This window comes from Enterobacter cloacae complex sp. 6730903 (assembly GCF_048283985.1).
In the GTDB taxonomy this organism is placed as follows: domain Bacteria; phylum Pseudomonadota; class Gammaproteobacteria; order Enterobacterales; family Enterobacteriaceae; genus Enterobacter; species Enterobacter hormaechei_C.
Genome location: NZ_JBLVXX010000017.1, coordinates 55,756 through 98,586, shown reverse-complemented (window position 1 = coordinate 98,586; position 42,831 = coordinate 55,756). Strand labels below are relative to the sequence as shown.

Annotated in this window: 39 protein-coding genes (1 of these 39 only partly in view); 29 read left to right on the top strand and 10 right to left on the bottom strand. The window is 56.6% G+C overall.

Going from position 1 to position 42,831, the window contains the following annotated elements:
- Window positions 1–106 precede the first annotated feature (106 nt).
- The gene (gene barA / locus ACNQ0W_RS11670) at window positions 107–2,866 is read right to left on the bottom strand and encodes a two-component sensor histidine kinase BarA (protein WP_062933864.1); all 2,760 of its coding nucleotides are present in this window, start codon (window positions 2,864–2,866) and stop codon (window positions 107–109) included.
- Between the two features lie 57 nt (window positions 2,867–2,923).
- On the opposite strand from barA, the gene rlmD reads away from it, so the two are divergent.
- The 5 genes from rlmD to eno all read left to right on the top strand — a co-directional run bounded on the left by rlmD (window position 2,924) and on the right by eno (window position 10,606).
- On the top strand, window positions 2,924–4,222 hold the full coding sequence (rlmD, locus tag ACNQ0W_RS11665; RefSeq protein ID WP_039269894.1) for a 23S rRNA (uracil(1939)-C(5))-methyltransferase RlmD: 1,299 nt from the start codon (window positions 2,924–2,926) through the stop codon (window positions 4,220–4,222).
- Window positions 4,223–4,273: 51 nt separating this feature from the next.
- Entirely contained in the window at window positions 4,274–6,505 is a 2,232-nt protein-coding gene (relA, locus tag ACNQ0W_RS11660; RefSeq protein ID WP_003862722.1) for a GTP diphosphokinase, read from the top strand.
- A gap of 67 nt (window positions 6,506–6,572) precedes the next feature.
- Window positions 6,573–7,364: a nucleoside triphosphate pyrophosphohydrolase gene (mazG, locus tag ACNQ0W_RS11655; RefSeq protein ID WP_003862720.1), complete on the top strand. Its 792-nt coding sequence runs from the start codon at window positions 6,573–6,575 to the stop codon at window positions 7,362–7,364.
- Window positions 7,365–7,587: 223 nt separating this feature from the next.
- Window positions 7,588–9,225 (top strand): glutamine hydrolyzing CTP synthase, encoded by a 1,638-nt coding sequence (pyrG, locus tag ACNQ0W_RS11650; protein ID WP_003862718.1) that lies wholly within the window; start codon window positions 7,588–7,590, stop codon window positions 9,223–9,225.
- A gap of 82 nt (window positions 9,226–9,307) precedes the next feature.
- Complete coding sequence (gene eno / locus ACNQ0W_RS11645) at window positions 9,308–10,606, top strand: phosphopyruvate hydratase (protein WP_006811784.1); 1,299 nt, start codon at window positions 9,308–9,310, stop codon at window positions 10,604–10,606.
- A gap of 52 nt (window positions 10,607–10,658) precedes the next feature.
- On the opposite strand, the gene ACNQ0W_RS11640 is transcribed toward eno, so the two are convergent.
- Entirely contained in the window at window positions 10,659–11,483 is an 825-nt protein-coding gene (locus tag ACNQ0W_RS11640) for a MurR/RpiR family transcriptional regulator (protein WP_062933863.1), read from the bottom strand.
- Between the two features lie 166 nt (window positions 11,484–11,649).
- Here ACNQ0W_RS11640 and ACNQ0W_RS11635 point away from each other — a divergent pair, with 166 nt between their 5' ends.
- Genes ACNQ0W_RS11635 through queE form a run of 3 tightly spaced genes read left to right on the top strand, consistent with a single transcriptional unit; the run spans window position 11,650 to window position 14,642 of the window.
- The gene (locus ACNQ0W_RS11635; RefSeq protein WP_023304337.1) at window positions 11,650–13,209 is read left to right on the top strand and encodes a maltose/glucose-specific PTS transporter subunit IIC; all 1,560 of its coding nucleotides are present in this window, start codon (window positions 11,650–11,652) and stop codon (window positions 13,207–13,209) included.
- Entirely contained in the window at window positions 13,209–13,916 is a 708-nt protein-coding gene (locus ACNQ0W_RS11630; RefSeq protein ID WP_062933862.1) for an N-acetylmannosamine-6-phosphate 2-epimerase, read from the top strand. Before ACNQ0W_RS11635 ends, ACNQ0W_RS11630 begins: the two co-directional genes overlap by 1 nt.
- A 54-nt stretch (window positions 13,917–13,970) precedes the next feature.
- Complete coding sequence (queE, locus tag ACNQ0W_RS11625; protein ID WP_006811780.1) at window positions 13,971–14,642, top strand: 7-carboxy-7-deazaguanine synthase QueE; 672 nt, start codon at window positions 13,971–13,973, stop codon at window positions 14,640–14,642.
- A gap of 17 nt (window positions 14,643–14,659) precedes the next feature.
- Here the strand turns inward: queE and ACNQ0W_RS11620 are convergent, their stop codons facing one another.
- Complete coding sequence (locus ACNQ0W_RS11620) at window positions 14,660–16,057, bottom strand: MFS transporter (RefSeq protein ID WP_032102901.1); 1,398 nt, start codon at window positions 16,055–16,057, stop codon at window positions 14,660–14,662.
- A gap of 27 nt (window positions 16,058–16,084) precedes the next feature.
- Window positions 16,085–17,254, bottom strand: a complete 1,170-nt coding sequence (locus tag ACNQ0W_RS11615) for a M20 aminoacylase family protein (RefSeq protein ID WP_062933861.1) — start codon at window positions 17,252–17,254, stop codon at window positions 16,085–16,087.
- A gap of 171 nt (window positions 17,255–17,425) precedes the next feature.
- On the opposite strand from ACNQ0W_RS11615, the gene ACNQ0W_RS11610 reads away from it, so the two are divergent.
- The gene (locus ACNQ0W_RS11610; protein WP_062933860.1) at window positions 17,426–19,780 is read left to right on the top strand and encodes a helix-turn-helix domain-containing protein; all 2,355 of its coding nucleotides are present in this window, start codon (window positions 17,426–17,428) and stop codon (window positions 19,778–19,780) included.
- Here the strand turns inward: ACNQ0W_RS11610 and queD are convergent.
- Entirely contained in the window at window positions 19,765–20,130 is a 366-nt protein-coding gene (queD, locus tag ACNQ0W_RS11605; RefSeq protein ID WP_116330090.1) for a 6-carboxytetrahydropterin synthase QueD, read from the bottom strand. The genes ACNQ0W_RS11610 and queD overlap by 16 nt on opposite strands.
- 303 nt (window positions 20,131–20,433) lie before the next feature.
- Here queD and cysJ point away from each other — a divergent pair, with 303 nt between their 5' ends.
- From cysJ to cysH, 3 genes are all read left to right on the top strand, one after another.
- Window positions 20,434–22,239, top strand: coding sequence for an NADPH-dependent assimilatory sulfite reductase flavoprotein subunit (gene cysJ / locus ACNQ0W_RS11600; protein ID WP_062933858.1), 1,806 nt, complete (start codon window positions 20,434–20,436; stop codon window positions 22,237–22,239).
- On the top strand, window positions 22,239–23,951 hold the full coding sequence (gene cysI, locus ACNQ0W_RS11595; RefSeq protein WP_062933857.1) for an assimilatory sulfite reductase (NADPH) hemoprotein subunit: 1,713 nt from the start codon (window positions 22,239–22,241) through the stop codon (window positions 23,949–23,951). The genes cysJ and cysI overlap by 1 nt, the downstream gene beginning before the upstream one ends.
- A gap of 76 nt (window positions 23,952–24,027) precedes the next feature.
- Window positions 24,028–24,762 (top strand): phosphoadenosine phosphosulfate reductase, encoded by a 735-nt coding sequence (gene cysH, locus ACNQ0W_RS11590; RefSeq protein WP_049133113.1) that lies wholly within the window; start codon window positions 24,028–24,030, stop codon window positions 24,760–24,762.
- Between the two features lie 542 nt (window positions 24,763–25,304).
- Here the strand turns inward: cysH and ACNQ0W_RS11585 are convergent.
- Window positions 25,305–26,348 (bottom strand): aminopeptidase, encoded by a 1,044-nt coding sequence (locus ACNQ0W_RS11585; protein ID WP_062933524.1) that lies wholly within the window; start codon window positions 26,346–26,348, stop codon window positions 25,305–25,307.
- A 237-nt stretch (window positions 26,349–26,585) separates the two neighbouring features.
- On the opposite strand from ACNQ0W_RS11585, the gene cysG reads away from it, so the two are divergent.
- The 11 genes from cysG (at window position 26,586) to ACNQ0W_RS11530 (ending at window position 35,294) form a co-directional block, all read left to right on the top strand.
- On the top strand, window positions 26,586–27,944 hold the full coding sequence (gene cysG / locus ACNQ0W_RS11580; protein ID WP_047719247.1) for a siroheme synthase CysG: 1,359 nt from the start codon (window positions 26,586–26,588) through the stop codon (window positions 27,942–27,944).
- Window positions 27,945–27,953: 9 nt separating this feature from the next.
- Window positions 27,954–28,862: a sulfate adenylyltransferase subunit CysD gene (cysD, locus tag ACNQ0W_RS11575; protein ID WP_006811770.1), complete on the top strand. Its 909-nt coding sequence runs from the start codon at window positions 27,954–27,956 to the stop codon at window positions 28,860–28,862.
- A 9-nt stretch (window positions 28,863–28,871) separates the two neighbouring features.
- On the top strand, window positions 28,872–30,296 hold the full coding sequence (gene cysN / locus ACNQ0W_RS11570) for a sulfate adenylyltransferase subunit CysN (protein WP_062933525.1): 1,425 nt from the start codon (window positions 28,872–28,874) through the stop codon (window positions 30,294–30,296).
- Entirely contained in the window at window positions 30,296–30,901 is a 606-nt protein-coding gene (gene cysC, locus ACNQ0W_RS11565) for an adenylyl-sulfate kinase (protein WP_015571713.1), read from the top strand. Before cysN ends, cysC begins: the two co-directional genes overlap by 1 nt.
- Before the next feature lie 58 nt (window positions 30,902–30,959).
- The gene (locus ACNQ0W_RS11560; protein ID WP_006811767.1) at window positions 30,960–31,286 is read left to right on the top strand and encodes a DUF3561 family protein; all 327 of its coding nucleotides are present in this window, start codon (window positions 30,960–30,962) and stop codon (window positions 31,284–31,286) included.
- A gap of 79 nt (window positions 31,287–31,365) precedes the next feature.
- Window positions 31,366–31,677, top strand: coding sequence for a cell division protein FtsB (gene ftsB / locus ACNQ0W_RS11555; protein WP_003862095.1), 312 nt, complete (start codon window positions 31,366–31,368; stop codon window positions 31,675–31,677).
- Between the two features lie 19 nt (window positions 31,678–31,696).
- Window positions 31,697–32,407, top strand: coding sequence for a 2-C-methyl-D-erythritol 4-phosphate cytidylyltransferase (gene ispD, locus ACNQ0W_RS11550; RefSeq protein ID WP_062933526.1), 711 nt, complete (start codon window positions 31,697–31,699; stop codon window positions 32,405–32,407).
- The gene (gene ispF, locus ACNQ0W_RS11545; protein WP_003862097.1) at window positions 32,407–32,886 is read left to right on the top strand and encodes a 2-C-methyl-D-erythritol 2,4-cyclodiphosphate synthase; all 480 of its coding nucleotides are present in this window, start codon (window positions 32,407–32,409) and stop codon (window positions 32,884–32,886) included. The genes ispD and ispF overlap by 1 nt, the downstream gene beginning before the upstream one ends.
- Entirely contained in the window at window positions 32,883–33,932 is a 1,050-nt protein-coding gene (gene truD / locus ACNQ0W_RS11540) for a tRNA pseudouridine(13) synthase TruD (protein ID WP_047050175.1), read from the top strand. The genes ispF and truD overlap by 4 nt, the downstream gene beginning before the upstream one ends.
- On the top strand, window positions 33,913–34,674 hold the full coding sequence (gene surE / locus ACNQ0W_RS11535; protein ID WP_017382816.1) for a 5'/3'-nucleotidase SurE: 762 nt from the start codon (window positions 33,913–33,915) through the stop codon (window positions 34,672–34,674). The genes truD and surE overlap by 20 nt, the downstream gene beginning before the upstream one ends.
- On the top strand, window positions 34,668–35,294 hold the full coding sequence (locus ACNQ0W_RS11530; protein WP_015571709.1) for a protein-L-isoaspartate(D-aspartate) O-methyltransferase: 627 nt from the start codon (window positions 34,668–34,670) through the stop codon (window positions 35,292–35,294). Before surE ends, ACNQ0W_RS11530 begins: the two co-directional genes overlap by 7 nt.
- Before the next feature lie 94 nt (window positions 35,295–35,388).
- Here the strand turns inward: ACNQ0W_RS11530 and ACNQ0W_RS11525 are convergent, their stop codons facing one another.
- Complete coding sequence (locus tag ACNQ0W_RS11525; RefSeq protein WP_223230135.1) at window positions 35,389–35,529, bottom strand: peptidase; 141 nt, start codon at window positions 35,527–35,529, stop codon at window positions 35,389–35,391.
- On the opposite strand from ACNQ0W_RS11525, the gene nlpD reads away from it, so the two are divergent.
- Both nlpD and rpoS read left to right on the top strand, forming a co-directional pair.
- Window positions 35,462–36,535, top strand: a complete 1,074-nt coding sequence (gene nlpD, locus ACNQ0W_RS11520) for a murein hydrolase activator NlpD (protein WP_223259309.1) — start codon at window positions 35,462–35,464, stop codon at window positions 36,533–36,535. The genes ACNQ0W_RS11525 and nlpD overlap by 68 nt on opposite strands.
- Window positions 36,536–36,594: 59 nt before the next feature.
- Window positions 36,595–37,587, top strand: a complete 993-nt coding sequence (rpoS, locus tag ACNQ0W_RS11515; RefSeq protein ID WP_013098493.1) for an RNA polymerase sigma factor RpoS — start codon at window positions 36,595–36,597, stop codon at window positions 37,585–37,587.
- A 50-nt stretch (window positions 37,588–37,637) separates the two neighbouring features.
- Here the strand turns inward: rpoS and ACNQ0W_RS11510 are convergent, their stop codons facing one another.
- Window positions 37,638–38,015, bottom strand: coding sequence for a DUF4440 domain-containing protein (locus tag ACNQ0W_RS11510; RefSeq protein WP_047050172.1), 378 nt, complete (start codon window positions 38,013–38,015; stop codon window positions 37,638–37,640).
- Window positions 38,012–39,214, bottom strand: coding sequence for an MFS transporter (locus ACNQ0W_RS11505; protein ID WP_062933527.1), 1,203 nt, complete (start codon window positions 39,212–39,214; stop codon window positions 38,012–38,014). Before ACNQ0W_RS11505 ends, ACNQ0W_RS11510 begins: the two co-directional genes overlap by 4 nt.
- A gap of 109 nt (window positions 39,215–39,323) precedes the next feature.
- Here ACNQ0W_RS11505 and ACNQ0W_RS11500 point away from each other — a divergent pair, with 109 nt between their 5' ends.
- Window positions 39,324–40,211: a LysR family transcriptional regulator gene (locus ACNQ0W_RS11500; protein WP_003862107.1), complete on the top strand. Its 888-nt coding sequence runs from the start codon at window positions 39,324–39,326 to the stop codon at window positions 40,209–40,211.
- Here ACNQ0W_RS11500 and ACNQ0W_RS11495 read toward each other — a convergent pair.
- Complete coding sequence (locus ACNQ0W_RS11495) at window positions 40,208–40,615, bottom strand: MarR family winged helix-turn-helix transcriptional regulator (protein ID WP_022651767.1); 408 nt, start codon at window positions 40,613–40,615, stop codon at window positions 40,208–40,210. The two genes, ACNQ0W_RS11500 and ACNQ0W_RS11495, sit on opposite strands and share 4 nt — an antisense overlap.
- A 173-nt stretch (window positions 40,616–40,788) precedes the next feature.
- Here ACNQ0W_RS11495 and ACNQ0W_RS11490 point away from each other — a divergent pair, with 173 nt between their 5' ends.
- The 3 genes in view from ACNQ0W_RS11490 to ACNQ0W_RS11480 are tightly spaced (at most 10 nt apart) and all read left to right on the top strand, a layout consistent with a single transcriptional unit that may run on beyond the window.
- Complete coding sequence (locus ACNQ0W_RS11490; protein WP_003862111.1) at window positions 40,789–41,391, top strand: non-oxidative hydroxyarylic acid decarboxylases subunit B; 603 nt, start codon at window positions 40,789–40,791, stop codon at window positions 41,389–41,391.
- Window positions 41,381–42,808, top strand: a complete 1,428-nt coding sequence (locus tag ACNQ0W_RS11485; protein WP_047050169.1) for a non-oxidative hydroxyarylic acid decarboxylases subunit C — start codon at window positions 41,381–41,383, stop codon at window positions 42,806–42,808. The genes ACNQ0W_RS11490 and ACNQ0W_RS11485 overlap by 11 nt, the downstream gene beginning before the upstream one ends.
- A gap of 10 nt (window positions 42,809–42,818) precedes the next feature.
- Window positions 42,819–42,831, top strand: partial view of a non-oxidative hydroxyarylic acid decarboxylases subunit D gene (locus ACNQ0W_RS11480; RefSeq protein ID WP_003862116.1) — the start only. The gene runs 209 nt beyond the window's last position; only the first 13 of its 222 coding nucleotides appear in the window; it begins with the start codon at window positions 42,819–42,821; its stop codon lies off the right edge, out of view.

Genomic DNA, 42,831 nt, shown 5'->3' with positions numbered 1-42,831 from the left:
ATAGCGAGTCTCCTCTTCTATGCCAGTTATAACTGTTACCCATGTATCCGGTCTAAAGTGTTACCCATGTTTCCGGTTCATACCGAAGCGCCACCGGGCTTTGGTCTTAGCTCCCCAACACCTTCATTGCTTCCCGCGTCACGTTGTCCATCTCGTCCAGCAGCTCCAGGAACTCCGGTTCGAGATCGGATTCTGGCGTACCCGCGCGGAGTTGCTGTTCAAGCAGCTGGCAGAGATTTTTCAACCGCGGTACGCCGCTGTAGCCGCAGCTGCCGTGCAGTTTATGAATGGCTTCCAGCAGTCCTTCGGGGTTTTCACCCACCAGCTGTTCTTCAACCTTGTTACGGATCTCAGGCAGGAAGTCCACCAGCATTTGCAGCATATCGCGGGCCAGATCGGGTTTGCCCGCCGCCTGGCGCAGCGCCAGTTGCCAGTCAAACGTGGCATTCTGGTTAACGCTGATCTCCGGCGATTCAGCTGTAATGGTGTATGTCCCGCCAATGTGCCCCGGCTTGTAGCGCAGCAGCAGGCTGTGCAGCTTCTCTTCATCGATCGGTTTTGCCAGATAATCGTTCATGCCCGCACCCAGCAGTTTCTCCTTTTGCCCCGCCATCGCGTGCGCCGTCACGGCAATCACCGGCGTCTGCTGCTGGTGCGGAAGCTGACGAATCAACTCGCAGGCGCGGATGCCATCCATGCCCGGCATCTGAATATCCATCAGGATCAGGTCGAACTGCATCTGTTTGGCTTGTTCCACGGCTTCGGCGCCGCTGGTACACAGCTCAACGTGCTGAACCTGATCCTCAAGCAGCACGCCAATCAGCTTCAGGTTCGCCGGGTTGTCGTCCACGGCCATCACCGTCATCGGCAGTTTATGTTCATCGTTTTCCAGCGGCAGGGACTGATGCGTCAGACGGCAATATTCGGTCAACGCAGGTAACAGCCGTGTGGCGGTGAGGGGTTTTAGCAGACACGCCGCCGCTCCGTCGTTTTTCAGCTCTTCGGCGTTGATTTGGGCGTGGCACGGCAGCGCCAGCAGCAGGTAATCCGTCATTGAGGCCGCCTTCGCCAGGCGTTCCTGCTGCATGGTCAGTTCTCCGGTAAACGTCACCGGAATCCCTAACAAAAGAATATCGTAATGATCGTTCGCCAGCGCGGAGAAGGTCGGGCTGTAGATGACCTCCAGCGGCGTGCTGCTTAATACATCCAGCGTACACTGCGCCGCCGCGGCGTTCGGTTCCACATAGGCCAGACGCATCCCTTTCAGGCAGCCGGTGAGCGGGCCGTCGGTCTGCACGTTCGGGTTAAGATCAAGGTTGATATGGAACCAGAAGGTTGAGCCCCGGTTAGGCTGGCTGTGGAAGGAGATATCGCCTCCCATCTCTTTCACCAGCTTTTGGGTGATCACCAGCCCCAGGCCCGTTCCGCCGTGACGACGGGAAATGCTCGCATCGGCCTGGCGGAAAGCCTGGAACAGACGCGTCTGATCGCGCTCCGGAATACCAATGCCGGTATCCCGGATCTGTACTTCAATCTGGACTTTGTTATTACTGAGCGCCCTTTTTTCAACGAGAATGTCGATGTTGCCGCTCTCGGTGAACTTAATCGCGTTGCCCACCAGATTGGTAATGACCTGTTGCAGGCGCAGCGGGTCGCCAATGACGTTATCCGGCACATCATTTTTAATATTGAGCGTCAGCTCCAGTCCCTTATCATGCGATGAGTGGGCAAGAAGCGTGACCACGTCATCCAGCGTGCTGCGCAGCGGGAAGGGGATACTCTCCAGAATCAGCTTGCCCGCTTCCAGCTTCGAGAAGTCCAGTACGTCGTTAATAATGGTCAGCAGGTTGTTGGCTGAGCGTTCAATGGTATGCAGATGGTCACGCTGGGTCGGGTTCAGCTCGCTTTTGAGCGTCAGACGGGTGAAGCCAATCACCCCGTTCAGCGGCGTGCGCAGCTCGTGCGACATGTTCGCCAGGAACTCAGACTTAATACGTGCCGCCTCCTGCGCACGTTTTTTCGCCAGATCCAGCTCCACGTTCTGGATCTCCATCTGCTCCAGCGTTTCGCGCAGGTCAGAGGTGGCCTGGTCAACGTTGTGCTGCATCTCTTCGTGATAAGCCGCCAGCGACATCGCCATTGAGTTGATGCCATTTTTCAGCATATCCAGCTCGCCGAGCATAAAGCCTTCCACGCGGCTGTCGAGCTGACCCCGGCGGATCCGGTCAACGGTATTCACCATGTTGCGGATAGGCCCCGTGACGTCGCGCATCAGTCGCCAGCCGAAGATCAGCGCGATGCCGATGCAGAACAGCATCATCACGCCGGAGATGAAAATTTCTTTGTACTGCTGGAGCCGCACCGACTTGAGATCCAGCTCCAGCGCCACATATCCCAGCATATTATTGCTGGACTTCGCATCGGACTGGGCGGATTCGTCGGGTGAATAACTTTCGGAGATAATCGGCGTGCGCAGGATCATGATATCGCCGCGCCGCAACACCGTAAGATGACGCGGGAAGGGGGTACCTTCCGGGATTTTCAGCGACGTGGGGTCCAGATGGAAATTCGAGGTGACGAACAGACGGTTATGCTCATCATAAACGGAAATGGCGCGCACGATCTCTGAATGACGGCGGTGCAGCACGCTGATTAACTGACCAATGGATTCACGGTTTTGCAGGTTCATACCGTACTCGCTGGAGACGGCCAGCGGTTCGATAATGCTGGCCCCGGCATCTTCAAGCTGTCTCTGCAAATCGTTATAGCGATGCACCACAAAGAAAATGCTCAGCAGCAAACCGATGAGAACGGTAGGAGCGAGGATCAAAATCATCATGCGCGCGCGCAGGCTGTAGTTGGTCATGGAGTTCCGTTATGGGACAATCAGGCTAATTATGTTTATTTGAGAACAATCTCGGCGATGGCGCAATTCTACTCTGCAAAACGACGCGTGACGACGCGTCAGATCATAACTGTTGAAGCCACGGACCTCGATCCTTTTGGACAGGGGGTGGCGCGTCACAAGGGTAAGACACTGTTTATCACAGGTTTGCTGCCAGGAGAACGCGCAGATATTACGCTGACGGAAGACAAACGTCAGTATGCGCGCGGTCAGGTCAAGCGCCGTCTTAATGATAGCCCGGAGCGCGTGACGCCTCGCTGCCCCCATTTTGGCGTCTGCGGTGGCTGCCAGCAACAGCATGCCAGCACAGAATTACAGCAAAAAAGTAAAAGCAGCGCGCTGGCCCGCCTGGTCGGACACGACGTGAATGACATCATTGCCGATCGGCCCTGGGGCTACCGTCGCCGCGCTCGCCTGAGCCTCAGCTACCAGCCCAAAACCGAGCGGCTGGAGATGGGTTTTCGCAAAGCCGGCTCCAGCGATATCGTCTCTGTCACGCAGTGCCCTGTTTTGGTGCCCCATCTTGAGGCGTTGCTCCCGGACGTGCACCACTGTCTTGCATCGCTGGATGGCGTGCGTTCGCTGGGCCATGTCGAACTGGTGCTGGCCAACAGTGGCCCGCTGATGGTGCTGCGCCACACCGCGCCGCTGTCAACGGCGGATCGCGAAAAACTGGAACGCTTTTCGCATTCTCATGAGCTTGCGCTTTTCCTCGCGCCGCAAAGCGAGATACTTGAGCAGGTCAGCGGAGAAGCGCCCTGGTATGCGTCAGACGGGCTACGCTTAACGTTCAGCCCGCGGGATTTTATCCAGGTTAACGACGGCGTGAACCAGCAGATGGTGGCGAACGCGCTGGCGTGGCTGGACGTAAAGCCCACTGACCGGGTGCTAGATCTGTTCTGCGGCATGGGGAACTTTACCCTGCCGCTGGCCCGCAAAGCAGCCAGCGTGGTCGGGGTGGAAGGCGTTGAGGCGCTGGTGGCGAAAGGCCAGGAGAACGCCCAACAGAACGGTTTGCAAAATGTGACATTCTTTCATCAAAATCTTGAGGATGATGTCACTCGGCAACCGTGGGCTAAGCAGGGCTTTGATAAGATCCTGCTCGATCCGGCGCGCGCAGGTGCGCCGGGCGTGATGCAGCATATAATTAAACTCGCGCCTGAACGCGTGGTCTATGTTTCCTGTAACCCGGCGACGCTTGCCCGTGACAGCGAAGCATTATTGAGCGGGGGTTACCAGATTCGGCGTCTGGCAATGCTGGACATGTTCCCGCACACTGGTCATCTGGAATCGATGGTGTTGTTCGAGCACATCTAATGAGTTTGGCTTGTCGACTTCGACAGGCCCTTGTCCCTAAAGGAGAGGACGATGGTTGCGGTAAGAAGTGCACATTTAAATAAAGCTGGTGAGTTTGACCCTCAAAAATGGATCGCAAGTCTGGGGATTTCCAGCCAGCAGTCGTGTGAACGCTTAACCGAAACCTGGGCCTATTGTTTACGCACAACGCAGGGGCATCCGGACGCTGAACTGCTGTTGTGGCGCGGCGTGGAGATGGTTGAAATTCTCTCCATGCTGAACATGGACATCGAAACGCTACAGGCCGCACTGCTGTTCCCCCTGGCGGACGCCGACGTGGTGACGGAAGACGTCTTGCGTGAAAGCGTCGGCCAGTCCGTCGTGGCGCTCATCCACGGCGTGCGTGATATGGCAGCCATTCGTCAGCTTAAAGCCGCGCAAACGGACTCTGTCTCTTCCGAGCAGGTGGATAACGTCCGCCGCATGCTGCTGGCGATGGTAGATGATTTCCGCTGCGTGGTTATCAAGCTGGCCGAACGGGTTGCCCATCTGCGTGAAGTGAAGGATGCGCCGGAAGACGAGCGCGTCCTGGCCGCCAAAGAGTGTACGAATATCTATGCGCCGCTGGCGAACCGTCTGGGTATTGGGCAACTGAAGTGGGAGCTGGAAGATTACTGCTTCCGCTATCTGCATCCGGCGGAATACAAACGCATTGCAAAACTGCTGCACGAACGCCGCATTGACCGCGAGCACTATATCGAGGAATTTGTCAGCGGGCTGCGCCAGTCGATGAAAGAGGAGAATGTGCGCGCCGAGGTCTACGGGCGTCCGAAGCACATCTACAGCATCTGGCGCAAAATGCAGAAGAAACACCTCGCCTTTGACGAACTGTTTGACGTGCGCGCCGTACGTATCGTGGCGGAGCGTCTCCAGGACTGTTATGCCGCACTGGGGATAGTACATACTCACTTCCGCCATCTGCCGGATGAGTTCGATGACTACGTCGCCAACCCCAAACCAAACGGCTATCAGTCTATTCATACCGTGGTGCTCGGCCCTGGCGGCAAAACGGTGGAAATTCAGATCCGTACCAAACAGATGCACGAAGACGCCGAGCTGGGCGTGGCGGCGCACTGGAAATACAAAGAGGGTACCTCCGGCGGCGGTCGCTCCGGTCACGAGGATCGTATCGCCTGGCTGCGTAAGCTGATTGCGTGGCAGGAAGAGATGGCTGACTCCGGCGAAATGCTCGACGAAGTGCGCAGTCAGGTCTTCGACGATCGCGTCTACGTCTTTACCCCGAAAGGGGACGTGGTTGATTTGCCGGCAGGCTCCACGCCGCTCGATTTCGCCTACCATATCCACAGCGATGTGGGACACCGTTGCATCGGGGCGAAGATCGGCGGACGTATCGTACCGTTTACCTACCAGCTCCAGATGGGCGATCAGATTGAAATCATCACCCAGAAGCAGCCAAACCCAAGCCGCGACTGGCTGAATCCGAACCTCGGTTACGTTACCACCAGCCGTGGGCGCTCTAAAATCCACGCCTGGTTCCGCAAGCAGGATCGTGACAAGAACATCCTTGCCGGTCGCCAGATCCTGGACGACGAGCTGGAACATATTGGCATCAGCCTGAAAGAGGCGGAGAAATTCCTGCTGCCGCGCTACAACTTCAACGAGCTCGACGAACTGTTAGCGGCGATTGGCGGCGGCGATATCCGCCTGAACCAGATGGTGAACTTCCTGCAAGCGCAGTTCAACAAGCCAAGCGCAGCGGAGCAGGATGCGGCGGCGCTGAAACAACTCCAGCAGAAAACCTATGCTCCGCAGCAGCGCAGCAAGGACAATGGCCGCGTGGTGGTTGAAGGGGTGGGTAACCTCATGCACCATATTGCCCGCTGCTGCCAGCCGATCCCGGGAGACGATATTGTCGGCTTTATCACCCAGGGGCGCGGGATCTCGATTCACCGCTCCGACTGCGATCAGCTTGCAGAGCTGCAATCGCATGCGCCGGAACGGATCGTGGAAGCCGTCTGGGGGGAGAGTTACTCGGCGGGTTACTCGCTGGTGGTACGCGTCACCGCCAACGACCGCAGCGGCCTGCTGCGCGACATCACCACCATTCTCGCCAACGAGAAGGTCAACGTGCTGGGCGTTGCCAGCCGCAGCGATACCCGCGAGCAGCTTGCCACCATCGATATGACTATCGAAATCTATAACCTTCAGGTGCTGGGCCGCGTACTCGGCAAACTGAACCAGGTGCCGGATGTGATTGACGCGCGTCGTCTGCACGGCGGCTAAACATCCTCTTCTGTAGGCCGGGTAAGGCAACGCCGCCACCCGGCTCAGGCATTTAATGGAATCTGTTATGACTCAAATCGACCGCCTGCTTGGCATCATGAAACGCCTGCGCGATCCGGAAAACGGCTGCCCGTGGGATAAAGAGCAGACTTTCGCCACCATTGCGCCTTACACCCTGGAAGAGACCTACGAAGTGCTGGACGCGATTTCGCGCGAAGACTTCGACGATCTGCGCGGTGAGCTGGGCGACCTGCTGTTCCAGGTGGTGTTCTACGCGCAGATGGCGCAGGAAGAGGGGCGCTTTAACTTTGACGATATCTGCGCCGCTATCAGCGACAAGCTGGAGCGTCGTCATCCGCATATTTTTGGCGATGCCTCCGCAGGCAACAGTGCGGAAGTGCTGGCGCGCTGGGAGCAGATCAAAAGCGCCGAACGCGCTGAAAAATCCCAGCACTCGGCGCTGGACGACATTCCCCTGAACCTTCCCGCGCTGATGCGGGCGCACAAAATTCAAAAGCGCTGCTCGGCGGTAGGGTTTGACTGGACCTCTCTCGGCCCGGTGCTGGAAAAAGTGCACGAAGAGATCGACGAAGTGATGCATGAAGCGCAGCAGGCCGTTGTGGATGAAGCAAAGCTGGAAGAGGAGATGGGCGATCTGCTGTTTGCGACCGTCAACCTTTCGCGGCACCTCGGTGTAAAAGCGGAAACCGCCCTGCAAAAAGCGAACATTAAATTCGAACGTCGCTTTCGCGAAGTTGAGCGGATTGTCGCTTCGCGCGGCCTGGAAATGAGCGGGATTGACCTCGACGCGATGGAAGAAGTCTGGCAGGAAGTAAAACGCCAGGAACATGATCTCTAACGAGATTTTGCGATCAAGCGCAGTTTGTGTGATTTTTTAAATGACAAGCGCTTGATTTGCGTCAAAAACATTTACTCAAAAGGGGCTATTTTCTCACTCCTTATGTTTGTCATGGCCTGGAGTGGAGACGGAGAATGAAAGTTTGTGGCGCTCGTCGTGTTCGGGTATACTACTTTCCCGTCCTGGTTATTCCATCGTTTCACCCTAACTTCTCAGGTTCAGCATGACAACGAACTATATTTTTGTGACCGGCGGGGTCGTATCCTCTCTGGGTAAAGGCATTGCCGCAGCCTCCCTCGCAGCCATTCTTGAAGCCCGTGGCCTCAATGTGACCATGATGAAACTGGATCCGTACATCAACGTCGATCCTGGCACCATGAGCCCAACCCAACACGGGGAAGTGTTCGTTACTGAAGACGGCGCTGAAACCGATCTGGATCTTGGCCACTACGAGCGTTTCATCCGTACCAAAATGACCCGTCGTAACAACTTTACGACTGGCCGTATCTACTCTGACGTTCTGCGTAAAGAGCGCCGTGGTGACTACCTGGGCGCGACCGTGCAGGTCATCCCACACATCACTAACGCCATTAAAGAGCGTGTTCTTGCCGGTGGCGAAGGGCACGACGTTGTGCTGGTTGAAATCGGCGGTACCGTAGGGGATATCGAATCCCTGCCGTTCCTCGAAGCGATTCGTCAGCTGGCGGTAGATATTGGTCGTGAGCACGCGCTGTTCATGCACCTGACGCTGGTGCCTTACATGGCGGCAGCAGGTGAAGTGAAAACCAAACCGACTCAGCACTCTGTTAAAGAGCTGCTCTCCATCGGTATTCAGCCTGACATCCTGGTTTGCCGTTCCGATCGCGCGATTCCGGCGAACGAACGCGCGAAAATTGCATTATTCTGTAACGTGCCTGAAAAAGCCGTTATTTCAATGAAAGATGTCGATTCCATTTATAAAATCCCGGGCCTGTTGAAATCACAGGGTCTGGACGATTATATTTGTAAACGATTCAGCTTGAACTGTCCGGAAGCTAACCTGTCTGAATGGGAGCAGGTGATTTACGAAGAAGCCAATCCGGGCGGCGAAGTGACTATCGGTATGGTCGGCAAGTACATCGAACTGCCGGATGCCTATAAGTCCGTTATCGAAGCGCTGAAACACGGCGGTCTGAAGAATCGCGTCTCTGTGAACATCAAGCTGATTGATTCGCAGGATGTGGAGACGCGCGGCGTTGAAATTCTTAAAGATCTGGATGCTATCCTCATCCCTGGCGGCTTCGGCTACCGTGGTGTTGAAGGCAAGATCGCCACTGCACGCTATGCGCGTGAAAACAATATTCCATACCTCGGTATCTGCCTGGGTATGCAGGTTGCGCTGATTGAATTTGCGCGCAACGTAGCGGGAATGGAAAACGCGAACTCTACGGAATTTGTGCCAGACTGTAAGTACCCTGTTGTGGCGCTGATTACGGAATGGCGCGACGAAGACGGTAACGTCGAAGTCCGTACCGAGAAGAGCGATCTGGGTGGCACCATGCGTCTTGGCGCACAGGCCTGCCAGCTGTCCGACGATAGCGTAGTACGCAAGCTGTACGGCGAACCGGTCATCACCGAACGCCATCGTCACCGCTATGAAGTCAACAACATGTTGTTGAAACAAATTGAAGCTGCGGGTCTGCGTGTTGCGGGCCGTTCCGGGGATGATCAGTTAGTCGAGATCATCGAAGTGCCTAACCATCCGTGGTTCGTGGCCTGCCAATTCCACCCGGAATTTACTTCAACGCCGCGTGACGGGCATCCGCTGTTTGCAGGCTTCGTGAAAGCCGCCAGCGAGTACCAGAAGCGTCAGGCGAAGTAAAAAAAGTTAGAACGGCAACGCGTACCCTTGGTACGCGTTGTTTGTCTGGAGTTTTAGTTTAACTTGTACTGAGGAAAATCTAATGTCCAAAATCGTTAAAGTCATCGGTCGTGAAATCATCGACTCCCGTGGTAACCCGACCGTTGAAGCTGAAGTTCATCTGGAAGGTGGTTTCGTCGGTATGGCAGCGGCTCCATCAGGTGCTTCTACAGGTTCCCGCGAAGCGCTGGAACTGCGTGATGGCGACAAATCCCGTTTCATGGGCAAAGGCGTACTGAAAGCGGTTGGCGCTGTTAACGGTCCTATTGCTCAGGCTATCGTTGGCAAAGATGCTAAAGATCAGGCTGGCATCGACAAGATCATGATCGATCTGGACGGTACTGAAAACAAATCTAACTTCGGTGCGAACGCAATCCTGGCCGTTTCCCTGGCGAACGCCAAAGCGGCAGCGGCAGCTAAAGGCATGCCACTGTTCGAGCACATCGCTGAACTGAACGGCACCCCAGGCAAATACTCCATGCCTGTACCAATGATGAACATCATCAACGGTGGTGAGCACGCAGACAACAACGTTGATATTCAGGAATTCATGATTCAGCCAGTTGGCGCGAAAACCCTGAAAGAAGCGGTACGTATGGGTTCTGAAGTGTTCCACAACCTGGCTAAAGTTCTGAAAGCTAAAGGCATGAACACGGCTGTTGGTGACGAAGGCGGCTACGCGCCAAACCTGGGTTCTAACGCAGAAGCACTGGCTGTTATCGCTGAAGCGGTTAAAGCAGCAGGCTACGAGCTGGGCAAAGACATCACCCTGGCGATGGACTGCGCAGCATCTGAATTCTACAAAGACGGTAAATACGTTCTGGCTGGCGAAGGCAACAAAGCGTTCACCTCCGAAGAGTTCACCCACTTCCTGGAAGACCTGACCAAACAGTACCCAATCGTTTCTATTGAAGACGGTCTGGACGAGTCTGACTGGGATGGTTTCGCATACCAGACCAAAGTACTGGGCGACAAAATCCAGCTGGTTGGTGACGATCTGTTCGTAACCAACACCAAGATCCTGAAAGAAGGCATCGAGAAAGGCATCGTTAACTCCATCCTGATCAAATTCAACCAGATCGGTTCTCTGACCGAAACGCTGGCTGCGATCAAAATGGCGAAAGACGCTGGCTACACCGCGGTTATCTCTCACCGTTCTGGCGAAACTGAAGATGCTACCATCGCTGACCTGGCTGTTGGTACCGCTGCTGGCCAGATCAAAACCGGTTCTATGAGCCGTTCTGACCGTGTTGCTAAATACAACCAGCTGATTCGTATCGAAGAAGCGCTGGGCGAAAAAGCACCTTACAACGGTCGTAAAGAGATCAAAGGCCAGGCATAAGCCTGAACCTTCGTTCTTATGAAAAAACCCGCTTCGGCGGGTTTTTTGTTTTCTATAGCAGAAGCGGCAACGTGGCGCTTGCCGTTTGCTGGCTAACGTCACCGTAATGGCCGTCTACTGCAATAAGGGAAGTGGTTAGCAGTTCAATCAGCAGCATCACGCCAACCTTGGCATTGAGCGCACCCGCGCTCAGCGGTCCCTCGGGCTTGGCTGCAACCAGCTGTAAATCGCTCAGGGAGGCCAGCGGGCTGCGAGGCGTATTGCTGAGCGCCAGTACCTTAACGCCCCGCTTGCGGGCGAGTTTCACCACGTGAAGCAGATCCCGTGTAGAGCCGGAACTTGAGATGGCCACCACCAGCGTCTCTTTCGAGAGCGTCGTCGCATTCATGGCGGCGCGATGCATATCGCTAAACAGCTGTGCAGGTTTGCCGAGTCGCAGCAGCTTGTAATGCAAATACTCCCCCAGAATTGCGCTGGCCGCCACTCCGTAAATTTGCACTGACTGCGCCTGATGCAGGGCCAGTGTCGCCTGTTCAAGCTGGGCCCGGTCGAGGAGTTTTGCGGTATCTTGCAGCGCCTGGACGGACTCATCCACCACGTTATCTATCGCATCTCCTGCCTGACGCTCCGGCAAACCCTGCTGAATATCCAGTGCAAGCGCCATTTTAAATTCGTTATATCCCTTACAGCCCAGCGTGCGGCAAAGGCGTGTGACGCTGGCCTCGCTGGTGCCGCTTTCACGCGCCAGCTCGGTGATCGTCAGGTAGAGCACTCTGGCAGGATCGTTGAGGACAAACTCCCCCAGTTTTTGTTGTGTTGGGCTGTACCCGGAAGCCTCCTGGCGTAGCTTCAGCAGCAGGTTTTCATGGTCCGACATGCTAGATCCTTAATGCGTTTCTCTGCCAACTAGTGTGGCGGAAAGCGGGGGAGAGATGCCAGTCATTTCGAAAAAGTATGATCGGCGTCCTGGTTTTTGGTGTTAATTTTCACAATTGAAAATATATGTGGTAAAAATTTTCATCAATAACCAGAGGGATAAAAAAATGATGCAAATGTTCAGCGGAGCGTCTTCCGGCGGATGGTTTGAAAAAGCGCAACGCTTTGGCAAATCCTTTATGTTACCTATCGCCATACTGCCCGCAGCAGGTCTGTTGCTAGGGATTGGCGGGGCGCTATCGAATCCGAATACGCTTACCGCGTATCCATTTTTAGACGTTGGCTGGCTACAGGCCATCTTTACCATCATGAGCAGCGCAGGCTCGATTGTGTTTGCAAACCTGTCGGTACTGTTTGCTGTTGGGGTCGCCGTTGGGCTGGCGAAAAATGATAAAGGCACGGCAGGGCTGGCGGCGTTGCTCGCTTATCTGGTGATGAATGCCACTATCAATGCGCTGCTGATCCTGACTGGAAAACTGGCGCATGACAACCCGGGCGCCGTAGGGCAGGGCATGACGCTGGGTATTCAGACGCTTGAAACGGGCGTATTTGGTGGGGTAGTTATTGGGCTGGTGACCTGCGCACTGCATCATCGGTTTAATAAAATCGCGCTTCCGCAATTTCTGGGCTTTTTTGGCGGCTCACGCTTCGTTCCCATTATCAGCTCGCTGGCGGCGATACTCGTCGGCGCGCTGATGACCGTGGTCTGGCCGCATTTTCAGAAGCTGATCTTTGGCCTCGGCGGGCTGGTGGATGCCACCGGCTATCTGGGGACGTTGCTGTACGGCTTCATCCTGCGCATGCTTGGCCCGTTTGGTCTGCACCACATCTTCTATCTTCCGTTCTGGACCACCGCGCTTGGCGGCAGTGAAATTGTTAACGGTCACCTGGTTGAGGGCACGCAGCGGATCTTCTTCGCCCAGCTCGCCGATCCGAACACGCAGCATTTCTATGAGGGCACGTCGCGCTTCATGTCCGGGCGCTTTATTACCATGATGTTTGGTCTGCTCGGCGCGTGTCTGGCGATGTACCACACGGCCAGGCCGGAGAATAAGAAGCGCGTCGCCGGGCTGCTGCTCTCTGCGGCGTTAACCTCATTCCTGACGGGAATTACCGAGCCCATAGAGTTCTCATTCCTGTTTATTGCCCCGGTGCTGTACGTCATTCATGCGCTGTTTGACGGGCTGGCGTTTATGCTCGCGCACATGCTGCACATCACCATCGGACAAACATTCTCCGGCGGGTTTATTGATTTCGTGCTGTTCGGCATTTTGCAGGGGGAAGCGAAAACTAACTGGATGTTCGTCCCGCTGGTGGGCGTACCGTGGTTCTTCCTTTACTACTGTACCTTCCGCTATCTGATCAAACGTTTTGATTTTGCCACGCCGGGCCGTGAAAAGGAGGCGTTGGCTGACGAGGCTACCCTGCCGCAAAGCGAGCGCGCCGCGGCGGTGATCGCCGGGCTGGGAGGAAAAGACAATCTGGATGACGTTGACTGCTGCGCCACGCGCCTTCGCGTCACGGTGAAAGACGGTAGCAAAGTCAATGAATCTGCACTGAAAGCGACCGGCGCGCGCGGCGTAATCGTCCGCGGCAACGGTGTCCAGGTCATCTATGGCCCGCACGTCACCATTATCAAAAACGAAGTGGAAGAGATTTTATCGTAATGAAAACTGTACTGGATAACCTGAAAGGAAAACTGGTCGTCTCCTGCCAGGCGCTGGAAAACGAACCGCTGCACAGCCCGTTTATTATGTCGCGAATGGCGCTGGCGGCGGCCCAGGGCGGAGCCGCGGCGATCCGCGCCAATAGCGTGGTGGATATCGAGGCTATCAAAGGGCTGGTCTCACTGCCGGTCATCGGCATCATCAAACGTGACTATCCGGATAGCGAGGTGTTCATTACCGCGACGCTCAAAGAAGTGGATGAGCTGATGGCGGTCGCGCCGGACATCATTGCGCTGGATGCGACCGCCCGGAAACGGCCCGGTGGCGGATCGCTGGACAAGTTGATCGCGCAGATCCGCGCCCGTTACCCTTCGCTGCTGCTGATGGCGGATATTGCCACCGTACAGGAGGCTGTGACCGCGCAGGCGCTGGGGTTTGATTGCGTCGGAACCACCCTTTACGGTTATACGGCGGAGACCGCCGGCCATTCGCTACCGGAAAATGACTGCGCGTTTTTGAAAGAGGTGCTGTCTGCCGTCACGATCCCTGTGATTGCCGAAGGGAACGTGGATACCCCCGATCGCGCGGCCAGGTGTCTGGCGCTGGGGGCGCACACGGTTGTCGTCGGCGGGGCGATCACCCGACCGCAGCAAATTACGGAACGGTTTATGGCGGCAATTGGCGCGCAAAGCACCGATGGAGCATGATCATCTGACGGGGATCTGCGATACTTATCGTTTATCCCCTTAACAGAGTTGACTATGCAGTACCCGATTAACGAGATGTTCCAGACCCTGCAAGGCGAGGGTTACTTTACCGGCGTTCCCGCTATCTTTATTCGTTTACAGGGATGCCCGGTTGGCTGCGCCTGGTGTGATACCAAACATACGTGGGATAAGCTCGCAGATCGGGAAGTGTCGCTGTTCAGCATTCTGGCGAAAACCAAAGAGAGCGATAAATGGGGCGCGGGCAGCGCGGAAGATCTGCTTGCCATTATTGGTCGTCAGGGCTGGACGGCGCGGCATGTGGTGATCACCGGCGGGGAACCCTGCATTCACGATCTGATGCCGCTCACCGAACTGCTTGAGAAGAACGGCTATAGCTGTCAGATCGAAACCAGCGGCACCCATGAAGTGCGCTGCTCCCATTCAACGTGGGTCACGGTTTCACCAAAAGTGAATATGCGTGGCGGGTATGACGTACTGTCGCAGGCGCTTGAGCGTGCTGATGAGATCAAACATCCGGTGGGGCGCGTGCGTGACATCGAAGCGCTGGACGAACTGCTGGCGACGCTGACGGACGAAAAGCAGCGCGTTATCGCGCTACAGCCTATCAGCCAGAAAGACGATGCGACCCGTCTGTGCATTGAAACCTGTATCGCCCGCAACTGGCGGCTGTCGATGCAGACGCACAAATATCTGAACATTGCCTGATACTTTTGTGGCCCCGCTTAACGCGGGGCTTTTGTTGTTGGCAGTAAAGCCCAGGTCACGACTGCCGACCCAAGGCAAATCGCACTGTTGAAAAGCAAGGCATACTGCGCGGCACTGGCCGTTCCCATCGGCAGCCATAGCGCGTACAGCGATGCGGTGACCGCGATCCCCATAGCGCCGCCCAGGGAACTGCCCATCTTATAGATCCCTGAAGCCACCCCCACTTTGTTTTCAGGGGCATTCATTACCGCCGTGTCCGTTGAGGGCGTGGCGTAACATCCGAGCCCCAGCCCGAATAAAATATTGCTCAGAAAAACGGTGACAATGTAGACCTCTTTGCTTAAGAAGGTGCATGAAATCAGCGAAATACCTGTTGCGGTCAGCAGCGGGCCGGTCATCATCGGCAGCCTGGCGCCATAGCGCTGAAGCAGTTTTTCACCCACCCGGATCATCGCCAGTACGGTAACCAGATACCCCAGCGTCATCATGCCGGTCTGTAGCGGTGACAGATGATGGCCTTGCTGCAACCAGATGCTGGCGATCATCATGGTGCCAATGCAGCCGTTGAGCAGGAAATTTGAGAATACCGAGGCGCTGTAGGCCCGGTTTTTAAACAGGGCGAAATCGATCAGCGCCGCATCGCCTTTCCGCCGCCCGGTAACGACAAAACACATCAGTGCAATCACGGCTCCACACAGTACAAGAAGCGATAAACTGCTGCTCCAGCCCCAGCTGTGTCCTTTACTGATAAACAGATTGAACAGCACCAGCATAAGGACAAAACTCACCAGGCCGCTGATATCCAGTTTGTGTCGACACGCATCAGGGCTGCGGCTTTCCGGCGTGGCGCGGATAAGCAATAGCGCGACCAGCGCTACCACCATCGACAGAATAAAAATCCAGCGCCAGCCCAGCGTGGTGGCGATGGCGCCTCCCACAAACGAGCTCAGGCCACTCCCGCCCCATGAACCGATAACCCAGAAACTGATTGCGCGCTGGCGTGCTTTACCTTCATACCAGGTTTTAATCAGCGCCAGCGTGGCGGGCATGATGCAGGCCGCTGATAGCCCCTGTATCGCTCTTCCCAACAGAAACAGGACGGGCTCCCATGAAATGAACAGCAGACCACTCCCGATCATGCTCAGGATCAGGCCAATCATGGTCAGGCGCATGCGCCCAAACTTATCGGCAAACCCACCGCAGGCAACGACAAAACAGCCGCTGAACAACGCGCTCAGGCTGACGGCCAGCGTAAGGGTTTCGAGGGCAATATCGAGGCTGTTCTGCATGGCCGGAACCACGTTGATAACCGACTGGGCAAACAGCCAGAATGTCAGAACGCTCATGACGATACCCGCCAGCAGCCGATCGTTACCGGCGTAGGCGGATGCGCCTGTCAGGGAAACGGTACTCATAGTGCAGCCCTCCCGGGAAGGTGCGAATCAGTGCAGATAGTGTTCGGTCAGTGCGGCCCACAGCGCCGCGCCGGTGAGGAGAATGTTGTCGTTAAAGTCGTAGCCCGGGTTATGTACCATGCAGCGGTCAGGCTCATCCCCGGCGCCAAGGGTGAAATAGCAGCCATTGGGATTTTTCTCGAGCATAAAAGCAAAGTCTTCGCTGCCCATAAACGCATTCACCTCCGCGACGGCATCCTGACCGAACAGATCGATGGCGACGTTGCGCACCATCTCATTGGCTTGCGGATTGTTTTTCAGCACCGGGCTGCCGTTAATGTGTCGAATGGTGGCCGTCGCATTGAAACTTTCCGCCTGTGCAACGGCGATATCATGGATACGCTGTAGCACGGTTTGCCGCACGCGTTCATCCAGCGTGCGCACGGTAAGTTTCATCAATACTTTGTCGTTGATAATGTTAGGGGCATGTCCGGCCTGAATGCTGCCTACGGTAACGACGGCTGGCTGGAAAGGGGTAATGTTGCGCGAAACTATCGACTGCAACGCGATAGTGATATGGCAGGCAACCAGGGTGGCGTCAACGGTATGTTCTGGCACCGCACCGTGCCCCCCCACGCCGTTAACTTCAATATGAAGAGTGTCGGAAGAGGCCATCATGGCGCCATCGCGCAGACCAATTTTTCCGAGGGGCTGTGACGGCATATTATGCAGACCAAAGATGTGGTCGCAGGGGAACAGGTCAAACAAACCGTCCTCTACCATAACGCGTCCGCCATAAAGAAGTTCTTCCGCGGGCTGAAAAATAAGGTGCAGCGTGCCGTTAAAATTGCGGGTGCGTGCCAGGTACTCCGCTGCATACAGGAGCGTTGTGGTGTGGCCGTCATGACCGCAGCCGTGGAATTTACCCTCAACGGTACTGCTCCACGCCTTGCCGTTGTTTTCCTGCATTGGCAGCGCATCCATATCGGCGCGCAGGCCCAGGCGTTTATGCCCGTTACCCACCTTCAGTGTGCCGACCACACCGGTTTTCGCCAGGCCGCGATGAACCTCATATCCCCATTCCTGAAGCAGCGCTGCAACGCGATCGCTCGTGTTGTGCTCCTCAAAACCAATTTCTGGATGCTGATGAAAATAGCGACGTAATTCAGTGAACCGAGCTTCGTTGCCACGCAGAGCTTCGATAATGGGATGTGTCATTTTTGTTATCCTTTTTCTGCCAAACGATGATAATTTCGAGTCTATGACGATCGTCCCGCCTGAAAATGCATTTTTTTGTTGTAAAGCGACGGCTTTGTTTTGATTGTTTTTCATACAATTCAGTTATGACAAAAAAGATCAGGTCATTATTTGTCTTTGGTGAGGGGTAAGATGGCGCAACGGGGAGATGAATTTTGGATAGAGATTCAGGACATTCGCCACTGCGTGGAGGATGAAGGCGATACGCTAACGTTGCTCTGGGTGCTGGAAGGGCGGGCAGAGCTGAACACCGATGTGGGACGTGACATCCTGGAGGCCAATACCCTTGCCATTATCAACCGTCATCGGCGCTGGCAATTCACGAGCGAAACGGCAAATGTCACCCTGCGCGTAACCCTTTCCGGGCGCTGGGTCGTCCAGCTCTGCAATGATTTTTTTGCCCATGATTATGCTGTACCGGCAGAAGCCGGAGGCGTCTGGCCCCAATGCGATGCGCTTCGCGATCTGCTGCGCCAGCTTCTTGTGGTCACTCTCATCAACGACCCGCACCGCTACCGGCTGGAGGCGTACCGCTGGCTGAGCGAGATATTGCTGTTGCTGACCAGCCGCTTTCAACAGCCCGCCCGTATGCTGTCCCGGGAATTTTCCTCAGCGCACAGCAAACGCATCGCCCGGGTGATAGAGCGGATCAATGCCAGTTATTCCCGCCGTATTACGCTTGCGGAAATCGCCGCGAGTGAATATGTCTCTGAAGCCTGGCTCTCTCGTCTCTTTCGTAAGGAGGTGGGGATCAGTTTCATGCAGTACATCACCCACCTGCGGCTGGAAAAGGCGGCTGACGCTCTCCGGCTGACGAACCGACCGCTGCACCAGATTGCGCTTGAGCAGGGTTTCGCCAGCACGCGCATGATGAGCGATCGGTTCAGGCGTGTTCACAATATGTCTCCGGGCGAGTTTCGTAAGGCCCGGCGCCAGCACCCGGAGGCGGCACGTATTCGGACGGACAGGCGTGAGCAGCGCTATCCGGTCGCCGTGGACAAGCTGTTTAGCCTGCTCAATGAACCGGTGGCGCGCGGTTGGGGAGCCTCGCCGCTCATCGTTCACCCGCAGCAGGAGCAGAGACTGGATCTTGAGCAGCTCAATCCTCTTTCTGCCTCGCTGCGTCGTATGCGGGTGGTCATTACCCTGCGTGAGCTTGACGATTTGCTGCGGGAGGACGTTCGACAAAATCTGGAGGCGATAAATGAGGCCATTCCCATAGAGGGAATTGATATCGCCGAACCTTTTCTCAGCAGTCGTCTGTTTGCCACCGGGTGGGATGACCCCCAGATGGCGGGCTACGCCTGCTGGTACAATCTGCATCAGATTTTCACCTGGCTGGCAAAAAAGCAGTGGACGGTGCTACTGCACACCGGCGTAACGACCCGCCGCGATCTTCTCACCCGCTTTTTACAACAGTCAGTTAATCATTTTTCGCCAGAGATCACCGCAGGCTGGCATTTCGTCATGCACTGGTCAACACAGGCGAGTGAGGAGAGCCGGGAGCAGGTCTGGCTGGCCCAGCAAAAGGCGATACGAACTTATCTTCCGCAGGCAAAGTTTGGTTTATGGCACCGATTTGCCCCCGTCAGCGCGGGCGTAAGCGAGGATACCCTGTTCAGTTCAGCCATCCTGATGCAGGCCGATTTTCTTGCCTGTTCTGCCGATGCCAATGAGCTTCTCGATCCCGCGCAGCTGGAGCCAGCCCCTCTCTCCTCAACGGAAAATTATCCGATACTGAAGGTCCGCCAGATCCTCGCCGCCCTTCGCCTGCGTAAATGTTCGCTTCCCGTCTGGCTTCTCTCCTGGAATACCCTCACCGGCAACACACGGGCGACAAACGGCTGGTTTTTTCGTGGGGCGCTGCTGATGCAGAACCTGCTCGGGCTTTCGGAGCAGGTCTGGCTGGCGGGATTCTGGCTCAATTCGGGCCTTCAGGGAGAAGCCCGTGCGAACAACACCATCGATACCTCAAGCCTGGCGCTACAGTATAACCATGGTCTGCCGCGTCCGGTTTATTGGGTTCTCTGGCTCTGGCAACGTCTGCGGGGCGAGGTGCTGGTCAATGATAAGCGTGTCCTGCTTACGCGCCATCGCAATGGTTATCAGCTGTTGCTGCGAAATGTGGTGGTTTTTAATCCGCTCCTTTCCAGTGAAGAAGCCTTCATCCAGCGTTTTCGCCAGCAGTATCATTTACACCTGAAGGGAATGCGCGGTAAATGGAGAATTAAATGCCATCTGTTTGATCAGCACAACGGCGCGCTCTATCCGTTACTTGAAGGGGTTGGCAGCGAAAGCGGCCCTGATGAAGAGATGTGGCGCTGGATAGCGCATAAAGCGCGTCCAACGCTTTCCGTACGCGATGAACGCCTTTATGACGGCTGGCAACTGACTGAATCACTGGAGAGTAATGCGCTGGTGCTCTACGAGTTTACGCCGCTCGTGCCTCGTGAGACCGCAACGGAGGAGATTCACTCCCCGTGGTAGACGCAGCCTGCCGTGCAGGTCTCTTTGATCATCACCGCGCTCAGCAGCGGTACCAGCGGTTTCATCTGATCCCAAATCCATTTTGCCAGCACTTCGCTGGTCGGGTTTTCAAGGCCCGGAATATCATTTAGATAGTAATGATCGAGACGATCGTAGGTCGGCTTAAACGCGGCCTTCAGTTCGGCAAAGTCCATGATCCAGCCCGTATGGGGATCGACTTCACCGGTGATTTCAAGACGCACCATAAACGAGTGTCCATGCAGGCGGCCACATTTGTGCCCGGCAGGAACGTGTGGAAGGTGGTGTGCGGCTTCGAAGGTGAAATCTTTAAACAGTGTGGTGGACATCATAGCTCTCAGGAATGCGGAAAAAACCGCCGCATAGTACCGGAAAGCACAATTTTTATCATTAACTAAAACGGCTCTGAACGGTCACCGCCTCGTATTCATGGTGTTTATCGGCTTTTATTCTTTTATTTCAGATAGTTATTTAATCGCTTTTATCGTTAAGAACGATAACTAAAACAGGTTAGTCCATTTGGTTATTTATTATTTCCATCCCTTCTTTAATTGTTATTATCCCCGCCGTTAACCTTATCTTCAGTTTGGATTTATTCGCTTAAAGTCCGCTTTGCTACTGGAACATAACGACGCATGACAACACAGGCCCCACCTTCAAATTTGCTTCCCCTTAACCCGGAGCAACTGGCGCGCCTCCAGGCCGCGACTTCCGATTTTTCACCCACCCAGCTCGCCTGGGTCTCCGGCTATTTCTGGGGAATGCTCAATCAGCAGCCGGGTGCTGTGGCTGGCGTCCCGCCAACGGCCGTTGAAATTCCTGCCATCACGCTTATCTCCGCTTCGCAAACGGGTAATGCCCGTCGTGTGGCCGAAGCGCTGCGTGATGACCTGCTCGCCGCGAAGCTGAACGTTAACCTGGTCAACGCCGGGGATTATAAATTCAAACAGATCGCGTCAGAAAAACTGCTGGTGGTGGTGGCGTCAACGCAGGGGGAAGGCGAACCTGCTGAAGAAGCCGTCGCGCTGCATAAGTTCCTGTTCTCGAAAAAAGCGCCAAGGCTGGAGGGCACCGCCTTTGCCGTCTTCGGCCTCGGTGATACGTCCTATGAATTTTTCTGCCAGTCCGGTAAAGACTTCGACAGCAAGCTGGCGGAACTGGGCGCAGAGCGCCTGCTGGATCGCGTAGACGCTGATGTCGAATACCAGGCCGCCGCCGCCGAATGGCGGGCGCGCATCGTTGAGGTGCTGAAGGCCCGCGTCCCGAAAGAGACGCCATCGCAGGCCGCCGTTACCGCAGCGGGCACCGTTAACGAAATCCACACCAGCCCTTACACGAAAGAGGCGCCGCTGACGGCGAGCCTGTCGGTAAACCAGAAAATCACGGGCCGTAATTCGGAAAAAGACGTACGCCATATCGAAATCGATCTCGGTGACTCCGGCCTGCGTTATCAGCCTGGCGATGCGCTGGGTGTCTGGTATCAGAACGATCCGGCGCTGGTGAAAGAGCTGGTCGAGCTGCTGTGGCTGAAAGGCACGGAGCCGGTCCAGGTGGAAGGTAAAACCTTACCACTCTCTGAGGCGCTTCAGTGGCATTTCGAGCTGACGGTGAACACCGCCAACATCGTTGAAAACTACGCCACCTTAACGCGCAGCGAGTCCCTTCTGCCGCTGGTGGGGGACAAGGCGAAGTTACAGCATTACGCCGCGACGACGCCGATTGTCGATATGGTGCGTTTCTCCCCGGCACAGCTGGATGCCGACGCGCTGATCGGCCTGCTGCGTCCGCTAACGCCGCGTCTTTACTCCATCGCCTCCTCACAGGCGGAAGTGGAAAACGAAGTCCACATCACCGTTGGCGTGGTGCGTTACGACATCGAAGGCCGCGCGCGGGCGGGTGGGGCGTCGGGCTTCCTGGCCGACCGCGTGGAAGAAGAGGGCGAGGTGCGCGTCTTTATCGAACACAACGACAACTTCCGCCTGCCGGCGAACCCGGAAACACCGGTGATCATGATTGGCCCGGGCACCGGCATCGCACCGTTCCGCGCCTTTATGCAGCAGCGTGCAGCGGACGAGGCACCGGGTAAAAACTGGCTGTTCTTCGGCAACCCGCATTTTACTGAAGATTTCCTCTACCAGGTTGAATGGCAGCGCTACGTCAAAGAGGGCGTGCTGACCCGCATCGATCTGGCCTGGTCCCGCGATCAGAAAGAAAAAGTATACGTACAAGACAAACTGCGCGAACAGGGCGCAGAGCTGTGGCGCTGGATCAATGACGGTGCCCACATTTATGTCTGCGGCGACGCCAATCGCATGGCGAAAGACGTTGAGCAGGCACTGCTGGAAGTGATTGCCGATTTCGGCGGTATGGATGCCGAAGCGGCGGATGAATTTTTAAGTGAGCTGCGCGTAGAGCGCCGTTATCAGCGAGATGTCTACTAATGAGCGAAAAACATCCTGGCCCACTGGTGGTCGAAGGCAAACTGTCTGATGCCGAGCGCATGAAGGTAGAGAGCAACTACCTGCGCGGTACCATTGCCGAAGATTTAAATGACGGCCTGACCGGCGGTTTCAAAGGCGACAACTTCCTGCTGATCCGTTTCCACGGTATGTACCAGCAGGACGACCGCGATATCCGCGCCGAACGTGCCGAGCAGAAGCTGGAGCCGCGTCATGCGATGCTGCTGCGCTGCCGCCTGCCGGGTGGCATCATCACCACCAAACAGTGGCAGGCTATCGACAAGTTTGCCGCTGAAAACACGATTTACGGCAGCATCCGTCTGACTAACCGTCAGACCTTCCAGTTCCACGGCATTCTGAAGAAGAACGTCAAGCCGGTGCACCAGATGCTGCACTCCGTGGGTCTGGACGCGCTGGCGACCGCCAACGACATGAACCGTAACGTGCTCTGCACCTCGAACCCGTATGAATCCGAGCTGCACGCCGAAGCGTACGAGTGGGCGAAGAAGATTTCCGAGCATCTGCTGCCACGCACCCGTGCCTATGCGGAGATCTGGCTCGATCAGGAGAAAGTCGCGACCACGGACGAAGAGCCGATCCTCGGTCAGACCTACCTGCCGCGCAAATTCAAGACCACGGTGGTGATCCCGCCGCAGAACGATATCGACCTGCACGCCAACGACATGAACTTCGTAGCGATTGCCGAAAATGGCAAGCTGGTCGGCTTTAACCTGCTGGTGGGCGGCGGTTTGTCCATCGAGCACGGGAACAAGAAAACCTACGCCCGCACCGCGAGCGAGTTCGGCTTCCTGCCGCTGGAGCACACGCTGGCCGTGGCGGAAGCGGTGGTCACGACCCAGCGCGACTGGGGTAACCGTACCGATCGTAAAAACGCGAAAACCAAATACACCCTGGAGCGCGTGGGCGTCGAGACGTTCAAAGCGGAAGTGGAGCGTCGCGCGGGGATCAAATTTGAGCCGATCCGCCCTTACGAATTCACCGGTCGCGGCGATCGCATCGGCTGGGTTAAAGGCATCGACAATAAATGGCACCTGACGCTGTTTATCGAAAACGGCCGTATTCTGGATTATCCGGGCCGTCCGCTGAAAACCGGCCTGCTGGAAATCGCGAAGATCCACAAAGGCGAGTTCCGTATTACCGCCAACCAGAACCTGATCGTCGCCAGCGTGCCGGAAAGCGATAAGGCGAGAATTGAAGAGCTGGCGCGCGAGCACGGGTTGATGAATGCGGTTAAACCGCAGCGTGAAAACTCAATGGCCTGCGTGTCGTTCCCGACCTGTCCGCTGGCGATGGCCGAAGCCGAGCGTTTCCTGCCGTCCTTCACTGATAAAGTGGAAGCGATTCTGGAAAAACACGGGATTCCGGACGAGCATATTGTTATGCGCGTGACGGGCTGTCCGAACGGCTGCGGTCGCGCGATGCTGGCCGAACTCGGGCTGGTAGGGAAAGCGCCGGGTCGCTATAACCTGCACCTGGGCGGTAACCGTATCGGGACGCGTATTCCGCGTATGTTCCGCGAGAACATCACCGAGCCGGAAATTCTCGATTCCCTCGACGTGCTTATCGGACGCTGGGCGAAAGAGCGCGAAGCAGATGAAGGCTTCGGCGACTTTACGGTACGTGCGGGCATCATTCGCCCGGTGCTCGATCCCGCAAGGGATTTCTGGGAATAACATCCCGGCGGTTTCACCGCTTTTGTAGGCCGGGCAAACGCAGTGCCGCCCGGCAAAACAGGCAAACGAGGTTCTTATGTCCGTACTCGATCTAAACGCCCTTAATGAGCTGCCAAAAGTCGAACGCATTCTGGCACTCGCAGAAACCAACGCCCAACTGGAAAAACTCGACGCCGAAGGGCGCGTGGCCTGGGCGCTGGAAAACCTGCCGGGTGACTATGTGCTGTCGTCAAGCTTTGGCATTCAGGCGGCGGTCAGTCTGCACCTGGTGAATCGGATCCGCCCGGACATTCCGGTGATCCTCACCGATACCGGCTATCTGTTCCCGGAGACCTACCAGTTTATTGACGAGCTGACGGACAAGCTCAAGCTGAACCTCAAAGTTTACCGCGCGACGGAAAGCGCGGCCTGGCAGGAGGCGCGCTACGGCAAGCTGTGGGAACAGGGCGTTGAGGGCATTGAGAAATACAATGAGATCAACAAGGTCGAGCCGATGAACCGGGCGCTGAAAGAGCTGAACGCTCAGACCTGGTTCGCGGGTCTGCGCCGCGAGCAGTCCGGGAGCCGGGCCACGCTGCCGGTGCTGGCGGTGCAGCGCGGGGTGTTTAAAGTGCTGCCGATCATCGACTGGGATAACCGCACGGTGTACCAGTATCTGCAAAAGCACGGGCTGAAGTACCATCCGCTGTGGGATCAAGGCTACCTGTCGGTAGGCGACACCCATACCACGCGTAAATGGGAACCGGGAATGGCGGAAGAAGAGACGCGATTCTTTGGGCTGAAGCGCGAGTGCGGATTGCACGAAGGGTAATGTTTTTTCGCCCGGTGGCGCTGCGCTTACCGGGCCTACAACGGCTTAATTCTCCCTCTCCCCGTGGGTGGTTCCCCAGTAATTTGAAAGCAAAAGCGATAACGTTGCCTCAGAATAACTGAGGGCTTTCAGCGATGCCTCGGTCCGGCTGTAAATCGCTGAGGCGTTTCCTGTAGGCCGGGGCGAGGCGCAGGGATGCGCCGAGAGGGCGGGCTTTACAGGGATGTTACCTCCGCCCGTCCCCGATAAGCCGGAAGGAATAAGCCGAAGGCACCGCGAAGCGGCGATTTTCCGCCGGAAGCCCGGGTCGCCAGGGTGGTGGCGACTGAGCCACCCTGGCACGTTCACCGGTCATGTCGTGACAGAGTAGCAAGGAACATAAAGTGAACGGAATGACCACCAGAGCCGTATGTTCCCCCTCACCCCAGCCCTCTCCCTCAAGGGAGAGGGGGCCGTCTGTGCAGGCATTATTTTGTGGGGAACCCTCTCCCCGTGGGAGAGGGTTGGGGTGAGGGCATAAGGCCGCACTATGCTTAACGGCCTCAGGCTTTCCCCGCTTTCGCCAGCTCCTTCACCAGCGGCAGCATCACTTTCACGACATCCCGGCTGCGGTGCTCAATCCGCTGCGGCAGCGCTTTATCAATGTGCTGCTGATTATCCAGCCGCACATCATGCCAGCTGGTCCCGTCCGGAAAGGCTTTCGATTTGCTGCGCTGCTGATAGCCATCTTTTTTGCCCAGCGCCCAGTTCGTCGCCTCGACGTACAGCACCGGAATGCCCGCCTTATCAAACACTTCACCGTCATTACAGCAGCCTGTGCCTTTAGGATACTCCGGGTTATCGCCCGGATTTGTCGCGGCATAGACACCATGCGTGCGGGCAAGCGCCAGCGCCCGGTCGCGGGTGAGTTTACGTACGCTGCTCGGCGTGCTCTGTCCGCTATTAAAATAGAGCTTATCCCCCACGATCAGATTATCGAGGTTAATCACCAGCAACGTATTTTTCTTCTCCTCAGCGCTCATGCGCTTAAGGAGATTCTCAGCGCCGAGTTTTCCTTCTTCTTCGCCGCTGGTCGCAACAAAGCGAATGCTGTATTTCGTCGGAATATTCTTCAGGCGTTCGGCCAGTTCAAGCATCACGCCCAGACCCGCCGCATTATCATCCAGTCCCTGAAGCGTCAGCCCGCCGAGGTTATTATCGACATCGGCGTCGCTCAACGGCGTGTAGGTATCAAGGTGCGCCATAATAATAATCTGCTCAGCCGCCTTTCCTTCGTGCGCCGCAATAACCGTGCTGCCGGTTACGTTATGCCAGTTTTGCGTTTTATTGCGTGTGGTATAGATGTAGCGGCTGTGGAAAGCGCGAATGTCGCTCTCATAGCCCATATCCGCAAACTGCTGACGGATATAGTCTGCCGAAAGCATCTCGGCTGGGGTTCCGGTCATGCGGCCCGGAAAGACCGTCGCAATATGCCGCGCCTGCATACTGGCTATTTCACCGTAAGATGGATTTTTTGCCTGAGCCGGAAGGATAAAGCAAACGCCGAGCGCCAGGACAACGAATCGGTGGCGCATTGCGGAAAACATAGTGAGTCCTTAAAAACAGAGCAAAATTTTAACCCGCATAGTATGAAACTGTGATCGGGTAGACACAATTTGAATTGCTCTTAAATGCCCGAAATTTCGCGTGTTAAGCACTTTTTGATATTTGCTTTTCCACGGCGTTATTCCATTGAGTAACTACTCATTCCAATTCGTAATTTCATTCGATCTAAGCCGCCCCCTATAGTCCCTTTATTCGTGGTTGTTAGTGAGTTGTTGCCTGTGGACTATCTCCCCCTTTTTGCTGCCTTAAAAGACCGACCGGTACTGGTTGTCGGGACGGGTGAAATTGCCGATCGCAAAATCGCCTTCCTGCAACGCGCCGGGGCGCAGGTGCAGATCGTTGCAGAGGCGGATTTTGCAGAGTCTCAGATCGACAGCGTGGTGCTGGTGATTGCGGCAACCGAAGATCGGGCGCTCAACCGCCGCATCTCCGACGCAGCTCAGGCCCGTCACCGTCTGGTGAACGTGGTAGACGACCAGCCGTTATGTTCATTTATCTTCCCGTCGATTGTCGACCGCTCGCCGCTGCTGGTGGCGATCTCCTCCGGCGGCACCGCCCCGGTGCTGGCGCGCGTGCTGCGGGAAAAAATCGAAGCGCTGCTGCCGACCAGCCTCGGACGCATGGCGGAGAAGGCCAGCTACTGGCGCAACCACCTGAAAACGCGTCTGACCAGCGTGACGGAACGCCGTCGCTTCTGGGAGCGTGTGTTTCGCGGCCGCTTTGCCAGCCTGATGCAGGCCGGTAACGAGACGGCGGCGCAACAAATCCTCGAAGACGAACTGGATAACCCCGGCAGTACGGGCGGGGAGATCATTCTGGTGGGCGCCGGGCCGGGCGATGCCGGGCTGCTCACGCTGCGTGGCCTCCAGGTTCTTCAGGATGCGGATGTCGTGTTCTACGACCACCTGGTCACCGACGGTATTCGCGAGCTGATCCGCCGTGACGCGGAGCAAATTTGCGTCGGCAAGCGTGCCGGCGAGCACTCTGTGCCGCAGCACGACACCAACCAGATGCTGATTGCCGCCGCGAAAGCGGGCAAGACCGTGGTGCGCCTGAAAGGGGGCGACCCGTTTATCTTCGGTCGTGGTGGCGAGGAGTTGCAGGCGGCAGCCGAAGCGGGCGTTCCGTTTCAGGTGGTCCCCGGCATTACGGCGGCGTCTGCCGTCACGGCCTACGCCGGTATTCCGCTGACCCATCGCGATTACGCCCAGAGCGTGACCTTTGTGACCGGGCACTATAAAGCCGACAGCACGCCGTTTGACTGGTCGCATCTCGCCCAGAGCCGACAAACGCTGGCGATTTATATGGGCACGATGAAAGCGGCAGATATCAGCGAACAGCTTATTCAGCACGGTCGCGATGCGACGACGCCGGTAGCGGTGATCTCCCGCGGGACACGCGTCGATCAGCATGTCGCCATCGGCACCTTACAAGACCTTGCAACCCTGGCGAAAGACGCCCCAATGCCCGCCCTGATCGTGGTGGGAGAAGTGGTGCAGCTGCACAGCACGCTCGCCTGGTTCCAACACACAACCGACACAGAAGGCTTTGGCGCTTCTGTTATAAATTTGGCTTAAGGAACGGTTATGGACCAAAAACGACTTACTCACCTGCGGCAACTCGAAGCGGAAAGTATCCACATTATCCGCGAAGTGGCCGCCGAGTTTTCTAACCCGGTGATGATGTACTCCATCGGTAAAGATTCCAGCGTCATGCTGCACCTGGCGCGTAAAGCGTTTTATCCGGGTACGCTACCGTTCCCGCTGCTGCACGTGGATACCGGCTGGAAATTCCGCGAGATGTACGAGTTTCGTGACCGTACCGCCAAAGCCTACGGCTGCGAGCTGCTGGTGCACAAAAACCCGGAAGGGGTGGCGATGGGCATCAACCCGTTCGTGCACGGCAGCGCCAAGCATACCGACATCATGAAAACCGAAGGGCTGAAGCAGGCGCTGAATAAATACGGTTTTGATGCGGCCTTCGGCGGCGCGCGCCGTGACGAAGAGAAATCCCGCGCCAAAGAGCGTATCTACTCCTTCCGCGACCGCTTCCACCGCTGGGACCCGAAAAACCAGCGTCCGGAGCTGTGGCACAACTACAACGGCCAGATCAACAAGGGCGAAAGCATTCGCGTCTTCCCGCTCTCCAACTGGACCGAGCTGGATATCTGGCAGTACATCTATCTGGAAAATATTGAGATCGTTCCGCTGTATCTGGCGGCCGAGCGCCCGGTGCTGGAGCGCGACGGCATGCTGATGATGATCGACGACGATCGCATTGATTTACAGCCGGGCGAAGTGATCAAAAAACAGATGGTCCGTTTCCGTACTCTCGGCTGCTGGCCGTTGACCGGCGCGGTGGAATCCAGTGCGCAGACGCTGCCCGAGATCATCGAGGAGATGCTGGTGTCGACCACCAGTGAGCGACAGGGCCGCGTAATTGACCGCGACCAGGCAGGCTCCATGGAGCTGAAGAAACGTCAGGGTTATTTCTAAGGAGCCGCCATGAATATGACTATTGCCCAACAAATTGCCGATGAAGGCGGCGTAGAAGCTTATCTGCACGCCCAACAGTACAAAAGTCTGCTGCGTTTCCTGACCTGCGGCAGCGTCGATGACGGGAAAAGTACCCTAATTGGTCGTCTGCTACACGACACGCGCCAGATCTACGAAGATCAGCTCTCTTCTCTGCACAATGACAGTAAACGCCACGGCACCCAGGGCGAAAAACTCGACCTGGCGCTGCTGGTGGACGGCTTGCAGGCAGAGCGCGAGCAGGGCATTACCATTGACGTCGCCTATCGCTACTTCTCTACCGAAAAGCGTAAATTTATTATCGCCGACACCCCGGGGCACGAGCAGTACACCCGTAACATGGCGACCGGCGCATCCACCTGTGACCTGGCGATCCTGCTGATCGACGCCCGTAAAGGCGTGCTGGATCAGACTCGTCGTCACAGCTTTATCTCTACGCTGCTTGGGATCAAACACCTGGTGGTGGCAGTGAACAAAATGGATCTGGTGGACTACAGCGAAGCGCGTTTCGACGAGATCCGCCAGAGCTACCTGACCTTTGCCGAACAGCTGCCGGGCAACCTGGATATTCGCTTTGTGCCGCTGTCGGCGCTGGAAGGGGATAACGTCGCCTCTCAGAGCGCGAACATGCCGTGGTACAGCGGCCCGACGCTGCTGGAAGTGCTGGAAACCGTTGAAATTCAGCGCGTGGTCGATACCCAGCCGATGCGCTTCCCGGTGCAGTACGTGAACCGTCCGAACCTCGATTTCCGCGGCTTCTCCGGTACTCTCGCTTCAGGCTCCGTGAAGGTGGGCCAGCGCGTGAAGGTGCTGCCATCCGGCGTGGAATCGACCATCGCCCGTATCGTCACCTTTGATGGCGATCTGGACGAAGCCGGGGCAGGTGAAGCGGTAACCCTGGTACTGAAAGACGAAATTGATATCAGCCGCGGCGATCTGCTGGTCGATGCGCAGGAAACGCTGGCGGCGGTGCAGGGCGCCTCCGTAGACGTGGTGTGGATGGCGGAACAGCCGCTGACCGCAGGCCAGAGCTATGACATTAAAATCGCCGGCAAGAAAACCCGCGCCCGCGTGGACGGCATTCAGTTCCAGGTGGACATCAACAACCTGACCCACCGTGACGTGAGCGAGCTGCCGCTGAACGGCATCGGTCTGGTGGATATGACCTTCGACGAGCCGCTGGTGCTGGATCCGTATCAGCAGAATCCGGTGACGGGCGGGCTGATCTTCATCGACCGCCTGACCAACGTCACCGTCGGTGCGGGGATGGTGCGCGAGCCTGACGCGCAGGCGAGCGTGACGTCTGAGTTCAGCGCCTTCGAGCTGGAACTGAACGCGCTGGTGCGTAAGCACTTCCCGCACTGGGGCGCACGCGATCTGCTGGGAGGCAAGTGATGGCCGCTCATGATGAGAACGTCGTCTGGCATCCTCATCCGGTCACCGTCGCCCAGCGCGAACAGCTCCACGGTCACCGTGGGGTTGTGCTGTGGTTTACCGGGCTGTCTGGCTCCGGTAAATCCACGGTGGCAGGCGCACTGGAAGAGGCGCTGCATCAGCAGGGGGTGAGCACCTACCTGCTGGACGGCGACAACGTGCGTCACGGCCTGTGCAGCGATTTAGGGTTCAGCGATGAAGATCGTAAAGAGAACATTCGTCGGGTGGGGGAAGTCGCCAGCCTGATGGCGGATGCCGGGCTGGTGGTGCTGACGGCGTTTATCTCACCGCACCGCGCCGAACGTCAGATGGTGCGCGAGCGCGTGGGGCAGAATCGCTTTATTGAAGTGTTTGTGGATACGCCGCTGGCAATCTGCGAAGCGCGGGATCCGAAAGGGCTGTATAAAAAAGCCCGCGCGGGAGAGCTGCGAAACTTCACCGGCATTGACTCGGTTTACGAAGCGCCTGAATCCCCTGAGATTCATCTGGAAGGTCAACAATTGGTAACAAATTTAGTAAGCCAATTATTAGACCTGCTCAGACGGGACGATATTATCAGATCCTGAGACGGTATCGTTCGGGAGCTGTCTTCCCGAGCGATGAGTCACGGTCACAGGATTAGCTATGCGCAACAGTGAAAACTACATGATTACCACCGGGTCGGAACCGTTAACGACCGACGACGAAACGACCTGGTCCTTCCCTGGGGCGATAGTCGGCTTCGTATCGTGGCTACTGGCGCTGGGTATCCCGTTTCTGATCTACGGTGGTAACACCCTCTTTTTCTTCCTCTATACCTGGCCTTTCTTTCTGGCGCTGATGCCCGTTGCGGTGGTTGTGGGCGTGGCGCTGCACTCCCTTTTCAACGGCAAGCTCCTGTATAGTACGCTCATCACTATCGCCACCGTTGTGGTCATCTTTGGCCTGCTGTTTTTATGGCTGATGGGCTAACTTACGGCATAATTAAAACCCCGCAGTAGAGTCCAGCGGAAAGTTATGGGATGATGATGCCGTTTTTTCAGGGGGCAGGATGGGTAAACTAACGCTGCTGTTGCTGGCTTTGCTGGTCTGGCTGCAATATTCGCTGTGGTTCGGCAAAAACGGACTGCACGACTACAGCCGGGTAAGCGATGACGTCGCGGCACAGCAGGCTACAAACGCCAAACTTAAAGCGCGTAACGATCAACTTTTTGCTGAAATTGATGACCTCAATGGCGGCCAGGAGGCGATTGAGGAACGCGCACGCAATGAACTCAGTATGACTAAGCCGGGCGAAACGTTTTATCGCCTGGTTCCGGATGCGTCTAAACGCAATCAGGGCTCCGCACAAAACAATCGATAATCAGGCCCAGGATTACGACATGGCAGCAACTTTTTCGGACGTCTGTGCCGTGGTGCCGGCCGCAGGTTTTGGCCGGCGCATGCAGACAGAATGTCCTAAGCAGTACCTCTCAATTGGCGATAAAACGATCCTCGAGCACGCCGTGGCAGCGCTGCTGGCGCATGCCCGGGTGAAACGCGTGGTTATTGCCATCAGCCCCGGCGATGCGCGTTTTGCGCAGCTCCCGCTGGCAAATCATCCTCAGATTACCGTTGTTGACGGCGGCGCCGAGCGGGCCGATTCTGTTCTGGCGGGCATTCAGGCTGCCGGGAACGCGCAGTGGGTGCTGGTGCACGATGCCGCGCGTCCCTGTCTGCATCACGACGATCTGTCACGTCTGCTGGCCCTGAGTGAAAGCAGTAACGTGGGCGGCATTCTGGCCGCCCCGGTGCGTGACACCATGAAGCGTGCCGAACCGGGTAAACCGGCGATTGCCCACACCGTCGAGCGCGTCGATCTCTGGCACGCGCTGACGCCACAATTTTTTCCCCGCGAATTACTCCACGACTGCTTAACGCGTGCGCTTAAAGAAGGAGCGACCATTACGGACGAAGCCTCGGCGCTGGAGTATTGCGGTTTTCACCCAACGCTTGTTGAAGGGCGCGCTGATAATATAAAAGTGACGCGCCCGGAAGACTTACAGCTCGCGGAATTTTATCTTACCCGTACGACCCCTCAGGAGAAGGCATAATGCGTATTGGACACGGTTTTGATGTACACGCCTTTGGCGGCGTTGGCCCAATTATCATTGGCGGCGTGCGCATTCCTTACGAAAAAGGTCTGCTGGCGCATTCTGATGGCGACGTGGCGCTGCATGCGCTGACCGACGCGCTGCTGGGTGCCGCCGCGCTGGGCGACATTGGCAAACTGTTCCCGGACACCGATCCTGCTTTTAAAGGCGCAGACAGCCGCGAACTGCTGCGCGAAGCCTGGCGTCGTATTCAGGCCAAAGGCTACACCCTCGGCAACGTTGATGTGACGATCATTGCTCAGGCACCGAAGATGCTGCCGCACATCCCTCAGATGCGCGTGTTTATCGCTGAAGATCTGGGCTGCCATATGGACGACGTCAACGTCAAAGCGACCACCACGGAGAAGCTGGGCTTTACCGGTCGTGGCGAAGGCATTGCCTGTGAAGCCGTGGCGCTGCTGGTGAAGGCGGCCAAATGACGGATTTCGACAACCTGACGTATCTGCACGGTAAACCGCAGGGCAAGGGGCTGCTGAAAGCCAACCCTGAAGATTTCGTGGTAGTGGAAGATCTGGGTTTTGAGCCGGACGGCGAAGGCGAGCACATCCTGGTGCGCATTCTGAAAAACGGCTGCAACACCCGCTTCGTGGCGGACGCGCTGGCAAAATTCCTCAAAATCCACGCCCGCGAAGTGAGCTTTGCCGGTCAAAAAGATAAACATGCCGTGACCGAACAGTGGCTTTGCGCCCGCGTGCCCGGCAATGCCATGCCCGATTTAAGCAAATTTGAGCTTGAGGGCTGTAAGGTACTGGAGTACGCCCGCCATAAACGCAAATTGCGTCCGGGAGCGTTGAAAGGCAACGATTTCACGCTGGTGCTGCGTGAAGTGACCGACCGCGATGACGTCGAAAAACGCCTGAAGGCCATTAACGAACGCGGCGTGCCAAACTATTTTGGCGCACAGCGCTTTGGCATTGGTGGCAGCAACCTTATGGGCGCGCTGCGCTGGGCGCAAAGCAGTGCGCCCGTACGCGACAGGAATAAACGCAGTTTTTGGTTGTCGGCGGCCCGCAGTGCGTTGTTTAATCAGATTGTGAGCGAACGGCTGAAAAAACCGGACGCGAATCAAGTTGTTGTCGGCGATGCGCTACAATTAGCGGGACGCGGAAGCTGGTTTGTGGCAACGGCCGATGAGATGGCCGATGCCCAGTCGCGCGTGGACGCTAAAGCGCTGATGATTACCGCCGCCTTGCCGGGCTCAGGCGACTGGGGAACCCAGGGCGAGGCGCTGGCCGCTGAGCAGTCAGCGGTGGCGGATGCGCCAGAATTACAATCATTGCTGGTGCGGGAAAAGGTCGAGGCGGCGCGCCGTGCGATGCTCCTCTACCCGCAACAGCTGAGCTGGAACTGGTGGGATGACGTAACCGTCGAGTTACGCTTCTGGCTGCCGGCAGGTAGCTTTGCCACCAGTGTTGTCAGGGAACTTATCAACACGTCGGGTGATTATGCGAATATTGCTGAGTAACGATGACGGGATCCATGCGCCAGGTATTCAGACGCTGGCGAAACACCTCCGCGAATTTGCGGATGTGCAGGTCGTGGCTCCCGATCGTAACCGCAGTGGCGCGTCTAACTCATTGACGCTGGAGTCTTCACTTCGCACCTTTACCTTTGAGAATGGCGATATTGCCGTCCAGATGGGGACGCCGACCGACTGCGTTTTTCTGGGCGTAAATGCGCTGATGCGCCCGCGGCCGGATGTTGTGGTCTCCGGCATCAATGCCGGGCCAAATCTTGGCGATGATGTGATTTACTCCGGCACCGTGGCCGCGGCGATGGAAGGGCGTCACCTGGGTTTCCCGGCGCTGGCGGTCTCGCTAAACGGCCACACCCACTATGACACTGCCGCTGCGGTGACCTGCTCCATTCTCCGTGCGCTTGGCCGCGAGCCGCTGCGTACCGGACGTATCCTCAATATTAACGTGCCGGATCTCCCGCTGGACGAGATCAAAGGGATCCGCGTGACGCGCTGCGGCAGTCGCCATCCGGCCGATCAGGTTATTCCCCAGCAGGATCCGCGCGGCAATACCCTGTACTGGATCGGCCCGCCGGGAGATAAATGCGATGCCGGGCCAGACACCGACTTCGCTGCGGTGGATGAGGGTTACGTTTCCGTTACGCCGTTGCACGTAGATTTAACCGCTTATAGCGCGCATGATGTGGTGTCGGACTGGTTAGATCGGGTCGGAGTGAACGCGCAATGGTAAGTAAACGTGTACAAACTCTTCTGGAACAATTACGCGCACAGGGGATCGCCAACGAGCAGGTGCTGGATGCGCTTGCCCAGGTTCCCCGTGAGAAGTTTGTAGATGAGGCGTTTGAACACAAAGCGTGGGAAAACGTGGCGTTGCCCATCGGGCAAGGCCAGACGATTTCGCAGCCTTACATGGTGGCGCGTATGACGGAGCTTCTGGAGTTAACGCCAGACTCCCGGGTGCTGGAAATTGGCACCGGTTCAGGGTATCAGACCGCGATCCTGGCCCACCTCGTGCACCATGTCTGTTCCGTGGAACGGATTAAAGGCTTGCAGTGGCAGGCGCGCCGTCGCCTGAAACAGCTTGATTTACATAATGTATCGACACGCCACGGCGATGGATGGCAGGGTTGGCAGGCTCGCGCCCCGTTTGACGCCATCATTGTTACGGCAGCGCCACCTGAAATCCCCGCTGCACTTCTCTCGCAGCTGGACGAGGGCGGCATTCTGGTTTTGCCCGTAGGCGATGAGCAGCAGCTTTTAAAGCGCGTTCGTCGACGCGGCGGCGAGTTTATTATCGATACCGTGGAAGCCGTGCGTTTTGTGCCCCTGGTTAAGGGCGAGCTGGCCTGAGACTCGGATTTTTCCAGGGTTATTAAGGCAAATTCAGCGTATGGTGTGGCGCGATAGGTTCGTGCCATCACGGTTATTTTTAAGTCACTGGTAGTTAACACATTCCTGGGGGATAAATGAGCGCGGGAAGCCCAAAATTCACCATCAGCCGTGTTGCGGCATTATCACTGGTTTCGCTCTGGCTGGCAGGCTGTACAAGTTCTGACAATGCACCTGCGCCCGTCAGTTCCGTCAATGGAACCAGCGGCTCGGGTAACACGTCCAGCGGAATGTTGATTACCCCTCCGCCTAAAATGGGCACGTCCACGGCGCAGCAAACTCCGCAGATCCAGCCGGTCCAGCGTCCAGTTACGCAGCCTTCGCAGATTCAGCCAGTGGATCAGCCTGTTCAGACCGAAAATGGCCGCATAGTGTATAACCGCAAGTATGGGAACATTCCGAAAGGTAGCTATACCGGCGGCAGCACCTATACCGTGAAGCGCGGCGATACGCTGTTCTATATTGCCTGGATCACCGGGAACGATTTCCGCGATCTGGCACAGCGAAACAACGTCCAGGCCCCGTACGCTCTGGAAGTTGGGCAAACGCTTCAGGTTGGCAACGCGACGGGGACACCGCTTACGCCAGGCAATACCGTTTCAGCGGCCGACGTAACTGCGCAAAATAACAGCGTTACCCCTGCACAAAAAACCACCACGGTGGTTGCTTCACAACCTGTAATTACGTATTCTGAGGATTCAGGTGATCAGAGTGCTAACAAAATGTTGCCGAATAATAAAGGTACTGCGACTGTTGTCACAGCACCGACTACGGCACCTGTGGTTAGCTCTACTGTACCGACTGCAAGCAGTCAGAATGCCAGCTCGTCAATCACCACCTGGCGCTGGCCAACTGACGGCAAGATTATCGAGAACTTCGCTACCTCTGAGGGGGGCAACAAAGGGATCGATATCGCAGGCAGTAAAGGACAGGCAATCATCGCGACCGCAGACGGGCGCGTTGTCTATGCCGGTAACGCACTGCGCGGTTACGGTAATCTTATTATCATCAAACATAATGATGATTACCTGAGTGCCTACGCCCATAACGACACTATGCTGGTCCGGGAACAACAAGAAGTTAAGGCGGGGCAAAAAATCGCTACCATGGGTAGCACCGGAACCAGTTCTACACGCTTGCATTTTGAAATTCGTTACAAGGGGAAATCCGTAAACCCGCTGCAATATTTACCGCAGCGATAAATTGACGGGGCATGCCAGCCAGGGTGTCTCGTCCAGGGATCACGGGTAGGAGCCACCTTATGAGTCAGAATACGCTGAAAGTTCATGATTTAAATGAAGACGCGGAATTTGATGAGAACGGAGCAGAGGCTTTTGACGAAAAAGCCTTAGTAGAAGAGGAACCCAGTGATAACGATTTGGCTGAAGAAGAGCTGTTATCGCAGGGTGCCACACAGCGTGTGCTGGACGCGACTCAGCTTTACCTTGGGGAGATTGGTTACTCCCCACTGCTAACGGCCGAAGAAGAAGTCTATTTCGCACGTCGTGCTTTGCGTGGTGATGTTGCCTCGCGTCGTCGCATGATCGAAAGTAACCTGCGACTGGTCGTGAAAATTGCCCGCCGTTACGGCAATCGTGGTCTGGCTCTGCTGGATCTGATTGAAGAGGGCAACTTAGGTCTCATCCGCGCAGTTGAGAAGTTTGACCCGGAACGCGGGTTCCGTTTCTCAACCTACGCGACCTGGTGGATTCGTCAGACCATCGAACGGGCTATTATGAACCAGACCCGTACGATTCGACTGCCGATCCACATCGTCAAAGAGTTGAATGTTTATCTGCGTACCGCGCGCGAGTTGTCCCATAAACTGGACCACGAGCCAAGTGCGGAAGAGATTGCAGAGCAACTCGACAAACCGGTTGATGACGTAAGCCGTATGCTGCGTCTCAACGAGCGCATTACCTCGGTTGACACCCCGCTGGGTGGCGACTCCGAAAAAGCGCTGCTGGACATCCTGGCCGATGAAAAAGACAACGGCCCGGAAGACACCACGCAGGACGATGACATGAAACAGAGCATCGTCAAATGGCTGTTCGAACTGAACGCCAAACAGCGTGAAGTGCTGGCACGTCGTTTCGGTTTACTGGGGTATGAAGCTGCGACACTGGAAGACGTCGGCCGTGAGATTGGCCTGACCCGTGAACGTGTTCGTCAGATTCAGGTTGAAGGCCTACGCCGCCTGCGTGAAATCCTGCAAGGGCAAGGTCTGAATATCGAAGCGCTGTTCCGCGAGTAAGCAACCATTCGTCAGAAAAGGCCCGTCGTGAGACGGGCCTTTTTTATGCCTTACGGCTGCGCCGTTTCGTGCAGCAAACGCCAGGTGATGTTATCCCCTTCCTGATTAAGCACCGCGGTTGACCAGCGCACGTTGACGAGCTGGCCTGGCCGGGTTTGCGTCTCCCGGTAATGGAGCACCGCGCCGTTGTCCCATGCCTGAAGCGTTGTTAACGCATCAATGTCGATCCTGAGCCCGGGGCGGGTTCCCCGCTGCGCATATAAAAATTGGGCAAGCGCGTGATGATCTAAAGGGTTGCCACTCGGGGGAACCATCAGAAAATCCGGACGGAAACGGGCAAGCAGGGCGTCCCGATCGCCTTCGCCTGCCCCTAACCAGTTTTCAAGGGCGACGTGAATGTCGAGGATCTCTTGTTCGAAATGGGTCATGGTTGCTCCTGTTGCAGTTGCGCAAGTAACTGCGTGTTGTTAAGACGGTAGACGTACAGTACGGGCAGCAGAGTGATGACTGCGGCAAAAACAAACATCCCGTGCCAGGCGGCCAGCGGTGCGAGATAATCCTGCATGAAGCTCAGCGCCTGCGCCAGCAGCAGAGCGCCCGCAAAAAAGCTCAACTGACGATTCAGATTCCATAGCGCGCTGGCATCGGGCATATCTTCCGGTCGCATCGTCAAAAACGCGCTGCTCTGAGCCGTACTGCTGCAAAGGCTTCCCCCCGCGCCCATCAACGCAAACGCAACGGCAGGTAGCAGCATTGCCGGGCCGACGTTAACTAAAAGCAGAATGCCCGTCGCCTGCAAAAGGCAACCGATGACCACCAGCGGCCGGGGGCCGATACGGTTGAAATAGCGTCCTGTCGCGGTGATAGCCAAAAACGAAGCCACAGACCACGGCAGCATAAGCATGCCCGTTGCTGCGGGCGTCATATTGGCCTCGCTCTGGAGGTAATACATGCCCGTTACGTTCACGCCAATAAAGATGCCGGGTACGCATACATAGATAAGCATGGATAAGCGCAACAGCGGATCCGTCAGCAAAGACAGGTTTACTGCCCTGGTGGTATTTATTGGCGACGGTTCTGTTTTAAGCCACGCGCAGGCCAAAGCAAAGGTGACAATGGCGACGGGGAGGGTGGCAAAAAATATCCAGCGCCAGCTGAATGTCTGAACCAGCATGCCGCCCACAGCCGGTGAGCAGGCGGGGGCAAGCAGCGCGACCAGCATCACCGCCGAGGAGAGTCTGGCCCGCTCATGAGGCTTAAACTGTTGCCAGGTCAGCGCCTGACCAACCGGGATCAGTAAACCGCCTCCGGCGCCCTGTACGACTCGCCAGGCAATCAGACTTTCCAGCGAAGAGGAGAGACCCGCCGCAACGGAGGCCGCGCTAAAGAGAAGCAGTGAGAGCAGGATAACGCGTTTCGGCCCGACGCGGCGCGTCAGGATACTGCTGAAAGGGATGACTAACGTCAGTCCGGCAATGTATCCGTTACTTACCCAGGCAAGCGCGGAAGGTGTGGTATTGAAAGCGCGAGCCATCGCCGGAAAGGCGACGCTGGCAATAAACATGTTTATCAAATCAAGGAAAAAGCCGAGCAGAAAGACGACGGCGATTTTGCTGCGATACGTCATGGAAGTTCCTCCGGTGAGGTGGCGTATCGTATCGGCCCGCGCGTTACGGATAAACGCGACAAAGCACGATATACTGTCAACATTATTTTGACAGTTAACCAGGCAAGCGATGCTTAATTTACAGCGTACGGCGATGTTTATCGCCGTAGCGGACACCGGCAGTTTCACCGCGGCGGCGGAGGCGATGGGGCTGACAAAAGCGGTGGTCAGCTTTCATATTCGTCAGCTTGAAGAGGAGCTGGGCGTCACCCTGTTGCTCCGAACCACCCGACGCCTGACGCTGACCGAGGCGGGGAAGCTCTTTCATCAACGAAGCGTGATGCTGTTACGGGATGCAGAGCGATTGCAGGATGATGTTCGCGCCAACCACGCCGGGCTGACGGGAGAGCTGCGGATCACCACCACGCCCGAATATGGCTCGCAGGTGGTGGTGCCTTTGCTGGCAGAATTTAGCCAGTTGCACCCGGACCTCCGCGTGCGGCATGTCTCGTCCTCTTTGCATGCCGATCTTATCGCCGAGCGCTTCGATGTCGCTATCCGGCTCGGCACGCTTGCAGATTCGCGCTACCACGCCGCGTTGATGACCTCCTTCACCATCCTGCCCGTGGCAACGCCAGGCTGGCTGGCAAACCATCCGGTTGACTCGCTGGAGCAGCTGGCGGAAGCGGACTGGATCATTCATGAGCGTTTAACGTCGCCGCTGCGCTGGCAGGTGAGAGGTGTTGACGGGCATCCGGTTTCCTTTGAGATCAAGAAAGCGCCGCGCCTGTATGCAGACAGCGCCCAGGCGCTGATGGCTTTTGCCCTCGCGGGATGTGGAGTGGCGCTGCTGCCGGAGTGGCTGGTGCGAAACGCACTGGATGCAGGGGAACTGGTCTCGCTGTTACCGGCGTACACGTTCGCTCAGCAGGGCATCTATGCCGTTTATCCTGATGCCCGGCATGTGCCCGCGAAAGTGCGAACATTTATTGATTTTATGCGCGTCAGGGTTACTTAACCCTGCATCATCTTTTTAATGAGCGCTGAAAATTGCTCTCGTTCCGCGCCGTTAAGGCGCCCTAAAAACGCCTCATCCACCTCATTTCCAATCGGTTTACTGCTCTCAAGCAGGGCCTCACCTTCGGCCGTCAGAAAGACAAACCGACGGCGCTTGTCCGCCGGATCGTGCTCGCGCCTGACCAGGCCGCGTGCTTCCATGCGGCTCAGCATTTCTGCCAGCGTCGCTTTGGTGCTCACCGCGACTTCAGTCAGGGCAACCTGCTCAATGCCAGGATTTTCAGCAATTGACCGCATCACCGCATATTGTGGCTTGGTCAGTTCGGGCAATGCGTGCTGCCACTGGGCGGTATGCTGTTGAAAAAGCTGACGTAGCAGGTGAAAAGCTTCTTGTCTTAACTCCATGGACACTCCGACGGAAAAATACTCCCTCTATGATAGCCGCTCTCGGGCTGAATTTTAACGCGAGAGTTTTTTAGCGATTAGTGTGATCGTATGCGAACGATCTTGTCAGCAGCAGGATCAAGGCGTAGTTTAATTAATATGTTCGTATGCGAACAAAATTATTGAGGTGCTGAATGAGATTAATTGTGGGAATGACGGGCGCGACGGGTGCGCCATTAGGCGTGGCGTTGTTGCAGGCGCTGCGGGAAATGCCGGAGGTGGAAACGCATCTGGTGATGTCGAAGTGGGCAAAAACCACGATTGAGCTGGAAACGCCCTTCACTGCGCATGACGTTGCTGCACTGGCGGATGTCGTCCATAGCCCGGCCGATCAGGCTGCCACCATCTCCTCCGGCTCGTTTCGCACCGACGGCATGATCGTCATCCCGTGCAGCATGAAAACGCTGGCGGGTATCCGCGCGGGCTACGCCGAAGGGCTGGTAGGGCGTGCGGCAGACGTGGTGCTGAAAGAGGGACGCAAGCTGGTGCTGGTTCCCCGTGAGACGCCGCTCAGCACCATCCATCTCGAGAACATGCTTGCCCTTTCCCGCATGGGCGTGGCGATGGTGCCGCCTATGCCTGCGTACTACAACCACCCGCAAACCGCCGATGACATTACCCAGCATATCGTGACCCGCGTTCTCGACCAGTTCGGTCTGGAGCATAAAAAAGCCCGACGCTGGGAAGGTTTGCAGGCAGCGAAACATTTTTCACAGGAGAATAAAGATGGCATTTGATGATTTGAGAAGCTTCTTGCAGGCGCTCGATGAGCAAGGGCAGCTGCTGAAAATTGAGGAAGAGGTAAACGCTGAGCCGGATTTAGCGGCGGCCGCCAACGCTACCGGGCGCATTGGCGATGGCGCGCCTGCGCTGTGGTTCGATAATATTCGCGGCTTCACTGATGCCCGTGTGGTGATGAACACTATCGGCTCGTGGCAAAACCACGCCATCTCGATGGGGCTGCCGGCGAATACCCCGGTGAAAAAACAGATCGACGAGTTTATTCGTCGCTGGGACAAATTCCCCGTCGCGCCAGAGCGTCGTGCAAACCCGGCCTGGGCGCAGAACACGGTGGACGGGGAAGACATCAACCTGTTCGACATTCTGCCGCTGTTCCGCCTGAACGACGGTGACGGAGGCTTTTATCTCGATAAGGCGTGCGTTGTCTCCCGCGATCCGCTCGACCCCGATCACTTCGGCAAGCAGAACGTCGGGATCTACCGTATGGAAGTGAAGGGCAAGCGTAAGCTCGGCCTGCAACCGGTGCCGATGCACGATATTGCCCTGCATCTGCATAAGGCAGAAGAGCGCGGCGAAGACCTGCCTGTTGCCATTACGCTGGGTAACGATCCGATCATCACCCTGATGGGCGCCACGCCGCTGAAATACGATCAATCCGAGTATGAGATGGCCGGTGCGCTACGTGAAAGCCCGTATCCGATTGCGACGGCTCCGCTGACCGGTTTCGATGTGCCGTGGGGGTCGGAAGTGATCCTCGAAGGGGTGATTGAAGGCCGGAAACGTGAAATTGAAGGGCCGTTCGGCGAGTTTACCGGACACTACTCCGGCGGACGCAACATGACGGTTGTGCGTATCGACAAAGTTTCTTACCGCACTAAACCGATTTTCGAATCTCTCTACCTGGGGATGCCATGGACCGAGATTGATTATCTGATGGGGCCCGCCACCTGCGTACCGCTCTATCAACAACTGAAGGCGGAATTCCCGGAAGTGCAGGCGGTAAACGCCATGTACACCCACGGTCTGCTGGCCATTATCTCCACTAAAAAGCGTTACGGCGGTTTTGCCCGTGCGGTCGGGCTCCGCGCCATGACCACGCCACACGGTCTGGGTTACGTGAAGATGGTGATTATGGTGGATGAAGATGTCGATCCGTTTAACCTGCCGCAGGTGATGTGGGCGCTGTCATCGAAGGTCAATCCGGCAGGCGATCTGGTGCAGCTACCGAATATGTCTGTGCTCGAGCTTGACCCCGGCTCCAGCCCGGCGGGGATCACTGACAAGCTGATCATTGATGCCACCACCCCTGTTGCCCCGGACAACCGTGGTCACTACAGCCAGCCGGTACAGGATCTCCCTGAAACCAAAGCCTGGGCCGAAAAACTGACCGCGATGCTGGCGGCACGTCAATAAGGAGGAAAAAATGATTTGTCCAC

Excerpts from the sequence above, each read along its gene's own strand:
- barA (WP_062933864.1), bottom strand. The coding sequence starts at position 2,866 with ATGACCAACTACAGCCTGCGCGCGCGCATGATGATTTTGATCCTCGCT.
- rlmD (WP_039269894.1), top strand. The coding sequence starts at position 2,924 with ATGGCGCAATTCTACTCTGCAAAACGACGCGTGACGACGCGTCAGATC.
- relA (WP_003862722.1), top strand. The coding sequence starts at position 4,274 with ATGGTTGCGGTAAGAAGTGCACATTTAAATAAAGCTGGTGAGTTTGAC.
- mazG (WP_003862720.1), top strand. The coding sequence starts at position 6,573 with ATGACTCAAATCGACCGCCTGCTTGGCATCATGAAACGCCTGCGCGAT.
- pyrG (WP_003862718.1), top strand. The coding sequence starts at position 7,588 with ATGACAACGAACTATATTTTTGTGACCGGCGGGGTCGTATCCTCTCTG.
- eno (WP_006811784.1), top strand. The coding sequence starts at position 9,308 with ATGTCCAAAATCGTTAAAGTCATCGGTCGTGAAATCATCGACTCCCGT.
- ACNQ0W_RS11640 (WP_062933863.1), bottom strand. The coding sequence starts at position 11,483 with ATGTCGGACCATGAAAACCTGCTGCTGAAGCTACGCCAGGAGGCTTCC.
- ACNQ0W_RS11635 (WP_023304337.1), top strand. The coding sequence starts at position 11,650 with ATGATGCAAATGTTCAGCGGAGCGTCTTCCGGCGGATGGTTTGAAAAA.
- ACNQ0W_RS11630 (WP_062933862.1), top strand. The coding sequence starts at position 13,209 with ATGAAAACTGTACTGGATAACCTGAAAGGAAAACTGGTCGTCTCCTGC.
- queE (WP_006811780.1), top strand. The coding sequence starts at position 13,971 with ATGCAGTACCCGATTAACGAGATGTTCCAGACCCTGCAAGGCGAGGGT.
- ACNQ0W_RS11620 (WP_032102901.1), bottom strand. The coding sequence starts at position 16,057 with ATGAGTACCGTTTCCCTGACAGGCGCATCCGCCTACGCCGGTAACGAT.
- ACNQ0W_RS11615 (WP_062933861.1), bottom strand. The coding sequence starts at position 17,254 with ATGACACATCCCATTATCGAAGCTCTGCGTGGCAACGAAGCTCGGTTC.
- ACNQ0W_RS11610 (WP_062933860.1), top strand. The coding sequence starts at position 17,426 with ATGGCGCAACGGGGAGATGAATTTTGGATAGAGATTCAGGACATTCGC.
- queD (WP_116330090.1), bottom strand. The coding sequence starts at position 20,130 with ATGATGTCCACCACACTGTTTAAAGATTTCACCTTCGAAGCCGCACAC.
- cysJ (WP_062933858.1), top strand. The coding sequence starts at position 20,434 with ATGACAACACAGGCCCCACCTTCAAATTTGCTTCCCCTTAACCCGGAG.
- cysI (WP_062933857.1), top strand. The coding sequence starts at position 22,239 with ATGAGCGAAAAACATCCTGGCCCACTGGTGGTCGAAGGCAAACTGTCT.
- cysH (WP_049133113.1), top strand. The coding sequence starts at position 24,028 with ATGTCCGTACTCGATCTAAACGCCCTTAATGAGCTGCCAAAAGTCGAA.
- ACNQ0W_RS11585 (WP_062933524.1), bottom strand. The coding sequence starts at position 26,348 with ATGTTTTCCGCAATGCGCCACCGATTCGTTGTCCTGGCGCTCGGCGTT.
- cysD (WP_006811770.1), top strand. The coding sequence starts at position 27,954 with ATGGACCAAAAACGACTTACTCACCTGCGGCAACTCGAAGCGGAAAGT.
- cysN (WP_062933525.1), top strand. The coding sequence starts at position 28,872 with ATGAATATGACTATTGCCCAACAAATTGCCGATGAAGGCGGCGTAGAA.
- cysC (WP_015571713.1), top strand. The coding sequence starts at position 30,296 with ATGGCCGCTCATGATGAGAACGTCGTCTGGCATCCTCATCCGGTCACC.
- ACNQ0W_RS11560 (WP_006811767.1), top strand. The coding sequence starts at position 30,960 with ATGCGCAACAGTGAAAACTACATGATTACCACCGGGTCGGAACCGTTA.
- ftsB (WP_003862095.1), top strand. The coding sequence starts at position 31,366 with ATGGGTAAACTAACGCTGCTGTTGCTGGCTTTGCTGGTCTGGCTGCAA.
- ispD (WP_062933526.1), top strand. The coding sequence starts at position 31,697 with ATGGCAGCAACTTTTTCGGACGTCTGTGCCGTGGTGCCGGCCGCAGGT.
- ispF (WP_003862097.1), top strand. The coding sequence starts at position 32,407 with ATGCGTATTGGACACGGTTTTGATGTACACGCCTTTGGCGGCGTTGGC.
- truD (WP_047050175.1), top strand. The coding sequence starts at position 32,883 with ATGACGGATTTCGACAACCTGACGTATCTGCACGGTAAACCGCAGGGC.
- surE (WP_017382816.1), top strand. The coding sequence starts at position 33,913 with ATGCGAATATTGCTGAGTAACGATGACGGGATCCATGCGCCAGGTATT.
- ACNQ0W_RS11530 (WP_015571709.1), top strand. The coding sequence starts at position 34,668 with ATGGTAAGTAAACGTGTACAAACTCTTCTGGAACAATTACGCGCACAG.
- rpoS (WP_013098493.1), top strand. The coding sequence starts at position 36,595 with ATGAGTCAGAATACGCTGAAAGTTCATGATTTAAATGAAGACGCGGAA.
- ACNQ0W_RS11510 (WP_047050172.1), bottom strand. The coding sequence starts at position 38,015 with ATGACCCATTTCGAACAAGAGATCCTCGACATTCACGTCGCCCTTGAA.
- ACNQ0W_RS11505 (WP_062933527.1), bottom strand. The coding sequence starts at position 39,214 with ATGACGTATCGCAGCAAAATCGCCGTCGTCTTTCTGCTCGGCTTTTTC.
- ACNQ0W_RS11500 (WP_003862107.1), top strand. The coding sequence starts at position 39,324 with ATGCTTAATTTACAGCGTACGGCGATGTTTATCGCCGTAGCGGACACC.
- ACNQ0W_RS11495 (WP_022651767.1), bottom strand. The coding sequence starts at position 40,615 with ATGGAGTTAAGACAAGAAGCTTTTCACCTGCTACGTCAGCTTTTTCAA.
- ACNQ0W_RS11490 (WP_003862111.1), top strand. The coding sequence starts at position 40,789 with ATGAGATTAATTGTGGGAATGACGGGCGCGACGGGTGCGCCATTAGGC.
- ACNQ0W_RS11485 (WP_047050169.1), top strand. The coding sequence starts at position 41,381 with ATGGCATTTGATGATTTGAGAAGCTTCTTGCAGGCGCTCGATGAGCAA.